Genomic DNA, 50,453 nt, shown 5'->3' on the forward strand with positions numbered 1-50,453 from the left:
GTTGCCGTCGACGGTCTTGAACTTCACCGCGAAGCCGCGCGGGTCGCGCTCGGTCTCCGGGCTCTCCTTGGCGCCGGCGACGGTGGAGAAGCGCACGAACATCGGCGTCTTCACGCCGGTCTCGGTGAGCACGCGGGCGCGGGTGTACTTGGAGGCCGGCTCGTCGCCGATCTTGCCGTAGGCCTCAAACCAGCCGTGGGCGCCGGCGCCGCGGGCGTGGACGACGCGCTCGGGGATACGCTCGCGGTCGAAGTGCGTGATCTTCTCGATGAACTGGTAGTTCTCGAGCGTCGCCGGGCCGCGCTCACCGACCGTCCGGGTGCTCTGGTTGTCCCGGACCGGATGGCCCTGGCGGGTGGTCAGGATCGGGCGTTGATCGCTCATGCGTATCGTCTCTCCGTTCAGCGAAGGCTCTCGGAGGCCGAGGCCAGCCTGGAACCGTTCTGGAAAAAGGTTATGACCCCGGCATGACCCCGAGGCAAATGCATCGTCACAAAGGTTCTGATAGATACAGCCTATGAATCTGGCTGGCCTCTCCCTCCGGGATCTCGAATATGTCGTCGCTGTGGCCGACGAAGGGCATTTCGGCCGGGCCGCCGAACGCTGCAATGTCAGCCAGCCGACGCTGAGCGTGCAGGTCCGCAAGCTGGAAACCGCGCTCGGCCTGACTTTGTTCGAGCGGTCGAACCGGCGGATCCTGCTGACCGAAGCGGGCCAAGCCATCATCCGGCAGGCGCGCGTCGTCCTGGCGGAGGCACAGCGGCTTCTGGCCCTCGCCAGGGAGGGCCGCGGCTCGCCGCTCACCGGGCGCCTCATCCTGGCGGCGATCCAGACGCTCGGCCCCTATTTCTTCCCGCTGGTGCTGCGGCCGCTGCGCGAGCAGTACCCGCTGCTGACGCTCTCTCTGTCGGAATCGCGGACCGCCGACATCGTCGAGGGCCTGCGCGACGGCCGCATCGACGCGGCCCTGGTCTCGCTTCCGCTGCCCTCCAACGGTCTCGCGGTCTCGCCGCTGTTCGTCGAGCCGTTCTGGCTCGCCTGCCCGGCCGAGCACGCCCTGGCCCGGGGCGGCGCGCTCTCGGCGACCGAGATCGCAGGGCCGGACCTGCTGCTGCTCGATGAGGGCAACTGTCTGCGCGACCAGACGATCGCGGCCTGCGGCGCCGGCTCGTCGGTCGGCCGCCATGCCACCAGCCTGGAGACGCTTCGCTCGATGGTGGCCGCCGGCGCCGGCTACACGCTGCTTCCGGCCCTCGCGGTGCCCGCCAGCCCCGATCCCAGCGGCCTGACGGTCACCCGGGCCTTCGATGTCGACGGTCCCGGCCGGACCATCGCGCTGGTCTGGCGGGCGAGCGATCCCCGCGCCGCGGGACTGGCGAACCTCGCCGCCTTCTTCCGGGCGCACGCGCCGCCCGGAACCGCGGCCTGCCGGGGCGACGACGCGGTGGCGTGAGCGGCGGTGTCGCGGGCACCTGGCCCCGCGGTGATGAAGACGGTCGCGCTTGGCGCGTCTATCAGGACTGATCAGGGCATGGGGAACGGGCCGATGCGGCGCAGGATGATCGGGGCAATTCTGGCGCTGCTCGCCCCCATCGGCGCCCACGCCGCGCCGACGGACAGCTTCGCCCGGATCGATCAGATCAACCGGGCCTCCCTGGTGATGACAGCCGAGACCGGTATCGTCCCGCGCCCCCTGGCCGCGACCATCGCCCGCGCGCTCGATCAGGTCGCCGCCGACGCCGCCAAGCCCAGCGCGGAACGGCCGGACGACTATCTCCGGATCGAGCCGCTGATCACCGCCATTGCTGGCCCGGAGGCGACCCGGATGCATTCGGGGCGCAGCCGCCAGGACATCATCCCGACGGTGCTGAAGCTGGAGCAGCGCGACCGCCTCCTCGCCCTTGCCCAGGCCCTGGACGAGACCCGTGGGGCCCTGCTGGCCGTAGCCGACCGCGAGGCCGACACGATCATTCCGGCCTATACAAACGGCGTGCAAGCCCAGCCGACGACGCTCGGCCACCTCTATCTCGGCTACGCGGCCGTGCTCGCCCGCGATGCGCAGCGCCTCCGCGAGGCCTGGGCGCGGCTCAACCTGTCACCCCTCGGCGCGGCCGCCCTCGGGACGTCGAGCTTCCCGGTGGACCGCAAGCGCCTGGCCGAGCTGCTCGGGTTCGATGCGCCCGTGGAGAACAGCTACGATGCCGGTCAGCTCGCGCCGATGGATATGGGCCTGGAATTGACCGGGCTTTCCGCGACACTCGCCACCACGGCCGGCAGCTTCGCGCAGGACCTCTACGCCCAGTATCATCAGACCCGGCCGTGGATCCTGCTGCGGGAGGGGGCGCTGACCGGGCCGAGCAGCATCATGCCGCAGAAGCGCAATCCCGTCGCCCTCTACGGCCTGCGCATGAAGGCGAGCGACGTGGTCGGGGCCGCGCAGGCCTTCGTCATCATGGCGCACAACGTCGATTCCGGGATGCCGGACTACAAGCGCAACCAGGCCGAGCCGCCGGGCCGGACGCTCGCCGAGGCCGCCGAGATGTGCCGGCGCTGGACCCGCGTGCTCGACGGGCTGGTCGTGGACCGGGCGCGGGCCGCCGACGAGGTCGCCGCCGACTATTCGACCACCACGGAACTCGCCGACACGCTTCAGCGCGAGGCGGACGTGCCGTTCCGGCTCGGCCACCACTTCGCCTCCGAGCTGGTGAGCTACGGCCGCAGCCACGATCTGCGGCCCGCCGATCTCCCGTTCGCGGAGGTGCGGCGGATCTACGCCGAGGCCGCCGCCGGGACGGGCCTGAAGCCGGACCTGCCCCTCGACGAGGCGCGCTTCCGGGCGGCCTTGTCGGCCCGGGGCATGATCGACGCGGCTGCGGGCCTCGGCGGCCCGCAGCCCGCGGAGGTCCGGCGCATGCTGGCCCGCGCCCGTGAGCGGCTTGAGGCCGATCGGGCATGGCGCGATGACCGCCGCAAGGGCCTGGCCGACGCCCGGGCACGCCTCGACACCGCCTTCGCCGCCCTGACCCACGAGCCCTGACGATTGCGCGGGGCGGCCGTGTCGAAACTCTGCCGTGACAGGGCCAATATTGCGCTATAGCGCGCGCCTGACGCCTGCCGTCTGAAGCGGGCCTCTCCCGATCGGTCGCCTTGCTCCCTCTCCGCATCCTCGGCCTCTGGGCCGCCCTCGCCGCCGCGTCCGCGGCCGTCTCATACGGCCTGATGCAGGCGCAGTTCCCGGCCGCGTTGCTGCTCGGGCCGATGATCGCGGCCATCGCGTTCGGGGTCGGCGGTTCGCGCCTCCGCGTACCCCGGGCCGCCTTCCAGGCCTCCCAGGCGGCGATCGGCTGCCTCGTGGCGCATGCGGTCACCGGGCAGATCGCCCAGACCCTGGTGGAGGACGGGCCGCTCATCGTCGCGGTCGTGCTGGTCACCGTCGCGGTCAGCGGCTTGGTCGGCTGGATCCTGACCCGCCTGCGCGTGCTGCCCGGGACCACCGCGGCTTGGGGATCGTCCCCCGGCGGCGCCTCCGCCATGGTCGCCATGGCCGAGGATTTCGGTGCCGATCCGCGCCTCGTGGCCTTCATGCAATACGTGCGCGTCGCGGCCGTGGTGTTCTCGGCCTCGCTGGCCGCCCGCTTCCTGATGGAGACGCCGGTTCCCGGGGCCTCGGCTGGCGTCGCCGAGGTGACCGGGCCGCTCTCCGTCTTCGCGACGCTGGCCGTCGCCATCGTGGGCGCGGGCGCGGCGCTCGCCCTGCGGGTGCCGGCCGGCGCGCAGGTCGGCCCGATGGTGCTCGGCAGCCTCCTCCACGCCACCGGGCTCGTGCGCATGGCGCTGCCGGTGCCCCTCCTCGAACTCGCCTATGCCTGCATCGGCATCTATGTCGGCCTGCGCTTCACCCGGGAGACGCTGCGCCTGACATTCACCGCCCTGCCCGGCATCCTGGCGGCGACCTTCTCGGTCATCGCCCTTTGCGCGGCCTGGGGCTGGGGGCTGACGCTGCTGCTGCCCATCGACCTGCTCACCGCAGTCCTCGCCACAAGTCCCGGCGGCCTCGATTCGGTGGCGATCATCGCTGTCGGCTCGAAGGCGGACGTCTCTTTCGTGCTGGCGGTCCAGACCCTGCGCCTGTTCGTGGTGCTGCTCACCGGTCCGCTGCTCGCCAAGTGGATCAGCCGGTCCGTGCCGGAGACCGCCATCCGATGAACGCCCTGGTTCTCGCCTTTCTGAATTCCTGGCGCGGCCTGCGCCACGGCGCGCGCACCGAGCGGGCCGTGCGGCAGGAACTCCTGCTCCTGGCTCTCGGCGTGCCGGTCGCCCTGTTCCTCGGCGCGACACTCTGGGTGCGGGTCGCCCTGATGGTCAGCCTGCTGCTGATGCTGGCCGCCGAATTCCTCAACACCGCCGTCGAGAAGCTCTGCGACCACGTCCATCCGGGGCATCACCCGATGATCGGTACGGTGAAGGACCTCGCCTCCGCCGGCACCTTCATGGCCCAGATGGCGGCGCTGCTCGTGTGGGTGGCGGCGCTGGTCGAGCGGCTGGGCTGACCTGCCGCGCGTGGGCGCGCTCGCATCCGCGGGCCGGAGGGTCTATCTGGCCGGCACAGCCCCGCGCATCGGCCGAGACTCCACACCGTGACGGACTACATCCGCAAGATCCTCACCGCCCGCGTCTACGACGTGGCGATCGAGAGCCCACTCGACCCGATGCCCCGGCTGACGCAGCGGCTCGGGCGGCCGGTCCTGCTGAAGCGCGAGGATCTCCAGCCGGTCTTCTCGTTCAAGCTGCGCGGCGCCTACAACAAGATGTCCGGCCTCAGTCCGGACCAGATCGCCCGCGGCGTCGTCTGCGCCTCGGCGGGCAACCACGCGCAGGGCGTGGCGCTGGCCGCCGCCAAGCTCGGGGCGCGCGCCGTGATCGTGATGCCGCGCACCACCCCGTCGATCAAGGTCGATGCCTGCCGGGCCCGGGGGGCCGAGGTCGTTCTGCACGGCGACGCCTTCGACGAGGCGCTCGCGCAGGCCAAGACCCTCGAGGCCGAGCAGGGCCTGACCTTCCTGCACCCCTTCGACGATCCCGACGTGATCGCCGGCCAGGGCACCATCGGCAAGGAGATCCTGGAGCAGCATACCGGCGCGATCGAGGCGATCTTCGTGCCGGTGGGCGGCGGCGGGCTCGCTGCCGGCGTCGCCACCTTCGTGAAGTATCTGCGGCCGGGCACCAAGGTGATCGGTGTCGAGCCGGAGGACGCCGCCTGCATGGCCGCGGCACTGGCGGCCGATACGCGGGTCAGCCTGCCCAGTGTCGGCCTGTTCGCCGACGGCGTCGCCGTGCGTCAGGCCGGCGAGGAGACCTTCCGGCTCTGCCGCGCGCATCTCGACGAGGTCATCACCGTCGATACCGACGCCATGTGCGCGGCGATCAAGGACATCTTCGACGACACCCGCGCGGTGTCGGAGCCCTCCGGGGCGCTGAGCCTCGCCGGCGCCAAGCTGTATGCCGAGCGCGAGGGCGGTGACGGCACGCTGATCGCCATCTCCTCGGGGGCGAACCTGAATTTCGACCGCCTGCGCCACATCGCCGAGCGCGCCGAGATCGGCGAGCAGCGCGAGGTCCTGATCGGCGTGACGATCCCCGAGCGCCCCGGCGCCTACCGCGCCTTCATCAACGCCCTCGGACCGCGGGCGATCACGGAATTCAACTACCGCCATGCGCCGGGCTCGGAGGCGCAGATCTTCGTCGGCATCAACGTCAGCGGCGGCAAGCGCGAGAAGCAGGCGCTGATCGCTTCGCTGCGCGAGGCCGGCTATCGCGTCCTCGACATGAGCGACAACGAGATGGCCAAGGTCCATGTCCGCTACATGGTCGGCGGCCGTGCCGTCGGGGTCGCGCACGAGCGGCTGTTCCGCTTCCAGTTCCCGGAGCGGCCGGGTGCGCTGATGAAGTTCCTCGACGCCCTCGGGCCGGATTTCGACATCACGCTGTTCCACTACCGCAACCACGGCGCCGATTACGGCCGGGTGCTCGCCGGGATCGCGGTGCCGCCGCCCGAGCGCGCCCGGTTCGACGCCGCCATCGACGCCCTCGGTTACCCGGCAACCGACGAGACCGAGAACCCGGCCTACCGCCTGTTCCTCGACGGCGAGGGCGCCGGGGCGGCCTGAGCCCCCTCAGCCCAGGCTGTCCCTGGGGGCTCTCGTCGCGCGCCTTCGAGCCACCTCGCTGTTCTCATGATCGAGGGGCAGAGTCGGGCACGGTCATTCCTCGGCCACCTCCACCGACGCGACATCGGGCATCGCCCGAAGCTTTGCCGCGATGGCCTCGAAGCTCGTCCGGGACAGACGCACGAACGTGATCGTCACCTCCTCGTGGTCCGAATCAGGACCCGGATGGACCGTGAAGGTCCGGACCCGTGAGGCCCGCTCGCCCGTCGCCGCCTGCACGGTGTCGAGCGACATCGCGCCTTTTCGGGCGGTCAGCCGGAGGGTCTGGGCGCGCATCCGGTCGCGCCAGCGCTGCTCGAAGGGCTTCACACCCGCCAGGATGCCGACGATGAGTGCCGTCGCGGCCAGGGCCGGCACGTAGAGGCCGCTGCCGATCGCCAGCCCGATCGCGGCCACCCCCCAGAGACTGGCCGCCGTGGTGAGACCCTTCACCACCTCGCCGCGCAGCAGGATCGTCCCCGCTCCGAGGAAGCCGATGCCGGAGACCACCTGCGCGGCTATTCGGGAGGGGTCGAGCACCACGTGGGCGGTGCCCAGCACGTCGGCGAATCCGAAGGCCGAGACCAGCATGATCAGGCAGGAGCCGACACAGACCAGCATGTGGGTCCGCAGGCCTGCGGCCCAGAGCAGGCGCTCGCGCTCCAGGCCGATCACGCTGCCGAACAGGGCCGCCAGCGCCAGCCGGGCCACCATCTCGCCGTTGCCGATCAGAGCCGCCTCCGTTTCTCCGCCCCGTGCGGATGGCGCGGATCCTTGCGGCTTTGCCGTGGGCGGATCAAGCGATCCCGAGGGCCGCCTTCTCGACTTCGTAAGCGGCCCGCACCGTGGCGGCCCCGTAGGACCGCTCCAGGCGCCGCACCGTGAAATGCGCGCGGGCGGCCGACTGGAAATGGTTCATGAAGGCCGTGTTGACCGCCGCCCCGCCGAAGGCGCCGAGGATCGGCACCGCCTGCGCGGCGACCTTCTGGGACACGACCAGACCGAAGCGCGCGGCGATCTGTGCGGTGAAGCGGATCAGCGCCGGGGCCGACTGGTCGAGGAGCGTTTTGCTGCCGGCATAGCGGGCCGCCTCCGACAGCGTCTTGGCCAGGGCCGCGCGGACGGCGAAGTAGCCGCTCTCGGTGAGCGCCGCGCCCGCCTCGGTCTCGGCCGTGGCCCGGCCGCCGAGGGCGAAGACCTGGACGCAGGCGAGCGCCCCCTCGGGGGTCTCGAGATCCTCGCCCTCCTCCCGGGCGATCTCGGCGATGGAGCGCAGCATCAGCGTGGTCGAGACCGGAAGCTCGACGGCCAGCGTCGCGAGGCCGAACGCGCCTCCGACCGCGCCGGACAGTGCCGCCATCGCCTTGTGCTTGGCGTCGCCCGAGCCGAGGAGCTGCGCGAACCGGCTCTCGGCCTTGGCGGCGACGGAACCGAGGCCCTCCCCTTCGGCCGGAACGAGTTCCCGGCGCGGCAGCGTCGCCAGGGCGACGCGCAGCGCCCCCCGCATGGCCGCCTCGGTGCTGCGGCTGACGGCTTCGGTGACCGGAGCCGGCAGCGATCGGCCGATGATGTCGAGGGGCGCGCCGGCCGCCGCGGAGAGCCGCCCCGCGAGGCTCGGACGCTCCAGCACCTGCACGGCGCGGCGCAGGGCGGCGAGGTCCGCGTCGCTCAGCGTCTTTTCTGGAGTCGCCGCCGGCAGCGTCTCGCCGGCTAAGGTGAGGTCGCTCGTGCTCATCCGTGAATCCCTGGATCTGTCGTGCTCACGCCGCCCCTGGCGCGCGCGCCGTGGTAGGAAGCTCGGGCCCCGGGATGCGGTTCCCCGCCTCCTGCGCATCCCGCGCCGGTGCCGCCGCGGCCTCCGCCTGCCCGGTCCTGCGCCCGACCGCGACGCAGAGCACCAGGACCGGGATACCCACGAGGGAGGTCATGACGAAGAAGGCCGGATAGCCGATCGCCGCGACCACGAAACCCGACGAGCCCGCGATCAGCTTGCCCGGCAGCGCGTAGAGCGAGGAGAACAGCGCGTACTGCGTCGCCGCGTAGGCCGGGCTGGTGAGGCTCGACATGTAGGCGATGAGCACGATGCCGGCGAAGGAGCCGCAGAAATTCTCGATCGAGATGGCGACCGTCAGGCGCCAGATCTCGGGCGCGCCGGCCGCCAGCCACGCGAAGGCGAGGTGCGAGGACGCGGCCAGGAAGGCGCCCAGCAGCAGCGTGGGGAACAGGCCGAGCCGGGCCAGGGCCCATCCGCCCGCGAACCCGCCCGCGATGCCGACCCAGATGCCGTAGAGCTTGGTGACGGTGGCGATCTCCTTCAGGTCGAAGCCCAGCGTCCGGTAGAGCGGGCTCGCCATCACGCCGGACAGGAAATCGGGGAGCCGGAACAAGGCCACGAGCAGGAGGATGCCCCAGAGCGCGCCGCCGAACCGGCCGTGCAGCTCGGTGAGCGGCTCCAGCACGGCGCGGCGCATCGACCAGAACCGGGAGCGGCCGGGCGTCTCCGCCTGAACCGTGCGAGGCCTGTCGAAGGCCGGGGCCAGCAGGGCGGCGATCATCCCGACCAGCATGAGCGCCGCCATGATCAGGTAGGCCAGCGTCCAGCCCCCCGCCGAGGCGATGAACAGCGCGCCCGCGCCGGCGGTGATCAGGCCGAGGCGGTAACCGAGGTTCGAGGTCGCCGCCAGGATACCCTGGAAGTCGCTGCCGGCGGCGTCGATGCGCCAGCCGTCGATCACCACATCCTGGCTCGCCGCGCAGAAGGCCACCAGGAAGGCCCCGAGTCCCAGGAGCGCGAGGTTGGTCTTCGGATCCGAGAAGGCCATCAGGGTCAGGCACAGGGCGACCGCGGCCTGCGTGGTCACCATCCAGGCCCGGCGGCGCCCGAGGCGGGCACTCAGCACCGGAACGTTCAGCCTGTCGATCGCGGGCGCCCAGAGGAACTTCAGCGAGTAAGGCAGCGCCACGTAGCTGAACAGGCCGATCGCCCGCACGTCGATGTCCGAGAAGGCGAGGCGGAGCGTGAAGGTGCCGAGGACCAGGAGCAGCGGCAGGCCCGAGGAGAATCCGAGAGCCAGCATGAGCACGATCCGCCGGTCCTCGACGATGTCGCGGAGCCGGAAGCGACGCATCGCCTGTGGCTGGTTCGCCATGGCATGGAACTCCTGAGCCTTCGTGGCCTTGATCTCGCGAAATCGTGGCAGCCTTACGCCGCACCGGTTTTCGCTGGATCGTGATGTGTTGCGCCTCAATCTTGGTAGAAGCTTGCTTAACGCGGTGTCCACGTCCCACGGATCGCGGCGTGTTGGAGGCGCCGCCGGACGAACGGGCACGCCGCCCAGTCGTGGAATGATGCGTTGAGTCTCCGATCCGAGTCCGCTCCGCCGTTGGCGAAGCTCGTCGACGCGTTCGCGCGCAGCCCGTCGCCCATGGTGATCACCGATGCCCGCGCTCCGGACAACCCGATCGCCTGGGCGAACGACGCATTCCTGCAGGTGACAGGCTACACCGCTGACGAGATCGTCGGGCGCAACTGCCGGATGCTGCAGGGTCCGGCCACCGACCGTTTCACGGTCGAGCGGATCCGCTCGGCCGTACAGGCCGCGGAGCCGATCTCCGTCGAGCTGCTCAACTACCGGAAGGACGGGACGACCTTCTGGAACGCGATGACCATCACGCCGGTGAACGACGCCGAGGGTCTCGCCTTCTTCTATGCCGCCCAGGCGGACATGACCTATGTCCACCAGATGGAAGTGTCGATGCGCGGCACCAACGACGAGCTGGAGCGCCTCGTCAACGCGCGGACCCAGGATCTGACCACCGCCCTTGAGCAGAAGACGGCCCTGCTGCACGAGGTTGATCACCGGGTTAAGAACAATCTTCAGGTGATTTCCTCGCTGATGCTGCTGAAGGCCCGGCGAACGCCCGAGGGCGAGGCGCGGGACGCGCTCCAGGGCATGGCCGAGCGGATCGGCGCGCTCTCGACAGCCCATCGGATGCTGTATTCCGAGGGCGACTGCACGCATTTCAACCTCGGCGACTTCGCGGCCGAGTTCCTGGCCGACATGAATGCCGGCCTGGATCCGGAGCGGCGCCGGGTCGAGGCCGACGTCGAGTCGATCGCCGTAGCTGCCGCGATGGCGGCGCCCCTGGCCCTGATGATCCACGAACTCACGGCAAACGCCCTGCGCCACGCCTTCCCGGGCGAGCGGGAGGGACGCGTGTCGATCGTCGCCCGCCGCACCGAGAGAGGGATGCATATGACGATTCGCGACGACGGCGTCGGTGTCGCCGCGGCGGCTCCGAATCCGGCCGGCTTCGGGCGAAATCTGGTGGAGATGGTGGTCCGGCAGATGCGCGGGACCATCGCCTGGGCGGATGCCGGTCCGGGCACGACCGTCGACATCGATATCCCGCTCCAGCAGCCGGCTTGAGAAATCGACGTGCAGGCTTCAAGCTCGGCGGCCACGGGGCCGGAGGACGATGAACGCATGGGGACCGGGAACGCCGCCGCGCTCCGCATCCTCGTGGTGGAGGACGAGGCCCTGATCGCCCTCGAGCTGGAATGCCTGCTGGACGATCTCGGGCATGTCACGGTCGGTGTCGCCGGCAACGCCACCGAGGCGATCGCCATGGGCCGCTCCACCGCGCCCGACGTTGCGCTCGTGGACATCCACCTCGTCGACGGTCCGACCGGAATCGACGTCGCCAGGGCGCTCTCGGCCGACCGACGCACCACGGTGGTGTTCATGACCGCCAACGCCAAGCGCATTCCGGCGGATTTCGCCGGGGCGATCGGCGTGATCGCGAAACCCTATTCCGAGCGCGTCGTGGCCAGCACCCTCGACTACGTGGCCGATCGCCGGGCCGGTCGCCACGGGCCGGCCTGTCCGGACGGGTTCTCGCCCGCGCCCGTCTGACGCGCGTCGAGGCGCGTCGCTACGGGGCTTCGCCGTCTCAGCTTCGCGTCGCTCGCTCGCGCTTCAACCGGTAGAGCGCATCCAGCGCTTCCCGCGGCGTCAGGGCGTCGGGGTCGATGGCGTCGAGGAGCGCGCCCAGCGGGTCCTCCTGCGGCGGCTCCGGCGGCGGTGGTGGCGCCAGGGCGGCAAAGAGCGGCAGGTCGTCGATCCGCGCGCGCGCGGGGCGGCCCATCTCGGCCTTCTCGAGACTCTTGAGGATCGCCCCGGCCCGGGTCACGACGCTGCCCGGCAGACCTGCGAGCCGCGCCACCTGCAGGCCGTAGCTGCGCTCGGCGACGCCGGGCACGACCTCGTGCAGAAACACGACGCCGTCCCGATGCTCGGCCACCTTCAGGGTCGCATTGTCCAGCCGCGCCAGCCGGTCACCGAGGGCGGTCAACTCGTGGAAATGCGTCGCGAAGAGCGCCCGACAGGCATTCACCTCGTGGAGATGCTCCAGGCACGCCCAGGCGATCGACAGGCCGTCGAAGGTCGCGGTGCCGCGGCCGATCTCGTCCAGGATCACCAGGGAGCGCCGGGTCGCCTGATTCAGGATCGCGGCGGTCTCGACCATCTCGACCATGAACGTCGACTGGCCACGGGCGAGGTCGTCCGCGGCGCCGACCCGGGAGAACAGCCGGTCGACCCGGCCGATGCGCGCCTCCGCAGCCGGCACGAAGGCGCCCATCTGGGCGAGCACGGCGATCAGCGCGTTCTGGCGCAGGAAGGTCGATTTGCCGCCCATGTTCGGGCCGGTGATCAGGCGGATCCGGCCGCGGGTATCGCCCGACAGGTCGCAATCATTGGCGATGAACGGCTCGCCCGCCCGGCGCAGAGCCGCCTCGACCACCGGATGGCGCCCGCCGACCACGACGAAGCTCAAGGACTCATCGACGACGGGCCGGCGCCAGTCGAGTTCGACGGCGAGTTCGGCGTGGCTCGCCGCCACATCGAGACCCGCGAGGGCCTCGGCCACCTCGGCGATGGCCTCGGCCTGAGCCAAGACGCGGGCCGCGAGGTCGTCGAAGACGGCCGCTTCCAGGGCGAGCGCCCGGTCGGAGGCGCCCGAGATCTTCGACTCGAGTTCGCCCAGTTCGACGCTGGTGAAGCGCATGGCGTCCACCATGGTCTGGCGGTGGACGAACTCGCTCTGGAGACCCTTCAGGCAGGCCTCGCCGACGGATTGCGGAACCTCGATGAAAAAGCCCAGGAGGTTGTTGTGCTTGATCCGCAGGGTGCGGCAGCCGGTCTGCTCGGCGTAGCGTGCCTGCAAGGCGGCGATCACCTTGCGGGAATCCTGACCCAGGGTCCGCGCCTCGTCGATCTCCGGATGATACCCCGCCCGCACGAAGCCGCCGTCGCGCCGGCTCAGCGGCAGATCGTCGGCCAGCGCCGCCGCCAGGGTGGCGATGAGGTCCGGGTTGGCCTCCGCCAAATGCTCGGCCAGCCGGGCGAGATCCTCCGGGAGGTCGGGAATCGCAGCGAGTCGGGCGCCGAGATCCGCCGCCACGGCGAGGCCGTCGCGGATGGCCGCGAGGTCGCGCGGTCCCGCACGGCCGAGGCCGGTTCGCGACAGCGCCCGGGCGAGGTCGGGGGCCCGCGCAAGGGCGTCGCGCAGGCTGCCGCGCAGGCGGCCGTCCTCGACCAGATGGGCCACCGCCGCGTGCCGCCGGGTAATGGCGTCGAGATGGGTGAGCGGGCCGGCCAAGTGCTCGGCCAGCAGCCGGGCACCATTTGCCGTCACGGTCCGGTCGATCGTGGCGAGCAGGCTTCCCGTCCGCTCGCCCGACAGGGTGCGGGTGAGTTCGAGATTGGCGCGCGTCGCCGCATCGATCGCCAGGGTCGCGCCGCCATCCTCGCGGGTCGGAACCGTGAGCGGTGGTCGCGCGGCGAGCTGCGTGCGGCCGATGTAGAGCAGCGCGGCCCCGGCCGCCGCGATCTCGGCCCGGGTGAATTGGCCGAACCCCTCCAGGGTCGAGACCCCGTACTGCTCGCGCAGGCGCCGCTCGGCGGCCGCGGGCTCAAGCTCGGCCTGGGCCAGGGGCACGATCGCGGCGCGGCTCTCCTGCCAGATCCGCGCGAGGGCCGGATCGGCGTGGATCGCCTCCGACAGGACGATCTCCCGCGGGTCGTGCCGGGCAATGGCACCGGACAGGTCGCCGCCCGCGACCTCGCTCAAGGAGAAGCGGCCGGTGGAGATGTCCACCGCGGCGAGGCCGTAGGCGACGGCACCCTCACCGGTCTTCCGGCGGCCGATCGCCAGGAGCAGGTTCGCCCGGGCCGGGTCGAGGAGCCGATCCTCGGTGATCGTGCCGGGGGTGACGAGCCGCACGACCTCGCGGCGGACCACGGATTTCGGCCCACGCTTCTTGGCCTCGGCCGGATCCTCGGTCTGCTCACAGACCGCCACCCGGTGACCGAGGGCGATGAGGCGATTCAGATAGTCGTCGGACCGGTCGACCGGCACGCCGCACATCGGGATCTCGCTGCCCGCGTGCTTGCCGCGCTTCGTCAGGACGATGCCGAGCGCCCGGGACGCGATCTCCGCATCCTCGAAGAACAGCTCGTAGAAGTCGCCCATCCTGTAGAACAGGAGACAGTCCGGATTCGCAGCCTTGATCTCGATGTATTGCGCCATCATCGGCGTGGCGCCGGCCGGGTCCAGACCGGGCGTGGGCGTCGTATCGGCGGCGGGGCGGACGGCGGTTCGGGCCATGCCGCCTCTTAGCAGAGCGTCGACGGCGAATCAGGCCGCTCAAGCCGACGCAGCTGGGGAGAAGGCGTATCGCCGGTGGATGGCGCCCGGATCCGACGCACGCAGCGCGGGTCCGAGCGCCGTTAGGAACTCAGTGGCGCGGGCCGCCCGTGGTGTTGCCGAGCTGCTGCTGGTAGCCGGGGCGCGACGGATTGCGGGCGTTCGGGTCGCCGTGGCGCATCGTGTTCATGCGCCGCATCCGGCGGTGGTGCCGGGCCGAGTGATGGCGGTGCATGCGGTAATGCCGATGCATCGCAACGGTCTCGACCATATCAGATCCCGCCAGACCGGGCTGCGCCATCGCCGGCGCGGCCTGCGACGCGACGGTTCCGGCCAGAAGGCCACCGAAGACCACACCCGCGGTTAGAAAAGAACGAACAGACATCGTGGAGTAGCTCCGATCAGCTTCTATGAGCCACCAGCTAAGAAACAAGTGATCGTAATGTTCCGGATCAGGGCGTTAAAAATAATACCCATTCTTTGGTTGGCGTGCGGACCGATGCGGCAGCCGTCGCGTCTCCGGGCGGGACGGTGCCGGGATCGGCGATACCCGTCCGTGCATTGATTTCGGCTCTCACCTCAGCCCGGGCGGCGGGCGAGAAGCCGTGTTCGCTCGGTGGTTCAGAACACGGGTTCAGCACAGGGGTTCAGCACAGGAAGGTGCGGAGTTCGGCGCTGACCGAAGCGGGTTCCTCATGCGCCAGCCAGTGGCTGGCCTGCGCGTACCATTGGATGCGCCCCGCGTCGCAGAGAGCGAGACTGGCTTCCGCCAAGCCGGATTGCAGCGCGGTGTCCCGTCGCCCCCAGAGGATCAACGCCGGGACGCGGACCCGGGGCGGCCGCGCCCGGGGAAGTCGCACCAGGGCCCGGTACCAGTTCAGCATGCCGGTCATCGCGTCCGGCTGCAGCCACGCCTCGACGTAGCGGTCGAGGTCGGCCTGCGCGAAGGCGCCGGGGCGGCTTGTGGTCGTCAGCGCGCGGCGCAGGGCCCGGCAGCGATCGGCCGTGAGCAGCCGTTCGGGCAGGTGCGGGATCTGGAACAGGCCGACATAGGTGCTGCGCAGCCACTGGCCCGGATGGTGCCGCATGTAGGTGCCGACCACGGCGGGATGCGGCGCGTTGAGGATCGCCAGCCGGTCGATCCGCTCGGGATGGCGGCTCGCCACCCACCACGCGACGAGGCCGCCCCAATCATGGCCGACCAGGCGGACCGTGGGAGCGCCATAGGCGTCAGCCAGGGCCAGAACGTCGCCTGCCAGACGATCCAGGTGATAGGCGGCGATCCCCGCGGGCTTGTCGCTGAGGCCGTAGCCGCGCTGGTCCGGCGCGATCACCCGCAGACCCGCCTCGGCGAGAGGCCCGATCTGATGGCGCCAGCCGAACCAGAATTCGGGAAAACCGTGCAGCAGGATGGTCGGCGGTCCTGTCTCGGGACCCGCCTCGGCCACGTTCAGGCCCACCTCCGGCAACTCGACACGGCGCAACCTCACACCCGCGACGGTCATGTTCTCGTGCGCTCCGTCCTGCCCGCCTTGCCGGCGGCGGGAAACGCCTCCGCGTCCAGATCCGATCCGCTCAGAAGCCGAGCGCGCCGCAGGTTTCCGCCTCAGGCGAGAGCTGGTCGCGCAGGCGCTCCGGCGCAGTCCGGGTCCAGAGGCACAGGAGGACGAAGGCGGCCCCGTGCAGGAGGGCGTGCGGTGCGGAGCGATCGTCCGGAGCGGTCCGGTCCCGCTCGGAACCGGTCACGGTGTCGGTCGGAGGCGTCGCAGTGTGGGGCATGGCTCTGATCTCCAAAGGACATCCTGCAGGAGACATCGTCACCGAATGCCCGGAGTTACAGGGCCGAGGGACCCGCGCGTGCGCCGCCGCACGCGGACATCTCAGCGCACCGGGTCCAGCCAGCGCGCGAGCCTCCCGGTCGCAAGGCCGGCGCGGGTTTCCCGGTAGCCGAGTTCCGCCGATTCGCGGAAGCGCGACCAGGCGCGCAGATCGATGCCGGAGAGCTGGGGCTTGAGCACGGCGGTCGCGTGCGCCGCCGCCATCAGGCTCTGGGCGTCGCTCGACACGGTGGCGGCGCGCAGCAGCAGCGGTGCCAGACCCGGCATCGCCAGCGGCGAGCCGATCAGCTTGCGTACGAGCCGGCCGCTCCAGCCGCGCTGCGGCATGTCCTGGAACGCCCGGTCGGTCCCGACATCGACGGCCAGAACCGGTCCGCGCTCCAGCCCGGCGGCGACATCCGCCGGCAGGTTGTTCATCATGCCGCCATCGACCAGGACGCCCTCGTCGCAGAGCACCGGCGGCAGGAGGCCGGGAATCGCGATGCTGGCCCGCAGGGCTTTCGGCAGGTCGCCCGAGCGATGCACCATGGTGCTGCCGGTGGTCAGGTTCGACGAGACGCAGAAGAACGGCAGCCAGAGATCCTCGATACACACCCCCCCGTAACGCGCCGCGAGACCGGTATCGACCTTGGCGCCGCGGGTCAGGGCGTGCAGCGGCAGCGTGTAGTCGTTGATCGGATTGCTGGTGGCGAAGAACGCCTCGATCTGCGCCTGGATCTCCGCGACGTTCCAGCCCATGGCGAGGCTCGCCGCGATGATCGCGCCCATGCTGGTCCCGCCGACGAAATCCGGCGTGCAGGCGACCTCGTCGAGGGCCTTCAGCACCCCGAGATGGGCCAGCCCGCGCGCTCCGCCCCCGCCGAGGACGAGGCCCCGTGCGGCGCCGCTGGCGAGCCGGGCGAGGCGATGCAGATCGCCCCGATTGCCGTCTCGGAGCTGGATTCGCATCGCCGCAGGCAGGGCGGCGACCTCCGGATGCAGGGGCTTCGGGCGCCGGGCCGCCGGATCCTGGCGGACGACGAGATCCATCCGGATCCAATCGGAGCGGACCCGGTCGAGATAGGCTGCCGCGCTGGGCCGCGGCGGCGCGCCGGGCTCGGCCAGGAGCAGGACGTGGTCGCCGCGCCGCTGGCTCTGCCGGCACCAGGGGCAGTCGATGTCGTGCGCTGAGAAGATCGTGCGCGCATGGCCGCCCTCGAAGGCCTGGAACCAGGCCTCGTCAGCCCCCTCCGGCCAGTCGGTGAGACAGCCGGTTGCGCCGGGCAGCAGGGCGTCGAAGGCGCCGGCGAGTTGCCGCGCAACATGAGCAGGATCGGGCCCCTCCGTCACGGCCAGGATCGTGAAGATTCGCGGCGCATGGTGGACCGAATGGCCGTCGTAGATCGCCCGCAGGCGGTCGGCGAGCATCCGGGCGAAGTAGAGGAGCGTATGCGGATGCTCGGCGATGACCGCCTCGAAGGCATCCCGGGTGAGCCGCAGGAGATGCGAATCGCGCAGGGCCACCACGGTGGCCGCCCGCGGAGCGTCCGACAGCAGGGCCATCTCGCCGAAGGTTTCGGGCGGGCGCAGGCGCGCGATCCGGGTCGGCCGCCCGGCGTGGTCGCGGGTGGAGACGCCGACCACGCCGGAGACGAGCGTGTAGAGGGCGTTTCCGGTCTCGCCCTGCTCGAACAGGATCCGGCCACCCGGAACCGCAACCGGCACCATGCGGGCCCGAACGGCCGCGACCGCCGCCGCGTCGAGCCCGGCCAGGAACGGGATCTCGGGGGCGCTCACCCTGCCACCGCCGCGGCGATCGTCTGGCGCAGCCCTGGCGACACATTGAGCCCCATCGTTCCGTCCCCCCTCCCCGTCCGGCGCGCGACGCGCCACCATAGAGCAGGCGTCCCGTCGCTCCGCACCGTGACCGCGGCGCGCATCTGAAACGCTGATCTCTTCGCGCCGCGCCGGCCATCCGCTACAGGCGGAGCAACGCCGGAACCGGGAGGAACGCATGTCGACGGCTGAGCGAATCGCGATCGTGACCGGGGCTGGGACGGGGGTCGGCAAGGCTGCCGCCCTGGCCCTCGCCGGCGCCGGATGGCGCGTCGTGCTTTCGGGGCGGCGTCGGGAGCCCCTGGACGACGTCGCGGCGCAGATCGGCGACGGGGCTCTCGCGGTGCCCACCGACGTGACCGATCCCGACTCGATCGCCGCCCTGTTCGCCCGCACGCGGGCGGAATTCGGCCGCCTCGACCTGCTGTTCAACAATGCCGGCATCGGCGCCCCGGCGGTTCCGCTGGAGGATCTGCCGCTCGAGACTTGGCGGCAGGTGGTCGATACCAACCTCACCGCCCTGTTCCTGTGCACGCAGCATGCCTTTCGGATCATGCGCGATCAGAATCCCCGGGGCGGCCGGATCATCAACAACGGCTCGATCTCGGCGCACGCGCCCCGGCCGAATTCCATCGCCTACACGGCGACCAAGCACGCCGTGACGGGGCTGACCAAGGCGACATCCCTGGATGGGCGCGCCTATGACATCGCCTGCGGACAGATCGACATCGGCAATGCCGACACGCCCATGGGCGGAAAGATGAAGGCCGGTGTCCCGCAGGCGGACGGCTCCCTGCGTGCCGAGGCGGTGATGGATCCCGACCATGTGGGTCAGGCGGTGCTCTCAATGGCGAGCCTGCCGCTGGAGGCGAACGTGCAGTTCATGACGATCATGGCCACCAAGATGCCGTTCGTCGGGCGCGGCTGAGCCGCCCCGGATTCGCAACGGTCGGCCGCCGTCGATGGGCGGCCCCGGTCATGCCGGTGCTGTCCAGGTACGCCTCCTGCGGTGCGTTTGCAGCGCTGTGCCCAGATCCGACCCGACATGGTCGCGCCGGTCGCTCCGCGGCCCCATGGTCGAGCCGCGTTCCAGGGGCGGATCGCGATCGCGGCCGCCGGAACGTCGCTGATCGCGCGAAGCACGCACAGCGCGTTGCGCATGAAGGCGACCCCTGAATCGATCCGGCGAGCCGGCCGGGCCGATCACGTCGTCGCAATCTTCGCCCTGTCCGGTCGGGATGCCGCCCAGCACGGCGACAGCGAAGCGGTGACCCCGACCGGCGACCTCGTCGTGTCCGATGGTCGCCCGATCGTGGCCGAGAGGCGGCCGTCAGCGCCCTGATACTCGACCTGCCGCGCAAGGCTCTCGCGCCCGGCACAGCCACGTATTTTTGACGCGCAAAGCCAGGCGGGCCGATTGACGGCACAATTCATAACTCATACAAATTGGTCGCGAAAAACGGGTTGGGTGCAGCCAATTCCATAGGAGAGGAGATCGCGCGTCACGCGCGCTGACGTCGGAGGTTCCGGGAGGCGACCTTTTGAAGAGCCCGATGTCCAGTTAAAAATTCTCAATGGGTCCGGCGAATAGATATGTGCAGTCGTTTCTCGCGCCACATGTCGGCTGTGTCGCAGTGGACGGCCGGTTGCATCGGCGTTTGTACCAATAAAACGGTTCGTTGAGTTCGTATTTCGCGATCTCGGCAAAGCGAGATCGTCAATTTGATCGCATAAATATAACGATAAGGAGGGGGAAAATCATGATCGTCAAGCAGTGGATTTCCGGGATAGCCAAGAAGAAATCGCGCTCCGGACCGTCAATCCTGAGTGCTGCGCTTCTGGGGGCGCTCGCCGTGACATCGGCACAGGCCGCGGGCAGCGATCCCATCGGTGTCGCCATGCCGACGAAATCCTCCCAACGCTGGATCGACGACGGCAACAACATCGTCCGATTGCTGAAGGCCAAAGGCTACAAACCCGACCTGCAATACGCGGACGACGACATCCCGACGCAGCTCGCCCAGATCGAGAACATGCTCACCAAGGGGGCAAAGATCTTGGTGGTCGCCTCCATCGACGGCACGACCCTGAGTGATGTCCTGGCCAAGGCGCATGAACGGGGCGTCACGGTCATCGCCTATGACCGGCTGATCAAGGGAACGCCGAACGTTGATTACTATGCGACTTTCGACAACTATAAGGTAGGCGTCCAGCAGGCCACGTCGATTGTCGACGCCCTCGGACTGAAGGAGGGCAAGGGGCCCTTCAACATCGAGCTGTTCGGCGGTTCGCCCGACGACAATAACGCATACTTTTTCTACGACGGCGCCCTGTCGGTGCTGAAACCCTACCTGGATTCGAAGAAGCTCGTGGTCCGCTCGGGCCAGTTCGGCATGGACAAGGTCTCGATCCTGCGGTGGGATCCGGCGACTGCCCAGGCCCGGATGGATAACCTGCTCTCGGCCTATTACGGCACCGCGCATCTCGATGCCGTGCTGTCGCCCTATGACGGCATCTCCACGGCCATCCTCTCCTCGGTCAAGAGCGTGGGCTACGGGTCCGGCGGTGTGACGTTGCCGGTGGTCAGCGGCCAGGATGCCGAGCTGCAATCGGTCAAGTCGATCATCGCGGGCGAGCAGACGGCCACGATCTTCAAGGACACCCGGGATCTGGCGAAAGTGACGGTGGCGATGATCGACGCCATCGAGGCTGGCCAGCAGCCCGAGGTCAACGACGTGAAGACCTACAACAACGGCAAGAAGATCGTCCCGTCCTACCTGCTGACGCCGGTGATCGTCACCAAGGCCAACTGGAAATCGGCCCTCGTCGATACGGGCTACTACAGCCTCGACCAGCTCAAGTGATCGAAGCCTGGCCGGAGCCCGCCGGCTCCGGCGATTCCCATCCTCGCGCCGCACGAGCCGGCGCGGGGGCCGAAGGTGCAGTCCGAGCTGGTAGGCGTCGCATGCAGCCCGTCCTCGAAATGCGGGGGATCTCCAAGACCTTCCCCGGCGTGAAGGCCCTCGACGACGTCAACCTCACCGTCGAGCCCGCCGAGATCCTCGCCCTCGTTGGCGAGAACGGTGCCGGGAAATCGACGCTGATGAAGGTTCTGAGCGGCGTCTATCCCCACGGATCCTACGCGGGCTGCATCACCTATGAGGGCCGGCCCGGCCAGTTCCGGAACATCTCCGACAGCGAGCGCCTCGGAATCGTCATCATCCACCAGGAACTGGCCCTGGTCCCCTATCTGTCGATCGCCGAGAACATCTTCCTCGGCAACGAGCCGGCCCGCTTCGGGATCATCGACCGGGGCCGGGTTTCCGCCCGGGCGCGTGAGCTGATGGCGATGGTGGGCCTCGATGAGAGCCCCGACACCCTCGTCACCCATCTCGGTGTCGGCAAGCAGCAACTCGTGGAGATCGCCAAGGCGCTCTCCAAGGAGGTCAAGCTGCTGATCCTCGATGAGCCGACCGCGAGCCTCAGCGAGACGGACAGCGAAGCCCTGCTGCAGCTTCTGCTGCGCTTCAAGGCGCAGGGCATCGCCTCGATCCTGATCTCCCACAAGCTCAACGAGATCGCGAAGGTAGCCGACCGGATTACCGTCCTGCGCGACGGCACCACCGTCGAGACCCTCGACTGCCGCAGCGGCGCGGTCGACGAGGACCGCATCATCCGGGCCATGGTCGGTCGCACGCTAGAGAACCGCTATCCGGTGCGGACGCCGCGGATCGGCGACCTTCTGATGGAGGTCTGCGGCTGGACCGTTCACCACCCGCTTCACGGCGATCGCGCGGTGGTGCGCGACGTCAGCCTGACCCTGCGCAGGGGCGAGATCGTCGGGATCGCCGGCCTGATGGGCGCGGGCCGAACGGAACTCGCCATGAGCCTCTTCGGCCGCTCCTACGGTCAGGGCGTCCGCGGCAACGTCCGGATCGACGGTGCCGAAGTCGACGTCTCGACGATCGACCGGGCGATCGCTGCGGGCATCGCCTATGTGACCGAGGACCGCAAGCAGCTCGGGCTCGTGCTGGGCGAGGACATCGCCCGGAACACCACCTTGGCGAACCTTCCGAAAATCTCCACCGCGACGGTGATCGACGAGGAGGCCGAGCAGCGGGTCGCCGGCGGCTATCGCACCAAGATGCGCATCCGCTCCTTCGGGGTGACGCAGCAGACCGTCAATCTGTCCGGCGGCAACCAGCAGAAGGTCGTGCTGAGCAAGTGGCTGTTCACCCAGCCCGAGGTGCTGATCCTCGACGAGCCGACCCGGGGCATCGATGTCGGAGCCAAGTACGAAATCTACAGCATCATCAACGGACTGGCCGACGACGGGCGCGGTGTCCTGATGATCTCTTCGGAGATGCCGGAGCTGCTCGGCCTCTGCGACCGCATCTACGTCATGAACGAGGGACGCTTCGTTGCCGAGTTCTCGCGCGCCGAGGCCAGCCAGGAAGCGATCATGCGCGCGATCATGCGCTCCAAGGGCCTGAACGGATGACCGACATCACGATGAGCAAGTCCATGCTTCCCGGCGGCGACGTTGGCGGCGACACGGCCGCAAGCGAGCCGCGGGGCCGACGCGGCCGGCTGCCGATGACGCAATTGCGGACCTACGGGCTGCTCTTCGCGCTGGCGGTGATCACGGTGTTCTTCGAAGTCGCCACCGGCGGCGTCCTGTTCCAGCCGCTGAACCTGACGAACCTCATCCTGCAGAACAGCTACGTCGTCGTGATGGCGCTCGGGATGCTGCTCGTCATCGTGGCCGGCCACATCGATCTGTCGATCGGATCCGTGGTCGGCTTCGTCGGCGCACTCGCGGCGCTGCTGATGGTCCGCTTCGGTTTCGACCCGCTCTCCGCCTCCGTGCTGTGCCTCGCGGTCGGCGCGGTCATCGGCGGATTGCAGGGCTACTTCGTGGCCTATCTCGCCATACCGAGCTTCATCGTCACCCTGTCCGGAATGATGGTGTTTCGAGGCCTGACCCAGGTGCTGCTGCAGGGCACCTCCATCGGCCCCTTTCCGGAAGTGTTCCAGCTGCTGGCCAAGGGCTTCCTCTCCAACTTCGCCGGACCTGCGACGTCCCTCCTGATCGCGCTTGTCTTCGTCGCCTCGCTGGTCGGTTTGAACTGGCGGCGGCGGCAGGCGCAGGTGAGGACCGGAGAGGCGGCGCAGAGCTTGGCGAGCTTCATCGGCCGCAACGGTGTCACCGCCGTCCTCATCCTTGCCTTCGCGTGGCAGATGAGTGCCTATCGGGGCCTGCCCAACGTCCTGCTCGTCCTGCTGGCGCTGGTGATGCTCTACGGCTTCGTCACCACGCGGACGACGATCGGGCGCCGGATCTATGCGCTGGGCGGCAATATCAAGGCGGCCCGCCTCTCCGGCATCAAGACCGAGCGCCTCACCTTCCTGACCTTTGCCAATATGGGTGCGCTCGCCGGCCTCGCCGGCATGATCTTCGTCGCCCGGCTCAACACCGCGAACTCGAAGGCCGGCGTCGGCTTGGAGCTCGACGTGATCGCGGCTTGCTTCATCGGCGGCGCCTCCGCGGCCGGCGGCATCGGCAAGGTGTCGGGCGTGGTGATCGGCGCGTTCATCATCGGCATCATGAACAACGGCATGTCGATCCTGGGAATCGGCGTCGACTGGCAGCAGGTGATCAAGGGCGTCGTACTGCTCGCCGCCGTGTGCCTGGATGTCCACAACAAGAACAACCGGCTCTGAACAGCCGGTCCGCGCCGCGACAGACCGAGACCGGACCACGTCCGCGCAAGCGGCGATCGGCCCGCGCGGGTCCGCTTCCCCCGGATCCGAATGGAACGGTGCCGATGCGCTGCCGGCGCAAGGCCCGCAGCCCCGCGGGCGCCCATGTCCCGCAGGCCAGCGCCGCCCTGCGGCTCTCGCGGCGGCGCACCGGACCCACGAAGCCGCCGCGCCTGAGCCGGGGGCTTCACCCGTCCGGCCTTCCTCGGCCCCCCGGATCGAACCGACAGGGGACGGTACTGCCGAAACGCTCAGGTCTTGCGCGCCACCGTGAAGCGGGCGGCGTCCCGCAGGATGCGCGCGCCCTCGCCCCAGGACGAGACCGCGTCCTCGCAGACGCCGACGAGGCGGTCGCATTCGGCGCGCGCGCCGTCGATGCCGAGACGATCGACCAGCGTCGCCTTGCCGGCATCCTTGTCCTTGCCGGTGGCCTTGCCCATGGCCTCCGGCGAGGCCTCCCGGTCGAGGATGTCGTCGGCGATCTGGAAGGCCTGGCCCAGGGCGAGGCCGTAGCGCAGCAGGGCGGCCCGCTGGCTCTTGTCGGCGCCGCCGACGATTGCGCCGGCTTCGACCGAGAAGGCCAGGATCGCCCCGGTCTTCATCGCCTGCATCCGCAGGGTGTCGTCCACGTCCATGTTGGCAACGCCGAACCGGCCCTCGGCGGTGAGGTCGAGAAGCTGGCCGCCGACCATGCCGCCCAGGCCCGAGGCACGGGCAAGGCCGAGGACGAGGTCGGCGCGGATCCGCGCCTCCGGCTGCCAGGTCGGATCGGCCACGATCTCGAAGGCCAAAGTCTGCAGGGCGTCGCCGACCAGGATGGCGGTGGCTTCGTCATAGGCCTTGTGCACCGTCGGTTTACCGCGGCGCATGTTGTCATCGTCCATGGCCGGCAGATCGTCGTGGACGAGACTGTAGCAATGGATCAGCTCGACCCCCGCCCCGGCGGCGAGGGCCGCAGCTTCGGATCCGCCCAGCATCCGCGCCGTCTCGATGGCGAGGAACGGCCGCAGCCGCTTGCCGCCGCCGAGCACCGCGTGGCGCATGGCCTCCATCAGGCGGGACGGCCGTGCGATCTCGCCGGGGCCGACGTCCGGTCCGAGGCGCTCGACCAGGAAGGTCTCGACCTTCCCGGCGACCTCCGTCAACCTGTGGGTAAAATCGACGGCTGGCGTGCCTGCCTTGACCGAACCGGTCGGTGCCTGCGTTGAGGGGGTCGGGGTCATCGGGCGCTACGTCCGGTCCTGGCCTTAGAAACCAATCGAGCGTCAGTTGAGCGGGAACGAACTCACGGTGGATGGGGCGGGACGCAGGCAAGAGACGGCAGGTCGTGACCTTCCGCTCGCGCGCCCGCGGCGCTCCCGCCCGGTCCGCCGGATCGTCGGGATGCTGCTCCTGCTCCCCGCGATCGGATTCGTCCTCACGCTGACGTTGGCGCTCGTCTATAGCGCGGTGATGCCGCCGTCGACCCTGATGCTCGGACGGTGGTTGACGCTTCAACCGGTGAGCCGCGATCCGGTCCCGCTCTCGGGCATCGCGCCCGTCCTGCCGCTGGCGGTGATCGCCTCCGAGGATCAGCGCTTCTGCCTCGATCACGGCGTCGATTTCGGGGCGATCCGCGACGTGGTCGACGATGAGGATTCGCCGAGCCGCGGCGCCTCGACCATCGCCATGCAGACGGTCAAGAACGTCTTCCTGTGGCCGGGCCGGTCCTACATCCGCAAGGCGGTCGAGATCCCGCTGGCGCTGGCGCTCGACACGCTCTGGGGCAAGCGCCGGATGATGGAGATCTACCTCAACGTCGCCGAGTGGGGTGACGGTATCTACGGGGCGCAGGCGGCGAGCCGGCACTGGTTCGGCAAGGACGCGAGCCGGCTGACCCGGAACGAGGCCGCCCTCCTCGCCGCCGTCCTGCCCAATCCGATCACCCGCAGCGCCGGTCGCCCCTCTCCGGGCGTGCGCCGCCGCGCAGCGCGGATCCAGGCCCTGATGGTTCAGATCGATGGGCTCACCGGCTGCGTGCGGCGATAGCGGCCCGGTCCCGGTCAGGGGCGCGATCGTCGGCTGTCCCGGGGCCGCCGCTGACGGGACGGATGCCTGGCCAACAGCGGGTGAGCTTCAGTCGTGCGGATCCGGCTGAGTCCAGAGCCCCGGACCGAGCGTTGCGGCATCGTCCGTGCCGTGCGCCCGGACAGCCGCGCCGTCCGCAATCGGCGCGAGGCCGCAATCCGGTCTTCAGCGGCGGCGGATCGAACCATAGCCGACCCCGCTTTCAATCCGGGCGCGCTGCGTGCCCGTCTGAAGTCTGAAGGGTTCGCGCCGGGCGCGTCACTTTGTGTAAAGTACGCGTTGCGGGGCGTGCCGCCCCGCTGCAGCTCGGCGCGAACGTATCCACAATCGGCCGTTGCCTTGTCGGCGAAGGGCGCTGCCTCGCGCCGCGCAACGAAATGCGTGATCGCCGTCCGACGCTCAGCTTGGCGTGAGAATTTCCCGCGTCGTACGGGTACTTCCCCGGCGTAAGCTCAAGATAAGGAATTGCTACGCCATTATATTGAGTTGATATTATGCGGCGAGCAATATGACATTGCGGCTTTAATGCAAATATTTGTATCGTAAATATCCCAAAAATCAGAAAATCTTATGCCAATCCGTGGGCAGGTTCTCGCGTTCTGTAATCGATTCGTCGCCGGCGCGCGGCTCATACCGAAACAGATCTTTCCACTGGTGCCCCTCCGGCACAATCGCCCGCGAACGCCCGATCTCCACGATATCGGCTGGATGGACGTCGGCCGGAACTGTGCCCGCTTTCACGAGGCGAACGGCGTGGCTGCGATCGCTGGTGAGGACCGTTGAGCGGATCATACGCGGAGCCGCCTTCGCAGAGTTGGGAGAGCCGCTTGGTACATCCCTCGGCCGGGCCTGCTCACTCAAAGAGCATCGGGGTCGGCAGCGGTAGCAACGGCCGAATCCGGTCTGTAAGAGGAGCGTCACCCCCTGAGGACGCGGACCCACACACGATGAGCGATGCCGTCTACGACCTGAGCCTGGAGCGCATCGCCCTGATCCGCCGGATGGTCGTTGCCTGGGATGGCGCCGAGCCCGGGGCGCCGACCGTTCACCCGGCGGCGCCCTATGGCAGCCTGGATCGCGACGGCGACATCGCCAACGTCACCGGGGACGACGAGGGCGCCGAGGAGGAGCACCGGTCGCTCGAGGACGGCCTCGCCGTCTTCGTTCAGAACGCGCAGCTGAAGCCGGGTCGATACCAGTACCACAATGGCTTGGCGAAGCTCGATCCGGGCGCGGTCGGCGACGTTTTCCGGGATGCGGCGACCGGCGAGACGCCGGACGTCATCACCTTCGCGGTGACTCCGGAGCACCTTGCCTTGATCCCACGGCTCAACGTCGGCTGGAACGCGGCGCAGGGTGTTCCGCACGTCGACCCGCAGCGGCCCTACGGCGAAGACGCCTCCTACACCGCCGCCATGACACGCCATCTCGCCGCGGTGGCCGGGGCGGCCGCGAACGACGACGACGATTCGGAGGCGCGGCTGATGCGCCTCCATCGCGAGCTGCAGCCGGCCCTGCAGATCTTCCTGCGCTACGCCGATCTCGGGCCCGGCGCCTTCCGGCGGTCGGCTGCGGGCTGGCAGCCCGCCTGACGCGCTGCGGCGTCGGCGGGCCCCGGCGAGCCTCAGCCCTCGCGCTTCTTGCGCTGTGCCAGGGTGCGCAGCCGGAGCGCGTTGAGCTTGATGAAGCCCGCCGCGTCGCGGTGGTCGTAGGCGACGGCGCCTTCCTCGAAGGTCACCAGATCCTGGTCGTAGAGCGAGTGCGGGCTCTCGCGGCCGATCACGTGGACGCCGCCCTTGTAGAGCTTCAGCCGCACCGTACCGGTGACCTTCTCCTGGCTCTTGTCGATCAGCGCCTGGAGCATCTCGCGCTCCGGCGAGAACCAGAAGCCGTTGTAGATCAGCTCCGCGTATTGCGGCATGAGCTGGTCCTTCAGGTGCGCGGCGCCGCGATCGAGGGTGATCGATTCGATGGCGCGGTGCGCCGGCAGCAGGATCGTACCGCCCGGTGTCTCGTACATGCCGCGGCTCTTCATGCCGACGAAGCGGTTCTCGACGAGGTCGAGCCGGCCGATGCCGTTGGCGCGGCCGAGTTCGTTGAGCTTCGCCAGCAGGTTCGCGGGCGACAGCGCCTCCCCGTCGATCGAGACCGCGTCGCCGCGCTCGAAGCCGATCGTGACGACGGTCGGCTGGTCGGGGGCCTCCTCGGGGGAGAGAGTGCGCGAGTAGACGTAGTCCGGCACCTCGATCGCCGGATCCTCCAGCACCTTGCCTTCGGATGAGGCGTGCAGGAGGTTCGCGTCCACCGAGAAGGGGCTCTCGCCGCGCTTGTCCTTGGCAATCGGGATCTGGTGCTGCTCGGCGAAAGCGATGAGCTGCTCACGGGAGCGCAGGTCCCACTCGCGCCAGGGCGCGATCACCGTCACATCCGGCTTCAGGGCGTAATAGCCGAGTTCGAAGCGGACCTGATCGTTCCCCTTCCCGGTCGCTCCGTGGCAGACCGCGTCGGCCCCGACCCTCTCGGCGATCTCGATCTGCTTCTTGGCGATCAGCGGCCGGGCGATCGAAGTGCCGAGCAGGTAGACGCCCTCGTAGACGGCGTTCGCCCGGAACATCGGGAAGACGTAATCGCGGACGAACTCCTCGCGCAGATCCTCGATGAAGATGTTCTCGGGCTTGATGCCCAGCAGCTCGGCCTTGCGGCGGGCCGGCTCCAGCTCCTCCCCCTGGCCGAGATCGGCCGTGAAGGTCACGACCTCGCAGCCGTAGGTGGTCTGCAGCCACTTCAGGATGATCGATGTGTCGAGGCCGCCGGAATAGGCCAGCACGACCTTCTTCACGGGGCTCTTCGCGGGAACGGACATGCGACTTCCGGAACTGAGGCGGGGCGTCAGCGGCTTATCGCGGGTGTCACCGGCCTGCAACCGGCGCGCCGTCTCGCGCGTAGCTCTGATGGCGAGAGATCGGCTGCGTTTCGCCTCACGGTGGCCTTGCGGCCGTGCGAGAAATGGCGCGGGCGTTGCCAGTCGTCATCGCCGCAAGAGTGCATCGGAGAAGCGAAGTCTATGGCGCGCCAGCCAATTTTGGAGTTCTGGTACGAATTCGCCTCCACCTACTCCTACCTCGCCGCGATGCGCGTCGAGGCGGCGGCGTCCGAGGCGGGCGTGGCGATCCGGTGGCGCCCGTTCCTGGTCGGGCCGCTCTTCGCGGCGCAGGGCTGGACGACCTCGCCCTTCAATCTCTACCCGGCCAAGGGCAAGAACATGTGGCGGGACGTCGAGCGCGAAGCTGCACGGCTCGGCCTGCCGCCGGTGACGCGCCCCGCGCAGTTTCCGCAGAACAGCCTCAGTGCCGTGCGGGTGGCGATCCTGGGCCAGGACCAGGACTGGCTCGTGCCGTTCTCGAAGGCGGTGTTCACCGCGAGTTTCGCCGAGGGCCGCTCGATCGCGGAGCCCGCGGCCGTGGCCCAGATCGTCGATTCGCTCGGGCTCGACGGGACCCAGACCGTGCGCGCCGCCGCCGCGGAGGCCAACAAGACGAAGCTGCGGGTCAGCGTCGAGGAGGCGCGGTCCCGTGGGATCTACGGGGCGCCCACGTTCCTGGCCGATGATGGCGAGTTGTTCTGGGGCAATGACCGCCTGGAGCAGGCGCTGGCCTGGGCGACCGGCGACCGGCCGAAGGGGCTGCGGTAGCGCCACCGTCACGCCGATACGCCATCAAACCGACTCGCCTCCCTGGTTCTGGTCCGGCTCCGCTTCGGCGCGACCGGAGCGGGACCCCGATGCTCTGGACGTGTCCCATGCCTGTTTCCCGTCGCCTGATCCTCGCCGCCGCCGGCATCCTGCTGGGTTCGGGTTTCGGGCGGGCGGCTGCGCAATCCTATGGCCAGCGCGTCGCGGTCACGGGCGATGACGGCAAGGCGGTGGCGAACTCGATCCTGCCGGGCGAGATCACCGGGCAGATTCCGGCCTTGCGCGGGGTCACCTACGTGGGACCGCGGGACGCCGCGACCACGCTCTACGAATTCTTCGACTTCAACTGCCCGTATTGCCGGAAGGCCGCCGCCGACGTGGTCGCTCTGCATGCCGACGACGCGGACCTGCGCATCGGGCTTGTCCACAACCCGATCCTGTCGCCGCAATCGGCTCAGGCAGCCAAAGTGATGCTGGCCGTGCAGCGCAAGCTCGGCTCGGACGCCGCCTGGCGCTTCTATCAGACGCTGCTCGGCAAGCCCGGCCGCATCGACGGGCCCGGGGCGCTCGCCGCCGCGGCCGCGCTGGGGATCCCGCAAGCGGAGGTCGAGGCGATCGCCGACAGCGAGGAGGTGCGCGCGGCGCTCAAGAGCCAGATGCGCATGGCGGCGGATCTCGGCCTCTACGCGACGCCTTCCTACGTGCTCGGCAACAACGGCATCCTCGGCCATCCGGGCGCGCGCGCCATGGCGCAGATGATCGCGAGCGTCCGGCGCTGCGACCGGCTCGCCTGCTGAGGCAGCTCCGGCGTCACACTTCCGCCGTCGTCACGCGCTGCGCGGTGCGCCTGCCGTGTTGCGTGCGGCCATGCTGGCATGCTAGGCGGTCGCCGCGCCGCGAGGACAGGTCTTGACCCTGTCCGTTGCCGGCACGATCCCACGTCCCGAACGGTCACGCACCGCGCTCCTGCCGGAGCGCGCGGAGCGGGCGGGCAACCAGAGAAGAGAGCGACGGGTGGCGCAGAACGGTTCCGAGGCTGGTCCCCTGGTCGCAGGCGTGGCGGGCCGGTACGCTTCCGCCCTGTTCGAGCTCGCGCGCGACGAGCGCCAGGTCGACGCGGTCGCCCAATCCCTCAACCAATTCGACACGCTGCTGAAGGAGAGCGCGGATCTCCGCCGCCTCATCCGCAGCCCGGTCTTCAGCGCCGAGGAGCAGGCAGCCGCCATCGGCGCCGTGCTCGACAAGGCGGAAATCGGCGGTCTCGCCGGCAACTTCATCCGCCTCGCGGCCGCGAACCGGCGGCTCTTCGCCCTCCCGGACATGATCAGCGCCTTCCGGAGCCTGGTTCAGGATTCGAAGGGGATCGTCCGCGCTCAGGTGCGGGTGGCCGAGAAGCCCTCCGACGCGGTGATCGAGGAGATCAAGGCGTCGCTGCGCGACATCGCGAAGGCCGAGGTCGACGTCGATCTCGTGGTCGATCCCAGCCTGATCGGCGGCCTCGTCGTGAAGATGGGCTCGCGCATGGTCGACGCCTCCCTCAAGACCAAGCTCAACGGTATCCGCCTCGCGATGCGGGCCGCGCGCTAAGCGCCCCCATCCGATCCGAACACGCATAGACGCATCAGCGACAGAGGCCCGAGTATGGACATCCGCGCCGCCGAGATCTCCGCGATCCTGAAAGAGCAGATCAAGAACTTCGGCGAGGAAGCCGAGGTCTCCGAGGTCGGGCAGGTCCTGTCCGTCGGCGACGGCATCGCCCGCGCCTACGGTCTCGACAACGTCCAGGCCGGCGAGATGGTCGAGTTCGAGTCGGGCGTGCGCGGCATGGCCCTGAACCTCGAGCAGGACAACGTCGGCATCGTGATCTTCGGCTCCGACCGCGAGATCAAGGAAGGCCAGACCGTCAAGCGGACTGGCGCCATCGTGGACGTGCCGGTGGGCAAGGGCCTGCTCGGCCGCGTGGTCGACGCCCTCGGTAACCCGATCGACGGCAAGGGCCCGATCGTCTCCACCGAGCGTCGCCGCGTCGACGTGAAGGCTCCGGGCATCATCCCGCGCAAGTCGGTGCACGAGCCGATGGCCACGGGCCTGAAGGCGATTGACGCCCTGATCCCGGTGGGCCGCGGCCAGCGCGAGCTGATCATCGGCGACCGCCAGACCGGCAAGACCGCCATCGCCCTGGACACGATCCTGAACCAGAAGCCCGGCCATGCCGCCGGCGGCGACGAGAAGGCCAAGCTCTTCTGCATCTACGTCGCCATCGGCCAGAAGCGCTCGACGGTGGCCCAGTTCGTGAAGGTGCTGGAGGACCAGGGTGCCCTGGAATACTCCATCGTCATCGCAGCCACGGCGTCCGATGCGGCCCCGATGCAGTTCATCGCGCCGTTCGCCGGCTGCGCCATGGGCGAGTACTTCCGCGACAACGGCATGCACGCCGTGATCGTGTATGACGATCTCTCCAAGCAGGCCGTGGCCTACCGCCAGATGTCGCTGCTGCTCCGCCGCCCGCCGGGCCGCGAGGCCTATCCGGGCGACGTGTTCTACCTCCACAGCCGCCTGCTGGAGCGCGCCGCCAAGATGGGCGACGCCGCCGGCAACGGCTCGCTGACCGCGCTGCCGGTCATCGAGACCCAGGCCAACGACGTGTCGGCCTACATCCCGACCAACGTGATCTCGATCACCGACGGCCAGATCTTCCTCGAGACCGACCTGTTCTACCAGGGCATCCGCCCGGCGGTGAACGTGGGCCTCTCGGTGTCGCGGGTGGGCTCCTCGGCCCAGACCAAGGCGATGAAGAAGGTCGCCGGCAAGATCAAGGGCGAGCTCGCGCAGTACCGCGAGATGGCCGCCTTCGCGCAGTTCGGCTCCGATCTCGACGCCTCCACCCAGGCGCTCCTGAACCGCGGCTCGCGGCTCACCGAGCTCCTGAAGCAGCCGCAGTTCTCGCCGCTGAAGATGGAAGAGCAGGTCGCGGTGATCTACGCCGGCGTGAACGGCTATCTGGACAAGATGCCGGTCAGCAAGGTCCGCCCGTTCGAGGACGCGCTGCTCAGCACGCTCCGCTCGAAGCACAAGGACCTGCTCGACTCCATCGCCGCCTCCAAGGACCTGTCGGACGAGAACGCCGGCAAGCTGAAAAGCGTCGTCGAGAGCGTCGCCAAGTCGATCGGCTGATGTGAGGCCCCTCCCCGCGGGGAGGGATCTTGGGTGGTGCAGGGGATTGTGATCCGCGCTGCACCGCCCGAACTTCCGGCTCCTTCCCGCCGAGGGAAGGAGAGGCCCATAGAACGGACCTGGACCTCACCCGATGGCGAGTTTGAAGGACCTGCGCAACCGCATCACCTCGGTGAAGGCGACGCAGAAGATCACCAAGGCCATGCAGATGGTCGCCGCCGCCAAGCTGCGCCGTGCGCAGATGGCCGCCGAGGCGGGCCGTCCCTATGCCGAGAAGATGTCGGCCGTGCTCGGCAATCTCGCGGGTAACCTCGTCGGCGGCGTCGGCGCCCCGCGGCTCCTGTCCGGGACCGGCTCCGAGCAGACGCACCTGCTCGTCGTGTGCACGGGCGACCGCGGCCTCGCCGGCGCCTTCAACTCGTCGATCGTCCGCCTCGCGGTGCGCGAATACGCGCAGAAGCTCGCCGCCGAGGGCAAGACCGTCAAGATCATGACGGTCGGCAAGAAGGGCCTCGACGCGCTGCGGCGGCAGTACCGCGACCAGATCGTCGAGAGCATGGACATCCGTGGCAATCGCCCGGTGGATTACGAGTTCGCGGCCGGGATCGCCGACAAGATCCTGACCCGCTTCGAGAACGGCGAGTTCGACGTCGCGACCCTGTTCTACTCCGAGTTCCGCTCGGTCATCTCGCAGATCCCGACCGCGCAGCGCCTGATCCCCGCGGAGCTGCCCGCGGTCGACACGACCGCGAAGGCTGCGGCCGGCAACGCCGCGCTGGAGTTCGAGCCCTCCGAGGAGGCGATCCTCGAGACGCTGTTGCCGAAGAACCTGACGGTGCAGATCTACCGGGCGCTCCTGGAGAACGCCGCCTCCGAGCAGGGCGCGCGCATGAGCGCCATGGATTCGGCCACCCGCAACGCGGGCGAGATGATCAAGAAGCAGACGCTGATCTACAACCGGACGCGTCAGGCCATGATCACCAAGGAACTCATCGAGATCATCTCGGGTGCGGAAGCCCTCTGAGGCTCCGCCACCTGAACGCACAGCTTGAAGGGTAGGTTAACGATGGCGAACACCGCACTCCCCGGCGCCGGCTCCAACAAGGTCGGCAAGATCACCCAGGTTATCGGCCCCGTGGTCGACGTGCAGTTCGAGGGCCACCTGCCCGAGATCCTGAACGCCCTCGAGACCAAGAACAACGGCGCCCGCCTCGTCCTCGAGGTCGCCCAGCAGCTCGGCGAGCACACTGTCCGCTGCATCGCCATGGACACGTCCGAGGGCCTGACCCGCGGTCAGGAATGCACGGACACCGGCGAGCCGATCAAGGTTCCGGTGGGCATGAACACGCTCGGCCGCATCATGAACGTCATCGGCGAGCCGATCGACGAGGCCGGTCCGGTCCAGGCCGACACCTACCGCGCCATCCACCAGCCGGCCCCCTCCTATGCCGAGCAGTCGACCGAGGCGCAGATCCTCGTCACCGGCATCAAGGTGGTGGACCTGCTCGCCCCCTACGCGAAGGGCGGCAAGATCGGCCTGTTCGGCGGCGCCGGCGTCGGCAAGACCGTGCTGATCATGGAGCTGATCAACAACATCGCCAAAGTGCACTCGGGCTACTCGGTGTTCGCCGGCGTGGGTGAGCGCACCCGCGAGGGCAACGATCTCTATCACGAGATGATCGAGTCCAAGGTGAACGTGGACCCGAAGGAGCATGGCTCCGCCGAGGGCTCCAAGTGCGCCCTGGTCTATGGCCAGATGAACGAGTCGCCCGGCGCCCGGTCGCGCGTCGCCCTGACCGGCCTGACCATCGCCGAGCAGTTCCGCGACGACGGCCAGGACGTGCTGTTCTTCGTCGACAACATCTTCCGCTTCACGCAGGCGGGCTCCGAGGTGTCGGCGCTTCTCGGCCGCATCCCGTCGGCGGTGGGCTACCAGCCGACGCTGGCCACCGACATGGGCGCCCTGCAGGAGCGCATCACCACCACGACCAAGGGCTCGATCACCTCGGTGCAGGCCATCTACGTGCCGGCCGACGATCTGACCGACCCGGCGCCCGCCGCCTCGTTCGCCCACCTCGACGCCACGACCGTGCTGTCGCGCTCGATCGCTGAGAAGGGCATCTATCCGGCGGTGGACCCGCTGGACTCGACCTCGCGCATGCTGTCGCCGACCATCCTCGGCGAGGAACACTATGACGTCGCCCGCCGGGTGCAGCAGACCCTGCAGCGCTACAAGGCCCTCCAGGACATCATCGCGATCCTGGGCATGGACGAGCTGTCCGAGGAGGACAAGCTGACCGTGGCCCGCGCCCGCAAGATCGAGCGCTTCTTCTCGCAGCCCTTCTCGGTGGCCGAGGTGTTCACCGGCTCGCCGGGCAAGCAGGTCGCCCTCGAGGACACCATCAAGGGCTTCAAGGGCTTGGTGAACGGCGACTACGACGACCTCCCGGAGGCGGCCTTCTACATGGTCGGCACCATCGAGGAGGCCCAGGAGAAGGCCAAGAAGATGAAGGCCGCGTAAGACGACGCCCTCCCCTCCCCCTCGCGGGGAGGGATCGGGGGTGGGGATGGTGCAGGCGAAGCCGCTGCGCTCCATCCTGAACCACCCCCACCTCCAACTCCTCCCCGCACGGGGAGGAGAGCTTGTTGCGGATCCGGGATCGTCCTGAGATGGCCACCTTCCACTTCGATTTCGTCGGCCCCGAGCGGACGCTGTATTCCGGCGAGGTGAGCGCCGTGCAGTTGCCCGGCGTCGAGGGCGAGATGACGGTGCTGCCGGGCCACGCGCCCGTGCTGACCTCCCTGCGGGTCGGCGTCATCGTGGTCACCGAGAGCCAGGGCAGCGGCAAGCGGATCTACGTTCGCGGCGGCTTCGCCGATATCGGCCCGACGGCCGTGACCGTGCTCGCCGAGCGTGCTGCGCCGATCGAGGAGCTGACGCACGAATCCCTCGACCGCGACATCGAGGCCATCGAGATGCAGCGTGACGCCACCGAGGACCTGCAGAAGCGCGAGGAGCTGAACGGCCAGATCGTCCAGCTCCAGGAGACCAAGGCGCTCCTGAAGCTCTGAGCCTCGTTCAGCGGGCGCCCTCCAGCGCCCGCGCCAGGAGGTCGGCCCGCGCCTCGGCATCCGTCGGGCAGCCCAACTCCAGCCAGACTTTCCGCGCCGTGGCCAGCCCACGCCCGATCCCGGGACCCGGCGCCACGCCGGCCGCGACCAGATCCGCCCCCGCCAGGGGAAAGGCCGGCGACGCCCCCTCCCCCTTGAGGGTTTCAAAGGCGCTGATCGCCGTCTCTGTTACGGCAGGCCTCGGCTCTCCCGCCAGGATCGCCAGCACGTCTGCCAGCCGCGACAGGCCGTGCCCGGCCGCAAGCGCCCGCGCCGCGACCCCATCCAGCACCGCACGTCCGTGGAGATCGGCCAGCGCTTCCGCGTAGCCGATGAGCTGTCCGTGCTCGCTCTTCGAGAGACGCAGCCGCTCGCGCAGCCGATCCGCGTCGTGCCGAGCCCCGACCGAGAGGGCCGCGAGGCGCATCACCGGAGACAATCCCGCAGCGGCGGCGCGCTCCAGCCGCCCGAGTTCACCGACGCCGCCGGTGATCCGCTGCAGCAGGCCGGTCGCACTCAGCGTGGCCACCATGGCCGGACCGCCGGAGGCCGCCAGCAGCTTCAGGAACTCCGCGCGCACGCGCTCGCGGGAGAGCCGGTCCAGACTGTCCCGCGCGGCCACACAGGCGGCGAGCGCCGCCGCATCGGGCGCCCCGGCGCCGAAACGCGCCTGGAACCGGAAGAAGCGCAGGATCCGCAGGGCGTCCTCGCGAATGCGGGTCGCCGGATCGCCGATGAAGCGCACCCGCCCGGCTTCGAGATCGGGCAGCCCGCCCACCGGATCGTGCGGCGTTCCGTCCGCACCGAGCGAGAGCGCGTTGATCGTGAAGTCCCGGCGCTCGGCATCGCGGAGGAAGTCCGTGCCGAAGCGGACGACGGCGTACCGTCCGTCGGTCTCGACGTCCTCGCGCAGGGTCGTGACCTCGATGGGCCCGTCTTCGGTCACCAGGGTGATCGTCCCGTGCTCGATCCCGGTCGGCACCGCCTTGAGGCCGCGCGTCCGCTGCGCCGCATGCATCACCGCCTCGGGCAGCAGGGTGGTCGCCATATCAATGTCGGCGGTCTGCACGCCGAGCAGCGCGTCGCGCACGCAGCCGCCGACCAGGCGGGTCTCGGCACCGGGGGCATCCAGGGCCGCGAGCACGCGGCGCACGCCCGGACGGTCGAGCAGGGCCATGAGACCGGCTTGGTCGAGCGCGCGGTTCACCGGAATCCACCGGGCACGAGGCGGCCGTTCTCCATGTGGGTGGGTACGTAGCCCGCCGGGCGACGCTCGGAGAACAACCCCTCGTAGACGAGCGTGCCGATCACCACCGCCAGCCCGGCGAGGACGAGGCGGAACAGGTGCGGGTCCCAGTGCACCCGGCGCAGAGGGTTGCGGCCGGACAGCAGCAGGTAGACCAGGAAGAGGGCGAAGGGGACGAGGAAGAGGCCAAACTCTTCGAGGACGCGGCGCAGCATGCCTGGCAGCCTATCGCGCCGGGCGACCGACGTCGCCCGACTCCGTTTCCGGATAGAGCCGTTCCCGGAGATTGTTCAGGATCCCGGCGGTGACACCCCAGATCAGCCGCTCGCCGTAGGTCAAGGCATAGAACCAGCGCTCGCGGCCCTGCCAGGCGCGGGAGCGCAGGCGATAGCGTTCCGGATCCATGAGAATCGGGAATGGCACCTCGAAGACGTCGGCCACTTCGGCAGGGTTCGGCGTCAGGGTTACCCCGGAATCGACCAAGCCGATCACCGGGGTCACCAGGAATCCGGTGCCCGAGAGGTACGGGTCGAGATAGCCGAGCAGCCGCACGGCCGCGGGCAGCAGCCCGATCTCCTCGAAGGCCTCCCGCAGGGCCGCATCCGCGGGGCCGGGATCGGTGGGATCGATCTTGCCCCCCGGCAGCGCGACCTGTCCGGAATGGTCGCGCAGGTTGGCCGCCCGCATGGTGAGGATGAGGCTCGGACCGTCCGCGCGGCGCACGACCGGGACGAGGACCGCGGCCCGGCGATGGGGCGGCGGCGGCATCACGGCCGTGCCATCCGGATCGAGGCTGTGGTCGCCGCGGGGATTGGAGGTCGGATCGTCCGGTCCCGGCGGATCCGGCGACAGGCCGGCCGCAGCGCGGGCGAGAAACTCGGCGAGCGGGTCGCTCACGCGGCGGCGACCGGCGCGATGGTGTGGAAGGTGCCGCCGGCCCACAGGCCGAGCCAGGGCCTCCCGTCGACGAGGCGTTCCTCGGCGAGATCCACAAGGTCGTAGGTGAGCGCCCGGGTCACGAGCGCCCACAGCCCGCGGCGGACATGGAGGTAGGGCTTCAGGGCCCCGTCCGGCCCCTCCTCGAAGCGCAGGGCGTGCTCCGCGTCGACGCTCACCAGATCGTCGACATTGGTACGGAAGGAGAGGCGCCGGTCCGCTCCCGTGCCGTCGACGGCCATCTCGACGGCCACGAAGGCCGCATCCTCGACGGTGATCCCGACGCTTTCCACCGGCGTGACCAGGACAGTCCGGCCATCCGGCTCGCGCCGCAGGATGCTGGCGAACAGCTTGACCAGCTTGTCCCGCCGGATCGGCGAACCGTTGTGGTGCCACGTTCCATCGGCGGCGATGCGGATGTCGATGGCGCCGCAATAGGGCGGATCCCAGCGTTCCACGGGCGGCAGGCCGCGCTTGGGAAGGTCCCCGAGGGCCGCGCTGAGGCGGCTCAAGGTCGGGTCGGGGGCGGGATCCACGCTCATACCCGTGACAGATAGCGTGCCGGTGCGCCGTCAGCCATGGCCGGCCGAAGGATCCCGCCGGATCCGGTCCCGATCGCAGGGCCGCGTTGTCCGGCCCGACGCACGCATGCGCGAAGGCCGGCTCACCGATCCGCGCCCTCGTCCTGAGGCCCCGGCGGGGATGCCTCGACGGAGGGCTTCTGGGATCACACGCGGGCTAATCGTTCGAGGCCCACTGCCGCGGGCACCCCAGCGAGAGGGCGTGAGAGGTGGGTCGCCTGCCGCCGCGGAGCGCTGCGGGGCGCACCCGAATCCTTAGGCCGGCCCTGCACCCTGCGTGTTCACCGTCAGCGCATAGAGCGACTGGCTGGCCGCCATGAACAGGCGGTTGCGCTTCGGGCCGCCGAAGGTGAGGTTCCCGCACACCTCCGGCAGGCGGATCCGTCCGATGAGCTTGCCCTTCGGCGACCAGACGGTGACGCCGTTGTAGCCTACGGCCCGGCCGGCATTGCTCGAGACCCAGAGATTGCCGTCGACATCGGCACGGAGGCCGTCGGGGCCGCATTTCACGCCGTCCACGATGCAATCCGAGAACAGGCGCTTGTTCGAGAGTGCGGCCCCGCCTCCGACATCGAAGGCGTAGATCTCGCCCTTGCCGCCGGGCCCCGTATCCCCCGGTCCCTTCCCCGTGGAGCAGACGTAGAGCGTCCGGTGATCGGGCGAGAAGCACAAGCCGTTCGGATCGGGCACCTCATCGTCGGTGAGCACCCGGTCGATCCGCCCCGACGGGTCGATGCGGTAGACCGCGTTGGGCAGCACCCGCCGCCGGGGCGCTGTCCCGGCCGGCTGGCCGAGCCGCGGGTCGAGATGGCCCTGCGGATTGCTCGGGCCGCCCGCCGCGTCCGGCAGCCCCTCGTAGAGCAGCGCGCCGTAGGGCGGATCGGTGAACCAGTAGGCGCCGTCCGGATGCTGGACCACATCGTTGGGCGAGTTGAGCGGCTTGCCGTCGAACGCATCGGCCAGGATCGTCGCCGCCCCGTCGAGTTCGTAGCGCACGACCCGACCGGTGGCGTGCTCGCAGCTGATCTGCCGCCCCTGATGATCGAAGCTGTTGCCGTTCGCGTTGTTGCTCGGCATCCGGAAGACGGAGACGTGCCCGTCTTCCTCCAGCCAGCGCATCTGCCGGTTGTTGGGGATATCGCTCCAGACGAGGTAGCGGCCGACGGCGTTCCAGGCCGGCCCCTCCGCCCAGAGGGCGCCGGTCCAGAGCCGGCGGATGGCGCTGTTCGGCACGATGTAGGGTTCGAAGGCCGGGTCGACCGCGACGACGTCCGGATCGGTGAAGTAGGTGGTGGGGGCCGCGCCGGGCCGGAAGTCGCGCGGCGGATTGGTCACCGTGCTGGGCGGCTCAGGTTGCGCCTCCGCTCCGTCGGGCGTTGCGGCGAAGGCCGCCAACCCCGCGAGGATCGCGCGTCGAGAGGGTCGAGCCGGACCGCGCTTCGCCTCGACGCCGGATGTATCGGTCTGCGACGATCGCATGCGATCCTCCATTGCGCACCCGGTCGGAACGCCGCGACGCGCGGCGGCAAGCTAGGACAGATGTCCTGAGATGGTCAATCCGGGCGGCGGCGCAGGATCTTCCACACGCCGTCCGCCGAGGCCAGGAGGCGCGTGTCGTCGCGGACGTCGCCACGCATGAACACGAGGGAGCCGGTGCGCTTGACCACCTGCGGCCGGATCTCGATCCAGTTGCCGAGGCGGCCGACATCGATGAACTTCATCTCCAGCTGGATCGTCACGCAATTGGCGCCGCCCGCGGCCTGCATCGCGGTCTCGCCCAGCGCGCGGTCGGCGAAGCTCATGAGCATGCCGCCATGGACCACGCCGATCAGGTTGGCGTGCTTCTGCTCGGCCCGAAACGCGTAGGCGCCGTCGGTGCCGCGGACATGAAGCGGACCGACATGGGCGATGAAGCCCTTGTCCTCCACCAGCGCCCAGCCGGCGGCTGCGGGGTCGAAAGCGGTCGTGTCCGTGGTCATCGCATCCGATCCGTTGGCGTCGATGCGGAGGAAGGGCGTTGCGGCCGTCAGGTTCCGCGCGGCTTGGCCCGACGGGTCGGCGCCTCGCTGAGCGGATCCTCCGGCCAGGGATGGCGCGGATAGCGGCCGCGCATCTCGGACCGCACCGCCGCCCAGGATCCGCGCCAGAATCCGGGCAGATCGCGGGTGATCTGGATCGGCCGCTGGGCCGGCGACAGCAGGTGCAGGACGAGCGGCCGTCCTCCGGCCCGGGGATGCCGGTCGAGGCCGAAGAGCTCCTGGACCCGCACGGCCAGGGCCGGTTCCTCGGCCGTGTAATCCACCGGGATGCGCGAGCCGGTCGGGACCTCCACGTGGGTCGGCGCCTCCGCGTCCAGCCGGGCGCGCAGCGCCCAGGGCACCAGGCTCTGGAGGGCGCCGGCGAGATCGTCCGCGGTGACCGACGCGAGGGTGGCGCGCCCCACGAGGGACGGCGCCAGCCACGTCTCCGCGGTTCCGGCCAGCACCGCGTCCGACAGGTCCGGCCAGGTGTCGCCCTCGGCGGCGTGGAGGAAAATCACCCGGGCGCGCCATTGCGCCAGGGGCGGCGTCCACGGCAGTCGCTCGATCCCGAGATCGGCGATGCCCCGCGCCAGGATCTCGGCGCTCTCCGGATCGGACGGCACCGGCAGCGGCCGTGACCCGAGACTGACCGCGCCGAGTCGCCGGACCGCCCGCGCCCGCAGGGCGGCGGCCTGCGGGTCGAAGGCAATCTCGGTGCGCGACTCGATCCGGTCGGCGAAGAGGCGCTCGATCGCCTCGGCCCCGATCGCCGCCGCAGCCAGGATCCGGGCGCTCGCGGCCGATCCCGCCAGATCGGCGATCACCAGATAGGTTTCGCGGGCGAGCGGGCTCGCCGGGTCGAGGCGACCGGCCCGTCCGCTCGCCATCACGAACTCGCCGTCGCGGCCGCGCGCCCGGGCCACCCGGTCGGGATAGGCGAGCGCCAGGAGCGGGCCGGCGGCGACCGGGCCGGCATCCGGGAGCGCGGAATTGCCTGCCCCGGCGATCCGGGCCCAGCCGTCGGCGAGCCGGCGCATGTCGGCGGCGCGTCCGCCGCGGTCGCGGCGGAACCGCTCGACCCGCTCGTCGAGGTCGAGACTGTCCCCCCCGAGGCCGCGCTCCACCAGCACGGCGGCGAGGTCGGCGGCGGCCCGTGCGTGGTCGTTTCCGGCCGCGACCGTCACCATACGGGCGAGCCGCGGCGGAAGCGGCAGGGCTCGCAGGCGCTCGCCGACCGGCGTCAGGCGCCCATCGGCATCGAGCGCCCCGAGTTCGGTCAGCAGGGCGCGGGCCTCCGTCAGGGCCGGCGCGGGGGGCGGGTCGAGGAAGGCGAGTGTGCCCGGATCGGTCACACCCCAGGCGGCGCAGTCGAGGAGCAGCCCGGCGAGGTCGGCGGACAGGATCTCCGGCCGCGTGAACGGTTCGAGGGCGTTGGTGCCGGCCTCGGACCAGAGGCGCCAGCACAGGCCCGGCTCGGTGCGGCCGGCGCGGCCGCGGCGTTGGTCCACCGAGGCGCGGGAGGCACGGGCCGTGACAAGACGGGTCAGGCCCAGGCCCGGCTCGTAGACCGGAACCCGAGCCAGTCCCGAATCGACCACGATCCGGACGCCCTCGATGGTCAGCGAGGTCTCGGCGATACTGGTCGCGAGAACGACCTTCCGGGTTCCGGCGGCCGCCGGGGCGACGGCGCGGTCCTGCTCGGCGGGTGTCAGCGCCCCGTAGAGGGGCGCGAGCTGCACGTCCGGTCCGACCTTCTCGGCCAGCAGGTCGACGGTCCGGCGGATCTCCGCCTGTCCGGGCAGGAACACCAGGATCGAACCGGGATCTGCCCGCAGGGCCCTCAGCGTCACCTCGGCGATCGAATCCTCGATCCGCCGGTTCGGATCGCGCTCCGCGTATCGGGTCTCCACCGGAAAGGCGCGGCCCTCGGAGGCGACCACGGGCGCGTCGTCCAGCAGCCGCGCGACCCGGGCGCCGTCGAGGGTCGCCGACATGACGAGGATCCGCAGATCCTCCCGAAGGCCGGCCTGCGCGTCGAGCGCCAGCGCGAGGCCCAGGTCGGCGTCCAGGGAGCGCTCGTGGAACTCGTCGAACAGGACAGCGCCGATCCCAGAGAGTTCCGGATCGTCCAGGATCATGCGGGTGAAGACGCCCTCGGTGACCACCTCGATCCGCGTCCGCGCCGAGATCTTCGAGCCGAGGCGGACCCGAAGGCCGACGGTCCCGCCGACCGGCTCGCCGAGCGTCTGCGCCATCCGGGCGGCCGCTGCCCGGGCGGCGAGGCGGCGCGGCTCGAGCAGGATGATCCTGCGCCCGTCGAGCCACGGCGCCCCCAGCAGGTCCAGGGGCACGCGGGTCGTCTTGCCGGCTCCGGGAGGGGCTACCAGGACGGCGGCATTCCGCGCGGCGAGCGCGCGACGCAGATCGGGGAGCGCCGCCTCGATCGGCAGCATGGATGCGGAGCCGGCCATCGCGGCCGCTGATGGCGCGGCGCGGCGTCGAGCGCAACCGGCTTGGCCGGTCCGTGACGCCGCGCGGGTTTCGACACGGTCTTCGCCGTGCGGACCCTGGCATATGGACGGCGCTGCCGCGATCGTGCGGCCTGACGGCACAACACCCAGAATGAGAGAACCGATGAACCCCTTCCGCCGCGCGCTGACGCTCGCCGCCTTCTCCCTGGCCCTGCCGCTGGCGACGGCCGCCGCGCAGGCGCAGGACCGGCTGCCGACCATCCCGCCGAAGGACTACAGCCCCGAGCAGAAGCAGGCGGCCGAGGCCTTCGCGCAGGCCCGGGGCAAGCCGCCCTTCGGGCCGTTCGAGCCGCTCATGTATTCCCCGGAGGTGATGACGCTGGCCCGGTCGATGGGCGACTACCTGCGCTTCAAGCCGAAGATCGGCACCACGCTCTCGGAACTGGTGATCCTGATGACCGCCCGCCGCTGGACGCAGGATTACGAATGGTACGTCCACGCGCCGATCGCCGAGAAGGCCGGTATCGCCCCCGAGATCATCGCGGCGATCCGCGACGGCCGCCGGCCTGCGAAGATGAGCGACGACGAGACCATCGTCTACGACTTCACCGCGGAACTGCAGGACACCAAGCGCGTCTCCGACGCGACCTTCGCGCGGGCCGAGGCCCGGTTCGGCAAGCCCGGTGTCGTCGATCTGGCGGCGATCTCGGGCTACTACACGTTCCTGGCCATGGAGCTGAACGCGGCGCGCTATGCGATTCCCGCGGACGGCAAGCCCCTGCCGCGCCTGCCCGAGTGAGCCGGCTTATCCACAGCCCGTCAGCTGGGAAATTGGTGTTTTCCACAGGGTTCGGAGGGCGTTGCGCGAACGGCCGGGGCGACGTTGACGGAACGTTAACCCTTATGGCTTGTTCTCTTTTCGTTCCCGGACGCAACGAAGGAGAACCCGATGCTGACCCAGGTCCTGGCCCAGCGCGATGATCACGTGTGCCCCGTCGAGGCGATCAGCACTGCGTATCTCGGCTTTGCCGGCGGCGATGCCGGCATCGCCCTGCGTTGCGCGATCGCCGACGCTCTGTCCGACCTGATGGAGGCCGAGCGGCGCACCCGTGAGCGCAGCCGCCTGATCTCCCGCGGGTACATCCGGACCGCCCCCGATCCGGAGGGCGCGCCGACAAGCTGAACAGTTGCTGCAGGGCGGCTTCAGCTTCGGTGCAGCGCGGGTTTGGCACTGTCTCTCTCGTGATCCGGGACGCCGCAGGCGGTCCCCGGTTTTCTGGAGACAGGTCATGACACGCATCGCTCTGCTCTCGGCCGCCGCGCTGATCGGCGCGGGCTCCCTGGCCTCCACGACCGCCGAAGCCCGCGGCGGCGGTGCCATCGCGGCGGGCATCATCGGCGGCCTCGCGGCCGGCGCGCTGATCGGCGCCGCAACCCAGGCCCATGCGGCGCCCGGTTACGGCTATGGCTATGCCGATTACGGATACGCCCCCGCCCCGGTGGCGGTACGGCCGGCCCCGGTCTACCGCGTCTACGAGGAGGATGCGCCGGTCTACGCCACACGCCGGACCGTGACGTACGAGCGGGTTCCTGTCGGCTACGGCCCCGCCCGCCACTGGCACGGCGACTGGCACGGTGACTGGGATGGCGGCTACGGTTATCGCGGCTGGTGAGTTTTAGTGAGGCCAGGGGCGCTCCGGGTGCCGTGACGGCGCCCGGGCGCGTGGCTTAAGACGGCGGCGGCATCGGGCCGATTCGGCCTCCGACACTCAACCGACGCTTCCATGCTGGTCCACGAAGGCGAGACGCGCAGCCCGGCGGCCGACAGGGCGCTCGCCCTGTCGCTCGCGGGGGTGGCCGGCGCGCTGAACACCGCCGGGTTCTACGCGGTCGGCCTCTACGCCTCGAACATGACCGGGAACGTCTCGGCGATCTCCGACCGCACAGGCACGGGCGATCTCGTCCTCGCCGCGCAGGCCTGCCTGCTCGTGGTCCTGTTCGTGCTCGGGGCAACGACCTCGACGTTGATGATCCGGCGCCGCCGCCGGAAGGCCGGTCCCGGCGCATATGCCTACAGCGTCTGCGCGGAGGCGTTCCTCCTCGTCGCCGTGGGCCTGCTCGTCCTGCCGCTTGCCGAGCCGGTCCGGAGCCACACCCTTGTCCTCGGCCTGAGCTTCATCCTGGGCCTGCAGAATGCGGCGGTGACCAAGATCTCCGAGGCGCGGGTGCGGACCACGCACGTGACCGGCATGATCACCGATATCGGGATCGAGCTCGCGCGTTGGCTGGACCGCGACGCATCCGCGTCCGATCGGCTGAAACCGCATGATCCGGTGCGGCTGCGGCTGTATCTGTTGACCGTCGGCGCCTTCCTGGGCGGCGGCTTGGTGGGTGTGGTCGCGTATCGGCTCGTCGGCGTGGCGCTGCTGTTCGCGGCGGCCGCGGTCCTGGCCTGCCTCGCCCTGCCCGCCCTCAGGCGCTGATATCGAGAAGCTGGCCCATCATGCGGTCGGCGGTGCGCGCCACCGCGGCATTGAGCGCGAAGGCCGATTTGGACCCGACCAGATCCGCGGCGGCACTCGTGAGATCCACCTGGGCGGCGGGCGGCAGAGCCGTGTCGCCGACCGGGGCACCGCTCGCCGCGATGGTCTCGGCCGCCTTCCCGAGCCGGTCGGTGGCCCGGGTCATGCCGGTCGTGGCGGTCTGAAGGGCGTCGATCATGCCGGAATCTCCCCGCGGGCGATCCTGGCAGGGAGACGACAAGAGCCGGTTTCGGTGATCGCTCAAATGCGAACGATCCCGGCCGACCCGCGCCGCAGGCGTCTCAACCCCGCGGCGCACACACGGTGACCGGGGAGGCCCCGCCATAGGGCCGCTCTGCTTCGGCGATCTGCTTCGCGGCGGCCTCGCAGGCCTGCTTGCTATTGAACTCGACCGATCCGATCGCGGAGCCCGAGCCGGCGAGCATGATGATGAGCACGTAGACCACGCCATTCTCCTCCGGCGCCCCGGTCCGACGGGCGGTGCGCGGGCTGGGTTTCACGGGGCTGCGAACCGGTTGCGACCGCACGGACGGGCGCGTCGCGATGGCGGAGTGGTGCGGACGGCGGGACTCGAACCCGCACGGCCTTGCGGCCGCAAGATTTTAAGTCTCGTGCGTCTACCGGTTCCGCCACGTCCGCATGCGCCCTCGGTAGCGGGGGCGGCGGGCCCGATCAAGCGGGGGGCGTCCAGCCGTAGAGCCAGGCGTAGCGGTCGCGCATGCCGTCCGGGCCGAGCCGGGCGATCACGGCGTTGCGCACGAGCGCCACTACGCCGCCGGCATGATAGGTGCGGCCGTTGCTCCGTGCCGCCTTCTGGACGCGTCGCACCCGGGCGGTCCGCGCGCCCGAGAACGCGGCGAGCGCCGCCGGCACATCCGCATGGTCCGCGATGGCACGCGTCAGGACTGCGGAATCCTCGATCGCCAGGGCCGCCCCCTGCGCGAGGTAGGGCAGGACCGGATGGGCCGCGTCGCCGATCAGCGCGACCCGGTCGCGAGCGAGCGGACGCGCCACGGCCCGGTCGGCGAGCGACCAGACCAGCCAGGAATCCGGAAGGCTCAGAAGGTCGCGCAGCGGCCCGGCACAGCCGCGCAGATGCCCGCGCAGGACGGCCGGCTCCCCGAGGCGGCCCCAGCCCTCGTCGCTCACCGCCTCGGGAACGACTGCCACGACGTTGAGGAACTGGCCGTCCCGCACCGGGTAATGCACCACGTGCCGGCCGCGGCCGAGCCAGAGACCGGTCGCGGCGCCGCGCAACTCCTCCGGTACCGCCTCCATGGGGATCAGCGCCCGCCACGCTGCGGCCTGGCCCGGGCGAAGCGGCGCCGAATCGAGATGGGCGCGCAGGCGCGACCGAATCCCGTCCGCACCGATCGCGAGGTCGAAGGCGACATCCTGGGCACCGCTCGCGCCCTCGACGGTGAGGGCGGCCTCGGACGGTGTCTGGGCGACGGCCGTCACGGTGCGGCCCATCATCAGTCGGATCGCCGAACGACTGCGCAGCGCGTCGAGGAGCAGGGTCTGCAGGTCTGCGCGGTGGATGACGTAGTAGGGCGCGCCGAAGCGCGCCTGCGCCTGCGCGCCGAGCGCCACGCTGCCGATGCGGCGGCCGCTGTCGAGGGCCCGGATCTCCACCGACGGCGGCTCGCTCGCCGCCCGGCGCAGGGCGGCCGAGAGACCGAGGCCGGCCAGAACCCGGCTCGCATTGGGCGAGATCTGAATCCCGGCCCCGACCTCGCTGAAGCCGGTCCGGCGCTCGATCACCGTCACGGCATGGCCGGCATCCGACAACGCCAAAGCCGCCGTCAGCCCGCCGATCCCGGCACCGACGATCCCGATCCGCAGAGATGGCCTGTCAGAGGGCACGGGGGGCGGCGCCTACTCCGCCGCGAGCTTGGCGTCGTCCCGCCACACGCAGGCCTGCGGCTCCGCCTCGTCGGCCTTCAGGCCGGCCCGGTAGCGATAGAGCGTCGAGCAGTACTGGCAGATGATCTCGTTGTCGGCGCCCATGTCGAGGAACACGTGCGGGTGGTCGAACGGCGGCAGCGCGCCGATGCACATGAACTCCTTCACGCCCACGGTGATCACCGGCACGCCCGGCTCGTTGTGGAAGTGCGGTACCGCCTTGCCTGCCATCCGGCCCTCGCCTGCCCCGTGACCGATCGCGCGGCGAATCTGCCCGCGCGCGCCCGGGCGCCTCGCGGCCGCTTATGCCGCCAGCCCCGCAGCCGGCGCAAGCCTCGCTCCTCCTGCATCGGACGCGGCTTGGCCTCCAGCGCGCCGCACCGTACATAGAGCGACGCCCGATTGACGACGCCGCGAAAAAGTCCCGACCATGCAGCAGGAACAGGCCAGTGCGCAGGGTGCGCGCCGCGCCCCGGAACCGCCGATTCACGGTCCCGAGGGCTTCGAGGGCATGCGCCGGGCCGGGCGCCTCACCGCCGAGGCCCTCGACCTGCTCATGGAGGCGACGCAGCCCGGCGTCACCACCGAGGAACTCGACAAGCTCGCCTACACCTTCGCCATGGATCACGGCGCCTATCCGGCCTCGCTGCTCTATCGCGGCTATCCGAAGTCGATCTGCACCTCGATCAACCACGTGGTCTGCCACGGCATCCCCAACGACAAGCCCCTGCGCGAGGGCGATATCGTCAACCTCGACATCTGCCTGATCCTCGACGGCTGGCACGGTGATTCGAGCCGCATGGCCTATGTCGGCGAGGTGCCGCGCAAGGCCCAGCGCCTGTGCGAGATCACCTACGAGGCGCTGATGCGCGGCGTCGCGGCGGTGAAGCCCGGCGGCTCGACCAACGACATCGGCCGGGCGATCCAATCCTTTGCCGAGAGCGAGCGGTGCTCGGTGGTGCGCGACTTCTGCGGACACGGGCTCGGACGCACCTATCACGACGCGCCCACGATCCTGCACTACGTCGAGGCGAGCTACGACGTGCCGTTCAAGCCCGGCCAGTTCTTCACGATCGAGCCGATGATCAATCTCGGGCGCCCCGCCGTGAAGGTGCTGGGTGACGGCTGGACCGCCGTGACCCGCGACCGTTCGCTCTCCGCCCAGTTCGAGCACACCGTCGGCGTCACCGAGACCGGCGTCGAGATCTTTACGGTCTCGCCGAAGGGGCTGCACCAGCCCGTCAACCCGGCGGCCTGACCGGCCGTGGCGCCGGGGCCGGACGAGGGTGAGGCGGGGCTGTTCGCTGACAGTGCCGTCCCCTCGTCCGTGGAGAAGGAGCCGCCGCACTACCACGGCCACCGGGACCGCCTGCGGGAGAAGTTCGCGACGGTCGGCGGCGACGCGCTCCCCGATTACGAATTGCTGGAACTCGTCCTGTTCCGGGCGATCCCGCGGCGCGACGTGAAGCCGCTCGCCAAGGCGCTGGTCGCCCGGTTCGGCAGCTTCGCCGAGGTGGTCAGCGCCGAGCCGGCGCGGCTCCTGGAGGTGGAAGGGGTGAGCGCCGGGGTCGCCTCGGACCTCAAGGTGATCGAGGCGGCGGGCCGGCGGCTTGCCCGCGGTGCGATCCGCGAGCGCGCGCTTCTGGCATCCTGGAGCGCGCTGCATGAGTACCTGCGCGCCACCATGGCGTTCGCGCCGCGCGAGGAATTCCGCATCCTGTTCCTCGACAAGCGCAACCACCTCATCGCGGACGAGGTGCAGGGGCGCGGCACCGTCGACCACACGCCGGTCTATCCCCGCGAGGTCGCCCGCCGGGCGCTGGAACTGTCGGCGACCGCGATCATCCTGGCCCACAATCATCCGTCCGGCGATCCGGCCCCGTCCGCCGCCGACGTGGCGATGACCCGCGAGATCGTGACCGTCCTGGCGCCGCTGAAGATCGTGGTGCACGATCACGTGATCCTCGGCCGCAACGGTCACGCTAGCCTGAAAGGCCTGAAGCTCATCTGATCCTCCGGCCGCCTTGAGCGTTATCGCCTGCGGATATAGCCATGAATGAATGGCGCGCCTCTTGCCTCAGAAGCGAGAGCGTACGGGAGGAGTGAGATGGCGGTGACGGCCTTCGACGAGATGAACGGGATCGGCACGTCCGATCCGGCTGCCGTCCGTGACGCCTATGGCCAGCTCAAGGCCTGGCTGGAATCCACGCCACCCGAGCATTTCAACACCCGTCGCAGCCAGGCCGAGCTTCTGTTCCGCCGGATCGGCATCACTTTCGCGGTCTACGGCGACAACGAATCGACCGAGCGCCTGATCCCGTTCGATATCATTCCCCGAGTGATCACCAAGCCGGAATGGGCCTTCCTGGAGCGTGGGCTGAAGCAGCGGGTCACCGCCATCAACCTGTTCCTGAAGGATATCTACGGCGCCCAGGAGTGCATCAAGGCCGGCATCATCCCGGCCGATCTCGTCTACCGGAACGCCCATTACCGCATGGAGATGCGGTCCTTCCGGGTCCCCCACGACCTCTACGTCCACATCGCCGGCATCGACATCGTGCGGACCGGCGAGAACGACTTCTTCGTCCTGGAGGACAATGCCCGGATCCCGTCGGGCGTCTCCTACATGCTGGAGAACCGGGAGGTGATGCTGCGCCTGTTCCCGGACCTGTTCTCCAAGCACCGGGTCGCGCCGGTGGAGAACTACCCGGACTCCCTGCTCGCAACCCTGCGCAGCCTCGCGCCGGGCTCGAAGACCCGGGACCCCACGGTCGTGCTGCTGACGCCCGGCCGCTACAATTCCGCGTTCTACGAACACTCGTTCCTGGCCGACAAGCTCGGCGTCGAGCTGGTGGAGGCATCCGACCTCTTCACCAAGGACGACGTGGTCTACATGCGCACCACCGAGGGGCCGCGGAAGGTCGATGTGATCTACCGCCGCCTCGACGACGATTTCCTCGACCCGCTGGTCTTCCGGCCCGATTCGGTGCTGGGCGTGCCCGGCCTGATGAACGCCTACGAGCGCGGCTCCGTCACCTTGGCGAACGCCGTCGGCACCGGCATCTCGGACGACAAGGCCGTCTACAGCTACATGCCGGAGATCGTGAAATTCTTCACCGGCGAGGAGCCGATCCTGCACAACGTGCCGACCTATCGCTGCCGCGAGAAGGACGCCTTCGCGTACGTGATGGACAACCTCTCCGAGTTGGTGGTCAAGGAAGTCAACGGTTCGGGCGGCTACGGCATGCTGGTCGGCCCGCACGCCAGCAAGCGCGAGCTGGACGACTTTGCCCGAAAGCTCAAGCACGCGCCCGACGGGTTCATCGCCCAGCCGACTCTCTCGCTCTCCACCTGCCCGACCTTCGTGGCCTCTGG

51 protein-coding genes and 1 tRNA gene are annotated in these 50,453 nt (G+C 69.8%); 28 read left to right on the forward strand and 24 right to left on the reverse strand.

Annotated elements, in window-relative coordinates; all coding sequences use genetic code 11:
- Nucleotides 1-384, reverse strand: a 384-nt coding sequence (locus PQI07_RS37020) for a catalase (RefSeq protein WP_274929355.1), incomplete at its 3' end; no start/stop codon positions are given.
- A 133-nt stretch (nucleotides 385-517) separates the two neighbouring features.
- On the opposite strand from PQI07_RS37020, the gene PQI07_RS37025 reads away from it, so the two are divergent.
- The 5 genes from PQI07_RS37025 to ilvA all read left to right on the forward strand — a co-directional run bounded on the left by PQI07_RS37025 (nucleotide 518) and on the right by ilvA (nucleotide 6,167).
- A complete protein-coding gene (locus tag PQI07_RS37025; RefSeq protein WP_274929356.1) occupies nucleotides 518-1,453 on the forward strand; it encodes a LysR substrate-binding domain-containing protein in 936 nt (311 codons plus the stop codon).
- Between the two features lie 93 nt (nucleotides 1,454-1,546).
- Nucleotides 1,547-3,037 (forward strand): argininosuccinate lyase, encoded by a 1,491-nt coding sequence (locus tag PQI07_RS37030; protein WP_274929357.1) that lies wholly within the window; start codon nucleotides 1,547-1,549, stop codon nucleotides 3,035-3,037.
- Nucleotides 3,038-3,147: 110 nt separating this feature from the next.
- Entirely contained in the window at nucleotides 3,148-4,206 is a 1,059-nt protein-coding gene (locus PQI07_RS37035; protein WP_053609984.1) for an AbrB family transcriptional regulator, read from the forward strand.
- The gene (locus tag PQI07_RS37040) at nucleotides 4,203-4,550 is read left to right on the forward strand and encodes a diacylglycerol kinase (protein ID WP_043356538.1); all 348 of its coding nucleotides are present in this window, start codon (nucleotides 4,203-4,205) and stop codon (nucleotides 4,548-4,550) included. Before PQI07_RS37035 ends, PQI07_RS37040 begins: the two co-directional genes overlap by 4 nt.
- 24 nt (nucleotides 4,551-4,574) lie before the next feature.
- Nucleotides 4,575-6,167, forward strand: coding sequence for a threonine ammonia-lyase, biosynthetic (gene ilvA / locus PQI07_RS37045; RefSeq protein WP_075379635.1), 1,593 nt, complete (start codon nucleotides 4,575-4,577; stop codon nucleotides 6,165-6,167).
- 93 nt (nucleotides 6,168-6,260) lie between these two features.
- Here the strand turns inward: ilvA and PQI07_RS37050 are convergent, their stop codons facing one another.
- The 3 genes from PQI07_RS37050 to PQI07_RS37060 all read right to left on the reverse strand — a co-directional run bounded on the left by PQI07_RS37050 (nucleotide 6,261) and on the right by PQI07_RS37060 (nucleotide 9,355).
- Nucleotides 6,261-6,920 (reverse strand): MgtC/SapB family protein, encoded by a 660-nt coding sequence (locus PQI07_RS37050; RefSeq protein WP_111474219.1) that lies wholly within the window; start codon nucleotides 6,918-6,920, stop codon nucleotides 6,261-6,263.
- An 82-nt stretch (nucleotides 6,921-7,002) separates the two neighbouring features.
- Nucleotides 7,003-7,941, reverse strand: coding sequence for an EcsC family protein (locus tag PQI07_RS37055; RefSeq protein ID WP_043383350.1), 939 nt, complete (start codon nucleotides 7,939-7,941; stop codon nucleotides 7,003-7,005).
- 25 nt (nucleotides 7,942-7,966) lie between these two features.
- Complete coding sequence (locus PQI07_RS37060; RefSeq protein ID WP_043383348.1) at nucleotides 7,967-9,355, reverse strand: AmpG family muropeptide MFS transporter; 1,389 nt, start codon at nucleotides 9,353-9,355, stop codon at nucleotides 7,967-7,969.
- Nucleotides 9,356-9,589: 234 nt separating this feature from the next.
- Between PQI07_RS37060 and PQI07_RS37065 the strand changes: the two genes are divergently transcribed.
- Nucleotides 9,590-10,636, forward strand: coding sequence for a histidine kinase dimerization/phosphoacceptor domain -containing protein (locus PQI07_RS37065; RefSeq protein ID WP_274929358.1), 1,047 nt, complete (start codon nucleotides 9,590-9,592; stop codon nucleotides 10,634-10,636).
- A gap of 57 nt (nucleotides 10,637-10,693) precedes the next feature.
- A complete protein-coding gene (locus PQI07_RS37070) occupies nucleotides 10,694-11,122 on the forward strand; it encodes a response regulator (RefSeq protein WP_043356529.1) in 429 nt (142 codons plus the stop codon).
- Nucleotides 11,123-11,159: 37 nt separating this feature from the next.
- Here the strand turns inward: PQI07_RS37070 and mutS are convergent, their stop codons facing one another.
- From mutS to PQI07_RS37095, 5 genes are all read right to left on the reverse strand, one after another.
- Nucleotides 11,160-13,877: a DNA mismatch repair protein MutS gene (gene mutS, locus PQI07_RS37075; RefSeq protein WP_043356527.1), complete on the reverse strand. Its 2,718-nt coding sequence runs from the start codon at nucleotides 13,875-13,877 to the stop codon at nucleotides 11,160-11,162.
- Nucleotides 13,878-14,007: 130 nt separating this feature from the next.
- Nucleotides 14,008-14,301 (reverse strand): hypothetical protein, encoded by a 294-nt coding sequence (locus PQI07_RS37080; protein ID WP_043755719.1) that lies wholly within the window; start codon nucleotides 14,299-14,301, stop codon nucleotides 14,008-14,010.
- Between the two features lie 262 nt (nucleotides 14,302-14,563).
- The gene (locus tag PQI07_RS37085; RefSeq protein WP_043755716.1) at nucleotides 14,564-15,421 is read right to left on the reverse strand and encodes an alpha/beta fold hydrolase; all 858 of its coding nucleotides are present in this window, start codon (nucleotides 15,419-15,421) and stop codon (nucleotides 14,564-14,566) included.
- Nucleotides 15,422-15,491: 70 nt separating this feature from the next.
- Nucleotides 15,492-15,695: a hypothetical protein gene (locus tag PQI07_RS37090; RefSeq protein ID WP_043356522.1), complete on the reverse strand. Its 204-nt coding sequence runs from the start codon at nucleotides 15,693-15,695 to the stop codon at nucleotides 15,492-15,494.
- A 101-nt stretch (nucleotides 15,696-15,796) separates the two neighbouring features.
- The gene (locus PQI07_RS37095; RefSeq protein ID WP_274929359.1) at nucleotides 15,797-17,530 is read right to left on the reverse strand and encodes a patatin-like phospholipase family protein; all 1,734 of its coding nucleotides are present in this window, start codon (nucleotides 17,528-17,530) and stop codon (nucleotides 15,797-15,799) included.
- 217 nt (nucleotides 17,531-17,747) lie between these two features.
- Between PQI07_RS37095 and PQI07_RS37100 the strand changes: the two genes are divergently transcribed.
- The 5 genes from PQI07_RS37100 to mmsB all read left to right on the forward strand — a co-directional run bounded on the left by PQI07_RS37100 (nucleotide 17,748) and on the right by mmsB (nucleotide 23,293).
- Nucleotides 17,748-18,497, forward strand: a complete 750-nt coding sequence (locus PQI07_RS37100) for an SDR family oxidoreductase (protein WP_043356518.1) — start codon at nucleotides 17,748-17,750, stop codon at nucleotides 18,495-18,497.
- Nucleotides 18,498-18,614: 117 nt separating this feature from the next.
- On the forward strand, nucleotides 18,615-18,911 hold the full coding sequence (locus tag PQI07_RS37105; protein ID WP_274929360.1) for a hypothetical protein: 297 nt from the start codon (nucleotides 18,615-18,617) through the stop codon (nucleotides 18,909-18,911).
- Between the two features lie 418 nt (nucleotides 18,912-19,329).
- Complete coding sequence (chvE, locus tag PQI07_RS37110; protein ID WP_274929373.1) at nucleotides 19,330-20,433, forward strand: multiple monosaccharide ABC transporter substrate-binding protein; 1,104 nt, start codon at nucleotides 19,330-19,332, stop codon at nucleotides 20,431-20,433.
- Between the two features lie 101 nt (nucleotides 20,434-20,534).
- Complete coding sequence (mmsA, locus tag PQI07_RS37115) at nucleotides 20,535-22,070, forward strand: multiple monosaccharide ABC transporter ATP-binding protein (protein ID WP_274929361.1); 1,536 nt, start codon at nucleotides 20,535-20,537, stop codon at nucleotides 22,068-22,070.
- A 95-nt stretch (nucleotides 22,071-22,165) separates the two neighbouring features.
- Nucleotides 22,166-23,293: a multiple monosaccharide ABC transporter permease gene (gene mmsB / locus PQI07_RS37120; protein WP_274929374.1), complete on the forward strand. Its 1,128-nt coding sequence runs from the start codon at nucleotides 22,166-22,168 to the stop codon at nucleotides 23,291-23,293.
- Between the two features lie 290 nt (nucleotides 23,294-23,583).
- Here mmsB and PQI07_RS37125 read toward each other — a convergent pair whose 3' ends face one another.
- Nucleotides 23,584-24,555: a polyprenyl synthetase family protein gene (locus PQI07_RS37125; RefSeq protein ID WP_274929362.1), complete on the reverse strand. Its 972-nt coding sequence runs from the start codon at nucleotides 24,553-24,555 to the stop codon at nucleotides 23,584-23,586.
- A gap of 160 nt (nucleotides 24,556-24,715) precedes the next feature.
- Between PQI07_RS37125 and mtgA the strand changes: the two genes are divergently transcribed.
- Entirely contained in the window at nucleotides 24,716-25,360 is a 645-nt protein-coding gene (gene mtgA / locus PQI07_RS37130; protein ID WP_053609991.1) for a monofunctional biosynthetic peptidoglycan transglycosylase, read from the forward strand.
- A 597-nt stretch (nucleotides 25,361-25,957) separates the two neighbouring features.
- Here the strand turns inward: mtgA and PQI07_RS37135 are convergent.
- Complete coding sequence (locus PQI07_RS37135) at nucleotides 25,958-26,191, reverse strand: hypothetical protein (protein ID WP_075379630.1); 234 nt, start codon at nucleotides 26,189-26,191, stop codon at nucleotides 25,958-25,960.
- A gap of 155 nt (nucleotides 26,192-26,346) precedes the next feature.
- Here PQI07_RS37135 and PQI07_RS37140 point away from each other — a divergent pair, with 155 nt between their 5' ends.
- A complete protein-coding gene (locus tag PQI07_RS37140; RefSeq protein ID WP_274929363.1) occupies nucleotides 26,347-26,991 on the forward strand; it encodes a hypothetical protein in 645 nt (214 codons plus the stop codon).
- Nucleotides 26,992-27,023: 32 nt separating this feature from the next.
- Here PQI07_RS37140 and PQI07_RS37145 read toward each other — a convergent pair whose 3' ends face one another.
- Nucleotides 27,024-28,262, reverse strand: coding sequence for an argininosuccinate synthase (locus tag PQI07_RS37145; protein WP_043356498.1), 1,239 nt, complete (start codon nucleotides 28,260-28,262; stop codon nucleotides 27,024-27,026).
- A 201-nt stretch (nucleotides 28,263-28,463) separates the two neighbouring features.
- Here PQI07_RS37145 and PQI07_RS37150 point away from each other — a divergent pair, with 201 nt between their 5' ends.
- The 7 genes from PQI07_RS37150 to PQI07_RS37180 all read left to right on the forward strand — a co-directional run bounded on the left by PQI07_RS37150 (nucleotide 28,464) and on the right by PQI07_RS37180 (nucleotide 35,336).
- Complete coding sequence (locus PQI07_RS37150; protein ID WP_043383327.1) at nucleotides 28,464-29,090, forward strand: 2-hydroxychromene-2-carboxylate isomerase; 627 nt, start codon at nucleotides 28,464-28,466, stop codon at nucleotides 29,088-29,090.
- A 107-nt stretch (nucleotides 29,091-29,197) separates the two neighbouring features.
- The gene (locus PQI07_RS37155) at nucleotides 29,198-29,887 is read left to right on the forward strand and encodes a DsbA family protein (protein WP_274929364.1); all 690 of its coding nucleotides are present in this window, start codon (nucleotides 29,198-29,200) and stop codon (nucleotides 29,885-29,887) included.
- A 217-nt stretch (nucleotides 29,888-30,104) separates the two neighbouring features.
- Entirely contained in the window at nucleotides 30,105-30,677 is a 573-nt protein-coding gene (locus PQI07_RS37160; protein WP_043755699.1) for a F0F1 ATP synthase subunit delta, read from the forward strand.
- Nucleotides 30,678-30,731: 54 nt separating this feature from the next.
- Entirely contained in the window at nucleotides 30,732-32,264 is a 1,533-nt protein-coding gene (gene atpA, locus PQI07_RS37165) for a F0F1 ATP synthase subunit alpha (RefSeq protein ID WP_043383323.1), read from the forward strand.
- A 133-nt stretch (nucleotides 32,265-32,397) separates the two neighbouring features.
- Nucleotides 32,398-33,288, forward strand: a complete 891-nt coding sequence (locus PQI07_RS37170) for a F0F1 ATP synthase subunit gamma (protein WP_043351709.1) — start codon at nucleotides 32,398-32,400, stop codon at nucleotides 33,286-33,288.
- Between the two features lie 42 nt (nucleotides 33,289-33,330).
- On the forward strand, nucleotides 33,331-34,785 hold the full coding sequence (atpD, locus tag PQI07_RS37175; RefSeq protein WP_043383320.1) for a F0F1 ATP synthase subunit beta: 1,455 nt from the start codon (nucleotides 33,331-33,333) through the stop codon (nucleotides 34,783-34,785).
- Between the two features lie 149 nt (nucleotides 34,786-34,934).
- On the forward strand, nucleotides 34,935-35,336 hold the full coding sequence (locus PQI07_RS37180) for a F0F1 ATP synthase subunit epsilon (RefSeq protein ID WP_043383318.1): 402 nt from the start codon (nucleotides 34,935-34,937) through the stop codon (nucleotides 35,334-35,336).
- Between the two features lie 7 nt (nucleotides 35,337-35,343).
- On the opposite strand, the gene PQI07_RS37185 is transcribed toward PQI07_RS37180, so the two are convergent.
- The 7 genes from PQI07_RS37185 to hrpB form a co-directional block, all read right to left on the reverse strand.
- On the reverse strand, nucleotides 35,344-36,582 hold the full coding sequence (locus PQI07_RS37185) for a CCA tRNA nucleotidyltransferase (RefSeq protein WP_274929365.1): 1,239 nt from the start codon (nucleotides 36,580-36,582) through the stop codon (nucleotides 35,344-35,346).
- Nucleotides 36,579-36,836 carry a DUF6111 family protein gene (locus PQI07_RS37190; RefSeq protein ID WP_043755696.1) on the reverse strand — a complete coding sequence of 86 codons (258 nt, stop codon included), beginning with the start codon at nucleotides 36,834-36,836 and terminating at the stop codon, nucleotides 36,579-36,581. Before PQI07_RS37190 ends, PQI07_RS37185 begins: the two co-directional genes overlap by 4 nt.
- Nucleotides 36,837-36,846: 10 nt before the next feature.
- Complete coding sequence (locus tag PQI07_RS37195; protein ID WP_274929366.1) at nucleotides 36,847-37,518, reverse strand: CoA pyrophosphatase; 672 nt, start codon at nucleotides 37,516-37,518, stop codon at nucleotides 36,847-36,849.
- Nucleotides 37,515-38,099: a DUF1285 domain-containing protein gene (locus PQI07_RS37200; protein ID WP_043383315.1), complete on the reverse strand. Its 585-nt coding sequence runs from the start codon at nucleotides 38,097-38,099 to the stop codon at nucleotides 37,515-37,517. The genes PQI07_RS37195 and PQI07_RS37200 overlap by 4 nt, the downstream gene beginning before the upstream one ends.
- Nucleotides 38,100-38,393: 294 nt before the next feature.
- Entirely contained in the window at nucleotides 38,394-39,617 is a 1,224-nt protein-coding gene (locus PQI07_RS37205; protein ID WP_274929367.1) for an SMP-30/gluconolactonase/LRE family protein, read from the reverse strand.
- Between the two features lie 74 nt (nucleotides 39,618-39,691).
- Nucleotides 39,692-40,117, reverse strand: a complete 426-nt coding sequence (locus tag PQI07_RS37210) for a PaaI family thioesterase (RefSeq protein WP_043755695.1) — start codon at nucleotides 40,115-40,117, stop codon at nucleotides 39,692-39,694.
- A 47-nt stretch (nucleotides 40,118-40,164) separates the two neighbouring features.
- Nucleotides 40,165-42,630 (reverse strand): ATP-dependent helicase HrpB, encoded by a 2,466-nt coding sequence (gene hrpB / locus PQI07_RS37215; RefSeq protein WP_274929368.1) that lies wholly within the window; start codon nucleotides 42,628-42,630, stop codon nucleotides 40,165-40,167.
- Nucleotides 42,631-42,793: 163 nt separating this feature from the next.
- On the opposite strand from hrpB, the gene PQI07_RS37220 reads away from it, so the two are divergent.
- From PQI07_RS37220 to PQI07_RS37235, 4 genes are all read left to right on the forward strand, one after another.
- Entirely contained in the window at nucleotides 42,794-43,429 is a 636-nt protein-coding gene (locus PQI07_RS37220) for a carboxymuconolactone decarboxylase family protein (RefSeq protein ID WP_053610001.1), read from the forward strand.
- Between the two features lie 150 nt (nucleotides 43,430-43,579).
- Nucleotides 43,580-43,813 carry a hypothetical protein gene (locus PQI07_RS37225; protein ID WP_043383304.1) on the forward strand — a complete coding sequence of 78 codons (234 nt, stop codon included), beginning with the start codon at nucleotides 43,580-43,582 and terminating at the stop codon, nucleotides 43,811-43,813.
- A 106-nt stretch (nucleotides 43,814-43,919) separates the two neighbouring features.
- A complete protein-coding gene (locus PQI07_RS37230; RefSeq protein WP_274929369.1) occupies nucleotides 43,920-44,303 on the forward strand; it encodes a hypothetical protein in 384 nt (127 codons plus the stop codon).
- A 111-nt stretch (nucleotides 44,304-44,414) separates the two neighbouring features.
- Nucleotides 44,415-45,113, forward strand: coding sequence for a YoaK family protein (locus tag PQI07_RS37235; RefSeq protein WP_274929370.1), 699 nt, complete (start codon nucleotides 44,415-44,417; stop codon nucleotides 45,111-45,113).
- Here the strand turns inward: PQI07_RS37235 and PQI07_RS37240 are convergent.
- The 5 genes from PQI07_RS37240 to PQI07_RS37260 form a co-directional block, all read right to left on the reverse strand.
- Nucleotides 45,103-45,351: a hypothetical protein gene (locus PQI07_RS37240; RefSeq protein WP_043755687.1), complete on the reverse strand. Its 249-nt coding sequence runs from the start codon at nucleotides 45,349-45,351 to the stop codon at nucleotides 45,103-45,105. The genes PQI07_RS37235 and PQI07_RS37240 overlap by 11 nt on opposite strands.
- Before the next feature lie 103 nt (nucleotides 45,352-45,454).
- Entirely contained in the window at nucleotides 45,455-45,619 is a 165-nt protein-coding gene (locus PQI07_RS37245) for a hypothetical protein (protein ID WP_170861835.1), read from the reverse strand.
- A 106-nt stretch (nucleotides 45,620-45,725) separates the two neighbouring features.
- Nucleotides 45,726-45,812 (reverse strand) — tRNA-Leu (locus PQI07_RS37250).
- Between the two features lie 33 nt (nucleotides 45,813-45,845).
- Complete coding sequence (locus tag PQI07_RS37255; RefSeq protein WP_274929371.1) at nucleotides 45,846-47,039, reverse strand: FAD-dependent monooxygenase; 1,194 nt, start codon at nucleotides 47,037-47,039, stop codon at nucleotides 45,846-45,848.
- Between the two features lie 12 nt (nucleotides 47,040-47,051).
- On the reverse strand, nucleotides 47,052-47,309 hold the full coding sequence (locus PQI07_RS37260) for a zinc-finger domain-containing protein (RefSeq protein ID WP_043356067.1): 258 nt from the start codon (nucleotides 47,307-47,309) through the stop codon (nucleotides 47,052-47,054).
- Nucleotides 47,310-47,508: 199 nt separating this feature from the next.
- Here PQI07_RS37260 and map point away from each other — a divergent pair, with 199 nt between their 5' ends.
- The 3 genes from map to PQI07_RS37275 form a co-directional block, all read left to right on the forward strand.
- The gene (gene map / locus PQI07_RS37265) at nucleotides 47,509-48,336 is read left to right on the forward strand and encodes a type I methionyl aminopeptidase (protein WP_043356063.1); all 828 of its coding nucleotides are present in this window, start codon (nucleotides 47,509-47,511) and stop codon (nucleotides 48,334-48,336) included.
- Between the two features lie 39 nt (nucleotides 48,337-48,375).
- Nucleotides 48,376-49,089 carry a RadC family protein gene (radC, locus tag PQI07_RS37270; protein ID WP_051045073.1) on the forward strand — a complete coding sequence of 238 codons (714 nt, stop codon included), beginning with the start codon at nucleotides 48,376-48,378 and terminating at the stop codon, nucleotides 49,087-49,089.
- A gap of 96 nt (nucleotides 49,090-49,185) precedes the next feature.
- Nucleotides 49,186-50,453, forward strand: a 1,268-nt coding sequence (locus PQI07_RS37275) for a circularly permuted type 2 ATP-grasp protein (RefSeq protein WP_274929372.1), incomplete at its 3' end; no start/stop codon positions are given.

Source organism: Methylobacterium sp. 092160098-2 (assembly GCF_028920805.1).
GTDB classification, from domain to species: domain Bacteria; phylum Pseudomonadota; class Alphaproteobacteria; order Rhizobiales; family Beijerinckiaceae; genus Methylobacterium; species Methylobacterium fujisawaense.

Excerpts from the sequence above, each read along its gene's own strand:
- PQI07_RS37105 (WP_274929360.1), top strand. The coding sequence starts at position 18,615 with ATGGTCGCGCCGGTCGCTCCGCGGCCCCATGGTCGAGCCGCGTTCCAG.
- PQI07_RS37240 (WP_043755687.1), bottom strand. The coding sequence starts at position 45,351 with ATGATCGACGCCCTTCAGACCGCCACGACCGGCATGACCCGGGCCACC.
- PQI07_RS37100 (WP_043356518.1), top strand. The coding sequence starts at position 17,748 with ATGTCGACGGCTGAGCGAATCGCGATCGTGACCGGGGCTGGGACGGGG.
- PQI07_RS37055 (WP_043383350.1), bottom strand. The coding sequence starts at position 7,941 with ATGAGCACGAGCGACCTCACCTTAGCCGGCGAGACGCTGCCGGCGGCG.
- PQI07_RS37190 (WP_043755696.1), bottom strand. The coding sequence starts at position 36,836 with ATGCTGCGCCGCGTCCTCGAAGAGTTTGGCCTCTTCCTCGTCCCCTTC.
- atpA (WP_043383323.1), top strand. The coding sequence starts at position 30,732 with ATGGACATCCGCGCCGCCGAGATCTCCGCGATCCTGAAAGAGCAGATC.
- PQI07_RS37030 (WP_274929357.1), top strand. The coding sequence starts at position 1,547 with ATGCGGCGCAGGATGATCGGGGCAATTCTGGCGCTGCTCGCCCCCATC.
- PQI07_RS37040 (WP_043356538.1), top strand. The coding sequence starts at position 4,203 with ATGAACGCCCTGGTTCTCGCCTTTCTGAATTCCTGGCGCGGCCTGCGC.
- PQI07_RS37145 (WP_043356498.1), bottom strand. The coding sequence starts at position 28,262 with ATGTCCGTTCCCGCGAAGAGCCCCGTGAAGAAGGTCGTGCTGGCCTAT.
- PQI07_RS37155 (WP_274929364.1), top strand. The coding sequence starts at position 29,198 with ATGCCTGTTTCCCGTCGCCTGATCCTCGCCGCCGCCGGCATCCTGCTG.
- PQI07_RS37235 (WP_274929370.1), top strand. The coding sequence starts at position 44,415 with ATGCTGGTCCACGAAGGCGAGACGCGCAGCCCGGCGGCCGACAGGGCG.
- mutS (WP_043356527.1), bottom strand. The coding sequence starts at position 13,877 with ATGGCCCGAACCGCCGTCCGCCCCGCCGCCGATACGACGCCCACGCCC.
- PQI07_RS37180 (WP_043383318.1), top strand. The coding sequence starts at position 34,935 with ATGGCCACCTTCCACTTCGATTTCGTCGGCCCCGAGCGGACGCTGTAT.
- PQI07_RS37200 (WP_043383315.1), bottom strand. The coding sequence starts at position 38,099 with ATGAGCGTGGATCCCGCCCCCGACCCGACCTTGAGCCGCCTCAGCGCG.
- PQI07_RS37170 (WP_043351709.1), top strand. The coding sequence starts at position 32,398 with ATGGCGAGTTTGAAGGACCTGCGCAACCGCATCACCTCGGTGAAGGCG.
- PQI07_RS37230 (WP_274929369.1), top strand. The coding sequence starts at position 43,920 with ATGACACGCATCGCTCTGCTCTCGGCCGCCGCGCTGATCGGCGCGGGC.
- PQI07_RS37085 (WP_043755716.1), bottom strand. The coding sequence starts at position 15,421 with ATGACCGTCGCGGGTGTGAGGTTGCGCCGTGTCGAGTTGCCGGAGGTG.
- PQI07_RS37220 (WP_053610001.1), top strand. The coding sequence starts at position 42,794 with ATGAACCCCTTCCGCCGCGCGCTGACGCTCGCCGCCTTCTCCCTGGCC.
- PQI07_RS37025 (WP_274929356.1), top strand. The coding sequence starts at position 518 with ATGAATCTGGCTGGCCTCTCCCTCCGGGATCTCGAATATGTCGTCGCT.
- PQI07_RS37140 (WP_274929363.1), top strand. The coding sequence starts at position 26,347 with ATGAGCGATGCCGTCTACGACCTGAGCCTGGAGCGCATCGCCCTGATC.
- PQI07_RS37080 (WP_043755719.1), bottom strand. The coding sequence starts at position 14,301 with ATGTCTGTTCGTTCTTTTCTAACCGCGGGTGTGGTCTTCGGTGGCCTT.
- mmsB (WP_274929374.1), top strand. The coding sequence starts at position 22,166 with ATGACGCAATTGCGGACCTACGGGCTGCTCTTCGCGCTGGCGGTGATC.
- mmsA (WP_274929361.1), top strand. The coding sequence starts at position 20,535 with ATGCAGCCCGTCCTCGAAATGCGGGGGATCTCCAAGACCTTCCCCGGC.
- mtgA (WP_053609991.1), top strand. The coding sequence starts at position 24,716 with ATGCTGCTCCTGCTCCCCGCGATCGGATTCGTCCTCACGCTGACGTTG.
- hrpB (WP_274929368.1), bottom strand. The coding sequence starts at position 42,630 with ATGGCCGGCTCCGCATCCATGCTGCCGATCGAGGCGGCGCTCCCCGAT.
- PQI07_RS37125 (WP_274929362.1), bottom strand. The coding sequence starts at position 24,555 with ATGACCCCGACCCCCTCAACGCAGGCACCGACCGGTTCGGTCAAGGCA.
- PQI07_RS37050 (WP_111474219.1), bottom strand. The coding sequence starts at position 6,920 with ATGGTGGCCCGGCTGGCGCTGGCGGCCCTGTTCGGCAGCGTGATCGGC.
- PQI07_RS37070 (WP_043356529.1), top strand. The coding sequence starts at position 10,694 with ATGGGGACCGGGAACGCCGCCGCGCTCCGCATCCTCGTGGTGGAGGAC.
- chvE (WP_274929373.1), top strand. The coding sequence starts at position 19,330 with ATGATCGTCAAGCAGTGGATTTCCGGGATAGCCAAGAAGAAATCGCGC.
- PQI07_RS37225 (WP_043383304.1), top strand. The coding sequence starts at position 43,580 with ATGCTGACCCAGGTCCTGGCCCAGCGCGATGATCACGTGTGCCCCGTC.
- PQI07_RS37260 (WP_043356067.1), bottom strand. The coding sequence starts at position 47,309 with ATGGCAGGCAAGGCGGTACCGCACTTCCACAACGAGCCGGGCGTGCCG.
- PQI07_RS37150 (WP_043383327.1), top strand. The coding sequence starts at position 28,464 with ATGGCGCGCCAGCCAATTTTGGAGTTCTGGTACGAATTCGCCTCCACC.
- PQI07_RS37135 (WP_075379630.1), bottom strand. The coding sequence starts at position 26,191 with ATGATCCGCTCAACGGTCCTCACCAGCGATCGCAGCCACGCCGTTCGC.
- PQI07_RS37090 (WP_043356522.1), bottom strand. The coding sequence starts at position 15,695 with ATGCCCCACACTGCGACGCCTCCGACCGACACCGTGACCGGTTCCGAG.
- PQI07_RS37210 (WP_043755695.1), bottom strand. The coding sequence starts at position 40,117 with ATGACCACGGACACGACCGCTTTCGACCCCGCAGCCGCCGGCTGGGCG.
- PQI07_RS37060 (WP_043383348.1), bottom strand. The coding sequence starts at position 9,355 with ATGGCGAACCAGCCACAGGCGATGCGTCGCTTCCGGCTCCGCGACATC.
- PQI07_RS37205 (WP_274929367.1), bottom strand. The coding sequence starts at position 39,617 with ATGCGATCGTCGCAGACCGATACATCCGGCGTCGAGGCGAAGCGCGGT.
- atpD (WP_043383320.1), top strand. The coding sequence starts at position 33,331 with ATGGCGAACACCGCACTCCCCGGCGCCGGCTCCAACAAGGTCGGCAAG.
- map (WP_043356063.1), top strand. The coding sequence starts at position 47,509 with ATGCAGCAGGAACAGGCCAGTGCGCAGGGTGCGCGCCGCGCCCCGGAA.